General features: G+C 67.7%; 42 protein-coding genes, 1 tRNA gene and 5 pseudogenes (2 of these 48 cut by a window edge). 21 read left to right on the top strand and 27 right to left on the bottom strand.

Annotated features, from left to right (window positions below; genetic code table 11):
• The 3 genes in view from coaD to LK409_RS02085 are tightly spaced (at most 54 nt apart) and all read left to right on the top strand, a layout consistent with a single transcriptional unit that may run on beyond the window.
• Window positions 1-465, top strand: partial view of a pantetheine-phosphate adenylyltransferase gene (coaD, locus tag LK409_RS02095; protein WP_003808574.1) — the 3' portion only. 45 nt of this gene lie to the left of the window's left edge; 465 of the gene's 510 nt are visible here — the last part of the coding sequence; its start codon lies beyond the left edge, outside the window; the stop codon is at window positions 463-465.
• A gap of 54 nt (window positions 466-519) precedes the next feature.
• Window positions 520-771 (top strand): YfhL family 4Fe-4S dicluster ferredoxin, encoded by a 252-nt coding sequence (locus LK409_RS02090; protein WP_003808570.1) that lies wholly within the window; start codon window positions 520-522, stop codon window positions 769-771.
• Complete coding sequence (locus LK409_RS02085) at window positions 768-1985, top strand: benzoate/H(+) symporter BenE family transporter (protein ID WP_003808568.1); 1218 nt, start codon at window positions 768-770, stop codon at window positions 1983-1985. Before LK409_RS02090 ends, LK409_RS02085 begins: the two co-directional genes overlap by 4 nt.
• Before the next feature lie 7 nt (window positions 1986-1992).
• Here the strand turns inward: LK409_RS02085 and LK409_RS02080 are convergent, their stop codons facing one another.
• Both LK409_RS02080 and LK409_RS02075 read right to left on the bottom strand, forming a co-directional pair.
• Window positions 1993-2379: an MOSC N-terminal beta barrel domain-containing protein gene (locus LK409_RS02080; protein ID WP_010927711.1), complete on the bottom strand. Its 387-nt coding sequence runs from the start codon at window positions 2377-2379 to the stop codon at window positions 1993-1995.
• The gene (locus LK409_RS02075) at window positions 2376-4895 is read right to left on the bottom strand and encodes an AsmA family protein (RefSeq protein ID WP_010927710.1); all 2520 of its coding nucleotides are present in this window, start codon (window positions 4893-4895) and stop codon (window positions 2376-2378) included. Before LK409_RS02075 ends, LK409_RS02080 begins: the two co-directional genes overlap by 4 nt.
• Window positions 4896-5323: 428 nt before the next feature.
• On the opposite strand from LK409_RS02075, the gene LK409_RS02070 reads away from it, so the two are divergent.
• A complete protein-coding gene (locus LK409_RS02070) occupies window positions 5324-5662 on the top strand; it encodes an ArsR/SmtB family transcription factor (RefSeq protein WP_003808563.1) in 339 nt (112 codons plus the stop codon).
• Window positions 5659-6161: pseudogene (locus tag LK409_RS22750) on the top strand (SRPBCC family protein). The gene LK409_RS02070 and the pseudogene LK409_RS22750 overlap by 4 nt, the downstream one beginning before the upstream one ends.
• A 60-nt stretch (window positions 6162-6221) precedes the next feature.
• Here LK409_RS22750 and LK409_RS02060 read toward each other — a convergent pair.
• Complete coding sequence (locus tag LK409_RS02060; RefSeq protein ID WP_226376503.1) at window positions 6222-6986, bottom strand: hypothetical protein; 765 nt, start codon at window positions 6984-6986, stop codon at window positions 6222-6224.
• 144 nt (window positions 6987-7130) lie between these two features.
• Here LK409_RS02060 and LK409_RS02055 point away from each other — a divergent pair, with 144 nt between their 5' ends.
• Window positions 7131-8072 carry a LysR family transcriptional regulator gene (locus LK409_RS02055; RefSeq protein WP_003808557.1) on the top strand — a complete coding sequence of 314 codons (942 nt, stop codon included), beginning with the start codon at window positions 7131-7133 and terminating at the stop codon, window positions 8070-8072.
• 93 nt (window positions 8073-8165) lie between these two features.
• Here LK409_RS02055 and LK409_RS02050 read toward each other — a convergent pair.
• The 6 genes and pseudogenes from LK409_RS02050 to LK409_RS02025 all read right to left on the bottom strand — a co-directional run bounded on the left by LK409_RS02050 (window position 8166) and on the right by LK409_RS02025 (window position 16233).
• Window positions 8166-9702: pseudogene (locus tag LK409_RS02050) on the bottom strand (M81 family metallopeptidase).
• Between the two features lie 18 nt (window positions 9703-9720).
• A pseudogene (locus LK409_RS02045) lies at window positions 9721-11312 on the bottom strand (ABC transporter substrate-binding protein).
• Window positions 11313-11380: 68 nt separating this feature from the next.
• Window positions 11381-13231 (bottom strand): dipeptide ABC transporter ATP-binding protein, encoded by a 1851-nt coding sequence (locus tag LK409_RS02040; protein ID WP_010927709.1) that lies wholly within the window; start codon window positions 13229-13231, stop codon window positions 11381-11383.
• Between the two features lie 3 nt (window positions 13232-13234).
• Complete coding sequence (locus tag LK409_RS02035; RefSeq protein WP_003808549.1) at window positions 13235-14068, bottom strand: ABC transporter permease; 834 nt, start codon at window positions 14066-14068, stop codon at window positions 13235-13237.
• Complete coding sequence (locus LK409_RS02030; protein ID WP_003808548.1) at window positions 14068-15009, bottom strand: ABC transporter permease; 942 nt, start codon at window positions 15007-15009, stop codon at window positions 14068-14070. Before LK409_RS02030 ends, LK409_RS02035 begins: the two co-directional genes overlap by 1 nt.
• A 252-nt stretch (window positions 15010-15261) precedes the next feature.
• Window positions 15262-16233, bottom strand: a complete 972-nt coding sequence (locus tag LK409_RS02025; protein ID WP_076879796.1) for a LysR substrate-binding domain-containing protein — start codon at window positions 16231-16233, stop codon at window positions 15262-15264.
• A gap of 141 nt (window positions 16234-16374) precedes the next feature.
• Here LK409_RS02025 and LK409_RS02020 point away from each other — a divergent pair, with 141 nt between their 5' ends.
• The 5 genes from LK409_RS02020 (at window position 16375) to LK409_RS02000 (ending at window position 23395) form a co-directional block, all read left to right on the top strand.
• Window positions 16375-18663, top strand: coding sequence for an NADP-dependent malic enzyme (locus LK409_RS02020; protein ID WP_010927707.1), 2289 nt, complete (start codon window positions 16375-16377; stop codon window positions 18661-18663).
• Between the two features lie 306 nt (window positions 18664-18969).
• The gene (locus tag LK409_RS02015; RefSeq protein ID WP_041937117.1) at window positions 18970-19878 is read left to right on the top strand and encodes a TauD/TfdA dioxygenase family protein; all 909 of its coding nucleotides are present in this window, start codon (window positions 18970-18972) and stop codon (window positions 19876-19878) included.
• Window positions 19879-19932: 54 nt separating this feature from the next.
• Complete coding sequence (locus LK409_RS02010; RefSeq protein WP_003808538.1) at window positions 19933-20898, top strand: tripartite tricarboxylate transporter substrate binding protein; 966 nt, start codon at window positions 19933-19935, stop codon at window positions 20896-20898.
• 53 nt (window positions 20899-20951) lie between these two features.
• Entirely contained in the window at window positions 20952-22613 is a 1662-nt protein-coding gene (locus LK409_RS02005) for a thiamine pyrophosphate-binding protein (protein ID WP_041937116.1), read from the top strand.
• Between the two features lie 71 nt (window positions 22614-22684).
• Window positions 22685-23395, top strand: a complete 711-nt coding sequence (locus LK409_RS02000; protein ID WP_041937115.1) for a GntR family transcriptional regulator — start codon at window positions 22685-22687, stop codon at window positions 23393-23395.
• A 46-nt stretch (window positions 23396-23441) separates the two neighbouring features.
• Here LK409_RS02000 and LK409_RS01995 read toward each other — a convergent pair whose 3' ends face one another.
• Window positions 23442-24617 (bottom strand): MFS transporter, encoded by a 1176-nt coding sequence (locus LK409_RS01995; protein WP_003808533.1) that lies wholly within the window; start codon window positions 24615-24617, stop codon window positions 23442-23444.
• 216 nt (window positions 24618-24833) lie between these two features.
• Between LK409_RS01995 and LK409_RS01990 the strand changes: the two genes are divergently transcribed.
• From LK409_RS01990 to LK409_RS01980, 3 genes are all read left to right on the top strand, one after another.
• Window positions 24834-25781, top strand: a complete 948-nt coding sequence (locus tag LK409_RS01990; protein ID WP_010927703.1) for a hypothetical protein — start codon at window positions 24834-24836, stop codon at window positions 25779-25781.
• Window positions 25782-26007: 226 nt separating this feature from the next.
• On the top strand, window positions 26008-26748 hold the full coding sequence (locus LK409_RS01985; RefSeq protein ID WP_003808529.1) for a TetR/AcrR family transcriptional regulator: 741 nt from the start codon (window positions 26008-26010) through the stop codon (window positions 26746-26748).
• Window positions 26749-27120: 372 nt separating this feature from the next.
• Window positions 27121-28125 (top strand): Bug family tripartite tricarboxylate transporter substrate binding protein, encoded by a 1005-nt coding sequence (locus tag LK409_RS01980; protein WP_003808527.1) that lies wholly within the window; start codon window positions 27121-27123, stop codon window positions 28123-28125.
• A 50-nt stretch (window positions 28126-28175) separates the two neighbouring features.
• Here the strand turns inward: LK409_RS01980 and LK409_RS01975 are convergent, their stop codons facing one another.
• The gene (locus LK409_RS01975; RefSeq protein ID WP_010927702.1) at window positions 28176-29747 is read right to left on the bottom strand and encodes a winged helix-turn-helix domain-containing protein; all 1572 of its coding nucleotides are present in this window, start codon (window positions 29745-29747) and stop codon (window positions 28176-28178) included.
• Between the two features lie 332 nt (window positions 29748-30079).
• Between LK409_RS01975 and LK409_RS01965 the strand changes: the two are divergent.
• A pseudogene (locus LK409_RS01965) lies at window positions 30080-34540 on the top strand (BB0916 family autotransporter).
• Between the two features lie 98 nt (window positions 34541-34638).
• On the opposite strand, the gene ychF reads toward LK409_RS01965, so the two are convergent.
• The 9 genes from ychF to LK409_RS01920 form a co-directional block, all read right to left on the bottom strand.
• The gene (gene ychF, locus LK409_RS01960; RefSeq protein WP_010927700.1) at window positions 34639-35730 is read right to left on the bottom strand and encodes a redox-regulated ATPase YchF; all 1092 of its coding nucleotides are present in this window, start codon (window positions 35728-35730) and stop codon (window positions 34639-34641) included.
• A gap of 72 nt (window positions 35731-35802) precedes the next feature.
• A complete protein-coding gene (locus tag LK409_RS01955; protein ID WP_010927699.1) occupies window positions 35803-36585 on the bottom strand; it encodes a CPBP family glutamic-type intramembrane protease in 783 nt (260 codons plus the stop codon).
• On the bottom strand, window positions 36582-37178 hold the full coding sequence (pth, locus tag LK409_RS01950) for an aminoacyl-tRNA hydrolase (protein ID WP_033446931.1): 597 nt from the start codon (window positions 37176-37178) through the stop codon (window positions 36582-36584). Before pth ends, LK409_RS01955 begins: the two co-directional genes overlap by 4 nt.
• Before the next feature lie 128 nt (window positions 37179-37306).
• Entirely contained in the window at window positions 37307-37921 is a 615-nt protein-coding gene (locus tag LK409_RS01945; protein WP_003808505.1) for a 50S ribosomal protein L25/general stress protein Ctc, read from the bottom strand.
• Window positions 37922-38043: 122 nt separating this feature from the next.
• A complete protein-coding gene (locus LK409_RS01940; protein WP_033446928.1) occupies window positions 38044-38994 on the bottom strand; it encodes a ribose-phosphate pyrophosphokinase in 951 nt (316 codons plus the stop codon).
• Window positions 38995-39124: 130 nt separating this feature from the next.
• Window positions 39125-39201, bottom strand: a tRNA-Gln gene (locus LK409_RS01935).
• Between the two features lies 1 nt (window position 39202).
• Window positions 39203-40102 carry a 4-(cytidine 5'-diphospho)-2-C-methyl-D-erythritol kinase gene (gene ispE, locus LK409_RS01930; protein WP_010927698.1) on the bottom strand — a complete coding sequence of 300 codons (900 nt, stop codon included), beginning with the start codon at window positions 40100-40102 and terminating at the stop codon, window positions 39203-39205.
• 48 nt (window positions 40103-40150) lie between these two features.
• Window positions 40151-40750 carry a lipoprotein insertase outer membrane protein LolB gene (gene lolB / locus LK409_RS01925; protein ID WP_010927697.1) on the bottom strand — a complete coding sequence of 200 codons (600 nt, stop codon included), beginning with the start codon at window positions 40748-40750 and terminating at the stop codon, window positions 40151-40153.
• Complete coding sequence (locus LK409_RS01920; RefSeq protein WP_010927696.1) at window positions 40747-42627, bottom strand: tetratricopeptide repeat protein; 1881 nt, start codon at window positions 42625-42627, stop codon at window positions 40747-40749. The genes lolB and LK409_RS01920 overlap by 4 nt, the downstream gene beginning before the upstream one ends.
• Between LK409_RS01920 and mutM the strand changes: the two genes are divergently transcribed.
• The 4 genes from mutM (at window position 42626) to LK409_RS01900 (ending at window position 46498) form a co-directional block, all read left to right on the top strand.
• Entirely contained in the window at window positions 42626-43453 is an 828-nt protein-coding gene (gene mutM, locus LK409_RS01915; RefSeq protein ID WP_010927695.1) for a bifunctional DNA-formamidopyrimidine glycosylase/DNA-(apurinic or apyrimidinic site) lyase, read from the top strand. The genes LK409_RS01920 and mutM overlap by 2 nt on opposite strands.
• A gap of 89 nt (window positions 43454-43542) precedes the next feature.
• Window positions 43543-44496 carry an MBL fold metallo-hydrolase gene (locus LK409_RS01910; protein WP_041937112.1) on the top strand — a complete coding sequence of 318 codons (954 nt, stop codon included), beginning with the start codon at window positions 43543-43545 and terminating at the stop codon, window positions 44494-44496.
• Between the two features lie 101 nt (window positions 44497-44597).
• Window positions 44598-46277 carry an FAD-dependent oxidoreductase gene (locus LK409_RS01905; RefSeq protein ID WP_010927693.1) on the top strand — a complete coding sequence of 560 codons (1680 nt, stop codon included), beginning with the start codon at window positions 44598-44600 and terminating at the stop codon, window positions 46275-46277.
• Between the two features lie 11 nt (window positions 46278-46288).
• Complete coding sequence (locus LK409_RS01900) at window positions 46289-46498, top strand: DUF2783 domain-containing protein (protein WP_003808487.1); 210 nt, start codon at window positions 46289-46291, stop codon at window positions 46496-46498.
• 9 nt (window positions 46499-46507) lie between these two features.
• Here the strand turns inward: LK409_RS01900 and LK409_RS01895 are convergent.
• Both LK409_RS01895 and LK409_RS01890 read right to left on the bottom strand, forming a co-directional pair.
• Window positions 46508-47416, bottom strand: a pseudogene (locus LK409_RS01895) (LysR family transcriptional regulator).
• Window positions 47417-47552: 136 nt separating this feature from the next.
• Window positions 47553-48773, bottom strand: coding sequence for an ISL3-like element IS1001 family transposase (locus tag LK409_RS01890; protein ID WP_010927279.1), 1221 nt, complete (start codon window positions 48771-48773; stop codon window positions 47553-47555).
• A 139-nt stretch (window positions 48774-48912) separates the two neighbouring features.
• Between LK409_RS01890 and hmgA the strand changes: the two genes are divergently transcribed.
• A complete protein-coding gene (gene hmgA, locus LK409_RS01885) occupies window positions 48913-50211 on the top strand; it encodes a homogentisate 1,2-dioxygenase (protein WP_010925976.1) in 1299 nt (432 codons plus the stop codon).
• 108 nt (window positions 50212-50319) lie between these two features.
• On the top strand, window positions 50320-51633 hold the full coding sequence (gene fahA, locus LK409_RS01880; RefSeq protein WP_003808480.1) for a fumarylacetoacetase: 1314 nt from the start codon (window positions 50320-50322) through the stop codon (window positions 51631-51633).
• A 188-nt stretch (window positions 51634-51821) separates the two neighbouring features.
• Here fahA and LK409_RS01875 read toward each other — a convergent pair whose 3' ends face one another.
• The 5 genes from LK409_RS01875 to LK409_RS01855 form a co-directional block, all read right to left on the bottom strand.
• On the bottom strand, window positions 51822-53783 hold the full coding sequence (locus LK409_RS01875) for an LTA synthase family protein (protein WP_010927691.1): 1962 nt from the start codon (window positions 53781-53783) through the stop codon (window positions 51822-51824).
• Window positions 53784-53862: 79 nt separating this feature from the next.
• Window positions 53863-55185, bottom strand: coding sequence for a sensor histidine kinase (locus tag LK409_RS01870; RefSeq protein ID WP_003808475.1), 1323 nt, complete (start codon window positions 55183-55185; stop codon window positions 53863-53865).
• Complete coding sequence (locus LK409_RS01865) at window positions 55182-55892, bottom strand: response regulator transcription factor (protein ID WP_003808473.1); 711 nt, start codon at window positions 55890-55892, stop codon at window positions 55182-55184. The genes LK409_RS01870 and LK409_RS01865 overlap by 4 nt, the downstream gene beginning before the upstream one ends.
• Window positions 55893-55906: 14 nt before the next feature.
• The gene (locus LK409_RS01860) at window positions 55907-57322 is read right to left on the bottom strand and encodes an FAD-binding oxidoreductase (protein ID WP_003808467.1); all 1416 of its coding nucleotides are present in this window, start codon (window positions 57320-57322) and stop codon (window positions 55907-55909) included.
• 91 nt (window positions 57323-57413) lie between these two features.
• Window positions 57414-57671, bottom strand: partial view of a BPTD_3102 family carboxylase-like protein gene (locus LK409_RS01855; RefSeq protein ID WP_003808465.1) — the 3' portion only. Its footprint extends 354 nt past the window's final position; only the last 258 of its 612 coding nucleotides appear in the window; its start codon lies off the right edge, out of view; its stop codon occupies window positions 57414-57416.

Raw genomic sequence — 57671 nt, 5'->3', positions numbered from 1 at the left:
GGCCACGAAGACCTGGTCCGCCGTGCGGCCACGCTCTTCGACAAGGTCGTGGTGGGCATTGCACACAGCCGCAACAAGAAGCCGTTCTTCACCATCGAGGAACGCGTGGATATCGCACGCGAAGTGCTGGGCCACTATCCCAACGTCGAGGTGCACAGTTTCGGCGGCTTGCTGAAGGATTTCGTGCGCGACCAGAACGGCCGCGTCATCATCCGCGGCCTACGCGCGGTGTCCGATTTCGAGTACGAGTTCCAGATGGCCGGCATGAACCGCCACCTGCTGCCCGACGTCGAAACCATGTTCATGACGCCGTCCGACCAATACCAGTTCATTTCGGGCACCATCGTGCGCGAGATCGCCCAGCTGGGCGGCGACGTCAGCAAGTTCGTCTTTCCGTCCGTCGAGCGCTGGCTGCAGGCCAAGGCCAAGGAACGCCGCGAGCAGTCCGCGCAGGGCGGCGCCTGAGGCATCCGCGCGGGCGGGCTACAATCGGCCTGTCCGCCCCCCGCCTGACCCGCCATGGCCCTCAAGATCACCGAAGAATGCATCAATTGCGACGTTTGCGAGCCACAGTGCCCGAACGAAGCGATTTCCATGGGCGCGGACTATTACGTCATCGATCCTGATCGCTGCACCGAATGCGTCGGCCACCACGACGAACCGCAATGCAAGGTGGTCTGCCCGGTGGAGTGCATCGAACTGCATCCCCAATGGCAGGAAGGGCAGGAACAACTGATGGCCAAGTACCGTCGCCTGACCGGTGCCGCATGAACGGCGCCGACTCCGCCTCCTCCCCCCTCGCGGCGCGCCGGCCTGTCACCGGCGCGCTTTCGTTGTCGGCCATCGTCGCCGGGCTGGTCGCGGTGCTGGTCAGCTTCGGCGGCACGGCGGTGCTGATGGTGCAGGCCGGCCATGCCGCCGGCCTGGACGCCGCCCGCATCGGATCGTGGCTGGGCTCGATCTGCCTGGCGCTGGGCGTGGGCGGCGCGCTGATCAGCCTGCGCAGCCGCATGCCCGTCGTGTTTGCCTGGTCCACGCCGGGTGCGGCCCTGCTGGTCACGGGGCTGGTGGGCGTGCCGTTCGACCAGGCGGTCGGCGCTTTCGTGCTGGCCGCGGCGCTGACGCTGGCCTGCGGCGTGTTCGGCTGGATCGATCCCATCGTGCGGCGCATTCCGGCCGAGCTGGCCGCGGCCATGCTGGCCGGCGTGCTGCTCAATTTCGGCATGGGTATTTTCGGCAGCATTGCGGCCCAGCCGGTGCTGGTCCTGTCGATGTGCGCGGCCTACCTGCTGGGCAGGCGCTGGGCGCCGCGCTTCGCGGTGCTGGCGGTGCTGGTCGTGGGCCTGGCCGCGGCCAGCAGCCTGGACCTGCTGCGCCTGGGCCACGTGCAATGGGCCTGGACCGAATTCGTCTGGACCACGCCATCGTTCACCTGGCAGGCCGCCATCAGCCTGGGCATTCCGCTGTTCGTGGTGGCCATGGCCTCGCAGAACCTGCCCGGCCTGGCCATCCTGCAGGCGGCCGGCTATCGGCCGCCCGCCTCGCGGCTGGTCGGCCTGACGGGCCTGGCCGGCCTGCTGGCGGCGCCGTTCGGCGCCCACAGCGTGACGCTGGGCGCCATCATCGCGGCGCTGTGCGCCGGCCCCGAAGCCCATGCCGATCCGGGCAGGCGCTACGTGGCCGCGGCCACCTACGGATTGACCTACGTATTGCTGAGCGTGGCCGCGGGCGCCGTGGCCGTGTTCTTCCAGGCCCTGCCGGGCGCATTGATCGCCGCGCTGGCCGGGCTGGCGCTGCTGGGCGCCATCATGGGCGGCATGACGACCGCCATGGCCGACCCGCAACGGCGCGAAGCCGCGCTGGTTACCTTGCTGGCCACCGCCTCGGGCATCAGCTTCTGGGGCATAGGCTCGGCCTTCTGGGGCCTGGCAGCCGGCCTGGCGACGCACGGCGCGCTGGCCTGGCGCCGCGCGCGCAGCGCCTGAGCGCGGCCTACGACGGCCAGCGCACCTCGGCCATGTCGGGGTGCACTTTCAGGATCCGGCACGGCACGCCCACGTGGTTGGATATCCACGCCGCCGCCAGCTCGCCTTCGTCCACCACGTCGACCGTCTGCTCGCCCACCAGCATCTGGTAGCGCACGCTGTCGTCGTCCTCGATCACGTCGAGCGGAATATCCAGCCGCAGCATGCCCGGCGCCTTCAATACCAGGTAACCCATGCGCAGCTCGACCGATACCTCGGCCAGGCGCGGGCACAGGTCGCGGTTGAGCCACTGCCCCGCGTCGTTGGCCACCAGCCAGCGCTTCTGGTAGGCAGCCGCTTCGGACTGCGTGGTTGCGCCGCATTCGGCGATGGGTTGATAAGCGGTGGTGCTCATTTGCCCAGGATCCCCTTGAGTGCCTTGTCGATATTCTTCGCCGGACTGCCGGACGCGCCTTCGCCGCCGGTCAGCGCTTCCTTGAGCTGCTTTTCCAGGCCGCGCTTGAGCGCTTCGCCGGCCACTTCGCGCCACTGCAGCGTGTAGACGGGCTTGTCGAACGGGCCGGTGATCAGCAGCGGGATGGTCAGGTTGCGCAGTTCGGCCAGGTCCTTGCCGTCCTGGCCGGTGGACGTGTTGACCACGCGCACGCGTGCCACGAAATCCAGCTCGCTGCGCACGAAATCGATGTTGGCCGGGTTGCCCTGGTTGACGCGCAGCAGCGGCGCGGCCATGTCCAGGCGCTTGACGGTGGCCACGCCCTTGTTGAACACCAGGTCGCTTTCGAGCGAGGTGAAATCGGTCTGCCGGGTCTGGTCGTCCTGCACGGTGGGGTCGTGCGCCTCGCCGCGGAACATCGCCTTCAATTCGCGCAGCGTCTGCGCCACGTTGATGCCCTTGATGGCGCCGTCGCGCAGCCGCACCTGCATGGTGCCGGCCAGGCCGCTCTTCATGGCGTAGGTATTGGCGCCGGCCGTCTTGAGGTCGAACGCCAGGCTGCCCGTGCCGCTGAGGGTGTCCTTGCCGGCCAGGTCGGAAAGCAGGGGCTGGATGGCGATGCCGGCCAGCGACATCTTCGCCACCAGCTGGTTGCCGTTGACCGCGTCCACCGACATCACCCCGCCCAGCTTGCCGCCGTACAGCGCCGCGGTCAGGGTGGAGATGTCCAGCTTGCCCTTTTCCAGCTTGATGTTCGCCGCCACCTGCTCGGCCTTCAGGCCGCGCATCACGAGCTGGCCGATCTTGATGGTGCCGCTGGCGGTCGGCCCCACCAGGCCCGACAGGTTGATGCTGTCATCGGCCGCGGCCGGCGCCGGCGCGGGCTGCGGCTTGGCCGGCGGCTTGGATTCGTCCTGCTTGCCATCGCCGGCCGGCTTGGGCGGCGCGCTGGCGCCTGCCGGCGGCGCCAGCTTGTCGAGATCCAGCGTATCGACGGCCAGCGCGAAGGTCACGCGCGGCACCGCCGACAACGCCACGATATCGGCGCTCAGGTCGAACTTGCCGCCTTCGAGCACGGCGTTGATCCTGGCATTGGCCTGGTCCTTGAGCAGGTTGGCATTGACGCTGCCGATGACCGGGATCTGCAGGCTGCCCTTGGGCAACCCGGGATCGGTGATGTTGACGTCGCCCTTGAGCGCCGACAGGCCGATACTGCGCTGCAGCAGGTTCAGCGTGACCGGCGAGGCGAACGCCGACTTGACCACCCGCTCGCCCTGCTTGAGCGTACTGTCCAGCTTCGCCTCCTTGATGTCGAGCTCGCCAGCGTTGCCGCTGATGCCGTTCAGGCCGAAACTGGCGTCCAGTTCCTGGGTGCGCACGCGTCCGCTCAAGGCGTCGCCGCTGGCGTTGGTGGGCGAAATGTTCAGCGCGGGCGCGTCGACCGCCAGCTCGAAGGGGCCGCCGGGCATGGCGCCCTTGGCGCGCACCGCCAGCTTGTCGATCTGCAGCTCGGTCTTATGCGGGTCCACGGCCAGCTTGGGCATCGCCACGCTGGCCTCGACATTGGTCAGCTTGGTGGCCGTGTCGACGATATCGCCCTGGAACAGGATTTCCAGGCCGGCCACGTCGAGCGACGAGGTCATGCCATTGAACGCCACATTGCCGCGCGCGGCCAGGCTCTTGGCCTGCGCGCCGGGCAGCCGCCCTTCCATGCGCAGGTCCAGCCTCTGCGCCGCATAGCGCTTGGCCAGCGGATCGAGCGTCAGTTGCGCCTGGCCCGTGAGGCCGGCGTCCACGCGCGGGTTGCCGCCCTCGACCCGCGCCGACAGGCTGACGTCGAACGGCTGGTTATAGGTCACCCGGCCGGTGGCCGCGTTCAGCTTGGTGATGGCCACGGCCATGCCGCTCATGGCGTCCTGCAGCTGGATCTCGCCATCCTTCAGGTCCAGGCCGGCGATATCGATCTGCATGCTCTTGGGCGTGCTGACGGTGCCGTTGACGATGGCCTGCGCCGTGCCGGTGATCGCGCCGGCGGTGGCCTCGGCGGCGTTGCCGGGCACGTCGGTGCTCTGGACCGAGCCGCCGACCAGGTTCTCGAAGTTGAAATGGCCGTCCTTGCCGCGGATGACGCGCGCCTTGAAGCCGTTGATGGTGACGTGATCGACCACCAGGCTGTTCGACAGCAGCGGCCACACCGCCACCGCCAGCCGCATGCTGTCGATGGAGGCGAAGACGTCGGGGCTGTTCGGTTCGGACAGTGATACCCCCTGCACCGCCAGGCCTATGCGCGGAAACAGCGACAGTTCGATCTCGCCTTCGATGTTCAGCGTGCGCTCATAACGCGCCTGCACCGCCTCTTCCAGCTTGTACTTGTAGGCGTTGGGATCGAATGTCAGCAAAAAGATGGCCAGGCCGACGACGGCCACGACAACCAACACCACCAGGCCAATCACAATTCGCTTGAACCACGTTTTCATTGCTGCCCCGTCGAGACCTCGACTTGGAATGTTCCTGAGAAAGCCTGCCGCGCCGAAGCGGACAGTCGCATACGCGCCCGCACCGCCCTGCCCGATCCGCCTGCTCCGCGCGGCGGGTGGCTGGCGCCCGCCATGGCCAAGCATGGGCCAGGGCAGGATTTCGATTGGGGGTGGAACGTCGGCGAGCCTGAGGTCCGGACGCAGTGCGCCGGAATACCGCTATCGTAACAAATCAGGGAACGAACCCGCATTCGCGCCCCCTGGCCGCGCGACCCGTTCGAGCATAAGGGAATCCCGCGACGCTCGGAAGTAAGCTCTTGCTGATATTTCAGACGAGAAGAAAGCACTTTTCTACGACATTGGATATCGCCTGTCGTTCAATATTTAGGTGTTGACCTAAGTATAAGAGCCGCCCTAGACTGGATGGCATGCCCAATCAAGCTGCCCAGCTCAGCCAGGTCTTCCAGGCCCTGTCCGACCCTACCCGGCGCGCCGTACTCGAGCGCCTGTGCCAGGGGTCCGCCGCCATGAGCGAACTGGCGCGGCCATTCAACATGGCCCTGCCTTCGTTCTCGCAGCATCTGGACGTCCTCGAGCGCTGCGGCCTGGTGCGATCCCGGAAAAGCGGCCGCGTGCGCATCTACACCCTTGCGCCGCAACCGCTGGGCATGGCGGAACACTGGATGACCCGGCAACGCGCGATCTGGGAGCGCCGCCTCGACCAACTCGACCTGTATCTACAGGATCTGAAGGAGCAGAAGCGATGACCCGACAGCATTCCACACAGCCCGACCCCAAGCTGGACCTCGTCCTCGAACGCACCATCGATGTGCCGCCCGCCCTGGTCTGGCAGGCCTGGACCCAGCCCGAGCACATCAAGCACTGGCTTACTCCGGCGCCCTGGCAGACCGTCCGCTGCGACGTAGACCTGCGCCCAGGCGGACGCTTCCGTTTCGTGATGCGCTCGCCCGAGGGCGAAGAACACACCCACGACTGCTGCTACCTGGAAATCGTCGAAGGCAGCAGGCTGGTCTGGACCAACGCCCTGCTGCCCGGCTTCCGGCCGGCGGCGGCGGCGACGTACCGGCCTTCACCGCCGTCATCCGCATCGAACCCCACGACCAGGGCACGCGCTACACGGCCACCGCCATGCATGGCACGCAGGCCGGCTGCCGCCAGCACAGCGACATGGGTTTCCACGACGGCTGGGGCGCGGCGCTGGACCAGCTGGTGGCGCACGCCCGGAATATGCAGCAGGCAAGCTGAATACCGGCCGCCTCAGAAAAAAGCCCTCCGCTGGAGGGCTTTTTCGTGGGCCGCCCGACATTATCCAGCGGCCTGTGCCAACTTCTTTCGTACCGTGATGCCGCCAGGCGTGAAGTACACCGAACTGCTGCCCTTGGTTTTCAGCTCCCAGAGCGATTCGTGCATGTACATCAAATCGGAAGGCAGATATCCGCCGCCGACGACCGCGCGATAGACTCTGTCGCGGAAAGAGTCGATGGTTTTGGCCTTGACCCGGAACACCCTGACCTGCTCCTCGGGCACGGGCTGGCCGCTCATCAGCTTGTTGAAGGTAATCGCCGCGACCACGCCGGTGGTCGGATCGAGCAGCAACCTGTTATTACCCGATTTGTACATGATCTGCGCGTGGTTGCCGACCGCGCCGCCGTCCACGCCTATCGGACGTATGCCTTTTTCCTTCAGGCCGCCGTAGAGATAACCCATGAGGAACACCAGGTTCCCGCAATTCAGGTGCTGGGATTTCTCGATCGCCTCATAGGCGACCGCGGACGAGCTGCCATATTCGGCGAAATTGGCGGCAGCCACCGTCGCCAGCACCGCGCGCAGCGTGGGCTCGTCGACGGCCCCGAAGTCCTCGCCCAGCACCTCTGCCAACTCGGGCTGGCAGGCGGGCAGTATGCCGTCGACGCTGCCGGTCCGCCGCACCGTGCTCATCGCCTGGTCGTCCAGGCACTGCAACACGACTTCGTCGAAATGTTCGGGCTCGTCCTGGCGGGCATACAGCGCCGCCGCGACCGCTACGGCCAGCGCCACGACGGCGGTGGCCAAATATCGCTTCTTGATCATCCGTATATATATGCTTATCGCGCGCCGCGGCCATCGACAAACTCGCGCGTGTCTCGCGAGCGGCGGCGCAATCACATTTTGCGCTTGAATATCCGGACAAGTTTACCGCACCGAAAATCGGTATCCGCATAATATGCCTTCATTATGCTCAATACCGCCCTACGCTATTTTCTGGAAGTCGTCGACGCCGGCTCGCTGACCCTGGCCGCGCAGAAGCTGCATGTCGCCCCGTCGGCGGTCAGCCGCATGGTGCGCAAACTGGAGGACGAGCACCAGGCCCAGCTGTTCGAGCGCCACGCGCGCGGCATGGTGCTGACCGAGGCCGGCCAATTGCTCAAGGCCTATGCGCGGCGCGCCTCGCTGGACGCCGAGCGGGCCCGCGCGGAGATCCGCGAGCTGAGCCAGATCGGGCAGAAACTGATCCGCGTCTCGGCCAACCAGGCGTTCGGCCGCGAGCTGCTGCCACGCGTCATCGGCGAGTTCCGCGAAATCGAACCGACGGTGCGCTTCGAGCTGAATATCCTGCAGTCGTCCGAGATCAACCGCCGCGTGCGCGAGGGCGAGGACGATATCGGCCTGAGCTACAACCTGGCCCCGCCGCAGGATGTGCACGTGCAATACGCGCGCCGCATGCCGCTGTTCGCCGTGATGGCGCCGCAGCACCCGCTGGCCGGCCGCGACATGCTGTCCATGCAGGACATCGGCGACTATCCGGTGGTGCTGATGGGGCCGGGCAGCACCAATCGCTTCTTCATCGACCTGTGCTGCATGCATGAAAAGATCGAACTGAACATCGCGATGACCTGCAACAACCAGGGCGCTATCCAGACCTGCTGCCAGCAATGGGGCGCGATCAGCTTCTCGGGCGACCTGACCGTCATGACGCCCACCGAGCGCGGCGAGCTGGTGTCCATCCCCATGGCCAACAGCGAGCTGCACCAGCGCATCATGCACATCCAGACCATGGCCGGCCGGCAACTGCCCGCCAGCGTCGGGCGCTTCGTGCAGGCGCTGGCCTCGCGCATCGACGCCTCCTACGCCGACCCGGCCTGGCTGGCCGCCGGGCGCGGCTCGGGCGCGCTGTGAAGGGTGCAAGGGTGCCTGTCCCCGCGGAGAGGCCCGGGTGCCTGTCCCCGCGGGGACAGGCACCCCGCACAGTCGCCCGCGGCGCGAACGCCGCTACAGCCCCTCGGCCCAGTCCGGCTCCTGCCAGGCGGCCGCGTCGTCCAGCGGCCAGACCGGCCGCGGCAGGCGCTTGAAGGCGATCTGCTTGAGGTTGGGCGTGGTCAGGCCCAGGCTGTCGACGTCGTGGATGCGATCGTCCGGGAAGAACTCGTCGAACCCCGCGCGGTAGTGCCCGCGGCTCTTGACCACCACATGCCCGGCCCGCGCGATGTCGATACCGTGCATCTCCAGCATGGCCGGCTCGGCCAGTTGCCGGCGCAGGCTGCCCACCACCACGCGCATGCCCGAGTCGACCAGCTCCAGCAGGCAGGACGCCCCCAGCGAGAACTTGCGGCCGCGCAGGATGCCGCGCCGCCCCATGCCCTCGCCGTCGGTCAGCCTGAGCACGCGCGCGCGCCTGATAGCGCCGCGCATAGTCGGTTTCGATGCGGTTGAACACCGCGTCGAACTCGGCGCCTTCGCCCAGCTGCGCGGCTTGCGCGGCCAGTTCCGGATCGACGAACACGCCCAGCACCACGCCGGGAATGCGCGCTTCGTGGAAAGCCCGCAGCAGCCAGGCCGTGTTGCCGCCGCCGCCGCCGCCCGGGTTGTCGGCCACGTCGGCGAACAACAGGGGCTGGCCCGCGGCGCGCGCCAGCTCGACCGCGCGCGCCACCTCGACCGTGTTGGCCACGTAGCGCTTGCGATCGGCCCAGCCGGCCCGCGCGATCCGCAGCGCCGCGCGGCGCGCGGCCTGCAGGTCGCCGCGCGCGGTGACGGTGATCGTCAGGCCGCACTTGGGCAGGTCCGAAAACACGAACCCCGAACACACCGAGACATTGGCGATGGGGCCTTCGTCCGGCTTCTGGATCAACGAGGCGCCCAGCGCCACCAGATCGGCATAGGGACCGCTGGAAGTCAACAAGGTCACCGACGGCGGCGTCAGGGGCAGCCGCACATAGGCCGACACCATGCGCGTGCCGCCCAGGATCTCGTGGATCATATCGGCCGCGTCCGCGGCGCGCTCGCGCTGGTCGACGTGGGGATTGGTGCGATAGGAGATCAGCCCGTCGAGCGCCTGCACGGTCTGCTCGGACACATTGCAATGCAGGTCGTGGCTGGCGACGATGGGCACCCCCGGGCCGACGATGGCCCGCAGCCGGCCCATCAGCTCGCCTTCGGTATCGTCCTGCCCCTCGGCGGAGGACGCCCCGTGATTGGCCACGTACACGGCATCGACCGGCAAGGCCGCCCGCAGGCGCGTCTCGGCTTCCGCCAGGAAACGCCGCCACACACCGGCGCTGGCCGGACCGCCCGGCGGCGCGCCGATCACGATCAGGGGCGCCGGCGTCCACGCGCCCAGCTCGTCCATGCGGGCATAGAAACCCGGCACTTCGCTGGGCAGGCGGCTGGCGCCGCGCGCCAGCCGCGTGATGTCCTCGCCCTGCTCCCAGCATTGCGCCAGGAAGTCCGCCTCGACGGACAGCGGGGAAAAGGCGTTGGACTCCAGGTGGAAACCGAGGATGGCCACTTTCGGGGCGTTACTGCTCATGAAAATCTCCGGTTCCGCTCAAGCCTTGTGCAGCGTGTAGAACAGCGACATCTGGGGCTGGAAATCCTTCCATTCGCTGCGCAGGGCCGAGACCGGATAGGTGGCGCCCAGCGGAATGTACGGCACGTCCTCGAACACTTGCAGCTGGATCTCGCGGCAGATCTTCTTCTGCGCGTCCAGGTCGGGCGCGTTGACCAGTCGATGCGCAGCTGCTCCAGGCGCTCGCTGGTGGGCCAGCCGAACCAGGCCTGCTTGCCGTTGCCGCGCATGGGCAGGTGGCCGGCCGGATCCAGGTTGTTCGGGCCGGTATTGCCGGTGAACGCCACGCTCCAGCCGCCGGCCGACACGGGCTCCTGGTTGTTGCGGCGCTGCACGGCGGTGCCCCAGTCCATGGTCTGCAGGTCCACGTTGAAGCCCAGGCGCTTGAACAGGTCGGCCGTCACCAGCGCGGCGGCGTGCCAGGTGGGAAAATCGACCGGATCGAGCAGCACCACCTTCTCGCCGTTGTAGCCGGCGGCCTTGATGGCGGCGCGCGCCTTCTCGATATCGCGCTTGCCGGTCAGCTTCTCCATGCCGGCGTCGCTGTCCATCGGCGAGCCGGGCACGAACACGCCGCAGCGGTCGCTCCAGTACTCCGGGAAATCGGCGCCGTTCATGGCGGTCATGTATTCGGTCTGATTCACCACGCTGAGCACCGCGCGGCGGATTTCCACGTTGTTGAACGGCGCATGCAGGTGGTTGAAGCGCATCACGCCTATGGTGGGCAGGCTGCGCTTGACCAGCTTGATGTTGGGGTCCTGGGTCAGGATGGGCAGGAAGTCGCTGTCGACCATCTCGACGCCATCGACCTCGTTGGCCTGCAGCGCGGCGATGGCGGTGGCGCGGTCGGGGATGATGTGCCAGTGCACTTCGTCGACATGGGCGATCTTCGGACCGGCGGCGAAGTCGGGCTTGCGGTCGTCCTTGCGCGGCACGTAACCGGCGAACTTCTCGTACACCACGCGCGAGCCGGACACCCATTTCGCGGCCGCGAAGGTGAACGGGCCGCTGCCCACCATTTCCTTGACCGCCTCGGTTTCCGGCTGCGAGGCCAGGCGCTCGGGCATGATGCACGCCATGTTGCCGGACTGACGGCCCAGCGCGTGCAGGATGAGCGGGAAAGGCTTGCTCAGCTTGAACTGGATCGTCTTGTCATCGAGCGCGGTCAGCGACTCGGTCGCCTGCATCAGCGAACGGCCCATCAGGTCGCGCTTGGACCAGCGCTTGATGCTGGCCACGGCATCCTGCGCCCGCACCGGCGAGCCGTCATGGAACGCCAGGCCGTCGCGCAGGGTGATCTTCCACAGCAGGCCATCGTTTTCGCTGGTATGGCCGGCGGCCATCTGCGGGCTGGGCAGGTACTGCGAATCCAGGCCGAACAAGGTGTCGAACACCAGTTGCGCGTGCACCTGGGTCATCGCCACGGTGGTGAACATCGGGTCCAGCAGCGCCAGGTCGGCCTGCGGCACCCAGCGGAACGCGCTCTTGCCCGGCGCGGCCCAGGACATGCCGGGCAAGGCCCAGGCGGCCGCCGTAGCGGAGGAAGCCAGCAGGAAACTTCTACGATCCATTGTCTATCTCCCAGATAAAGGAAAAACGATCCCGGGCCGGGCGGCGTCCCGACGGACGCCCGCCAGCCCTAATACGCGCCGCCGATGCGGTGCCGCGCCACGAAATGCCCCGGTCCGACCTGCTCCAGCGGCTTGACGACGGGCTCGTCGCCCACCGGCCGGGCCGGGCTGGGCAACTCGCTCAGTTCGAGCGTGATGCTGCGCCGCGCGCCGGGGTCGGCGATCGGCACGGCCTGCATCAATTTCTTCGTATAGGGGTGCTGCGGGTTCTCGAAGATGGCCTGGCGCGGGCCGATCTCGACGATCTGGCCCAGGTACATCACCGCTACCCGGTGGCTGATCCGCTCGACCACCGCCATGTCGTGCGAGATGAACAGATAGCTCACGCCCAGGTCGCGCTGCAGGTCGATCAGCAGGTTGACGATCTGCGCCTGGATCGACACGTCCAGCGCCGACACCGACTCGTCGGCGATCAGCACCTTGGGATCGACCGACAGCGCGCGCGCAATGCAGATGCGCTGCCGCTGCCCGCCGGAGAACTCGTGCGGCCAGCGCTGCATCATGGCCGCGTCCAGGCCGACCCGCTCGAACAGCTCGGCCGCCCTGCGGTCGGCCTGCGCCCCGCTGTACAGGTTGTGGATCAGCATGGGCTCCTTGACGCAATCGCCCACGCGCATGCGCGGGTTGAGCGAGGCGAACGGATCCTGGAATACGAACTGCATGTTGCGGCGCAGGGCGCGCAGCGAGGCGGGATCCTCCTGGCGCACCGGCTTGCCGTCGAACTCGATCTGGCCGCGCGTGGTCTTGGCCAGCCTGAGCAGGGACCGGCCGGTCGATGTCTTGCCGCAGCCCGACTCGCCCACCAGCGACAGGGTTTCGCCGGCATGCAGGTCGAAGCTGACCTGTTCGACGGCATGCACGCGCTTCTTGACCCGCGCGAAAATGCCGCCGCGCACATCGAAGCGCGTCACCAGGTCGCGCACCCGCAGCACCACCTTGTCCGATGGCGCCACGGCGGGCGGCTCGGCCTCGTGGCGGGCCTGCGCGTCGCTCAGCAGCGCGAAGCGCGCCGGCGCCGTCGTGCCCTGCATGGCGCCCAGGCGCGGCACCGCCGCCATCAGCGCCTTGGTGTAGGGATGGCTGGGCGCATTGAACAGGCCGTGCACGTCGTTGTTCTCGACCACGTCGCCCTTGCGCATCACCAGCACGCGATCGGCCACTTCGGCCACCACGCCCATGTCGTGCGTGATGAAGATCACGCCCATGTCCATCTCGCGCTGCAGTTCGCGGATCAGCTGCAGGATCTGCGCCTGGATCGTCACGTCCAGCGCCGTGGTCGGCTCGTCGGCGATCAGCAGCGCCGGCTTGCAGGACAGGGCCATGGCGATCATGACCCGCTGGCGCATGCCGCCCGACAGCTCGTGCGGGTAGCGGCCCAGGATGCTGGCCGAATCGGGAATGCGCACCTGGTCCAGGATGCGCTTGGCCGCCGCCTGCGCCGCCCTGGCGTCGCAGGCCTGGTGCAGGCGGATGGCCTCCACGATCTGCGCGCCCACGGTGAACACCGGATTGAGCGAGGTCATGGGCTCCTGGAAGATCATGCCCAGGTCGTTGCCGCGCATGGCGCGCATGCTGTCCTCGGAGGCGGCCGCCAGGTCCACCGCCTCGCCCGCGCCGCGATAGAAGGTCATGCGCCCGCTTTCGATGCGTCCGCCGCCGAACTCGACCAGGCGCATCACCGCCAGCGAGGTCACCGATTTGCCCGAACCCGATTCGCCCACGATGGCCAGCGTCTCGCCGCGGTCCACGTGCAGGCTCAGCGACTTGACGGCGTGAAACGTATGGGCGCCGCGGCCGAAGGCGATCGAGAGGTTTTCCAGCTCCAGCACGCGCCGGCTTTGTGTCGTCGTTGTGGTCATCGATCAGATCCTCTTGGCCATGCGCGGGTCGACCGCATCGCGCAACCCGTCGCCCAGCATGTTGATCGCCAGGATCGTGATGGACAGGAACACCGCGGGGAAGGCGATAAGATGCGGCTTGATCTGCCACAACGCCCGGCCTTCGGCCATGATGTTGCCCCACGACGGCACCGACGGCGGCACGCCCGCGCCGATGAACGACAGGCTGGCCTCGGCCAGGATGGCCACGCCGCAGATGTAGGTGGCCTGCACCATCAGGGCGGCCAACGTGTTGGGGAAGATATGCCGCGCGACGATGCGCAGGCGGCTGGCGCCCGCGGCCACCGCCGCCTCGACATACGGCTGCTCGCGCAGCGACAGCACCAGCCCGCGCACCAGGCGCACCACGCGCGGCACTTCGGCGATGGTGATCGCGATGATGACGTTCTGCAGCGAGGCGCGGGTCAGCGCGATCAGCGCGATCGCCAGCAGGATGGTGGGAATCGACATGAAGCCGTCCATGATCCGCATGACCACCGCATCGACCCAGCGCACGAAACCCGCGGCCAGGCCGATCACCACGCCGATCACGGTCGACAGCGCGGCGACGGTGAACCCCACGATCAGCGAGACGCGGGCGCCGTAGATCACGCGCGAGTACACGTCGCGGCCGAGCAGGTCGGTACCGAACCAGAACTGTTCGCTCGGCGCGCGGGTGCGGTGGATGGGCGAGAGCGCGGTGGGGTCCACCGTGCCCAGCCAGGGCGCGCAGACCGCCATCAGGAACAGCAGCAGGAGCAGCCCGCCGCCCACCGCCGTGGTCGGGTGGCGCTTGAGAAAACCGGCAATATTGCTCATCAGTATTTGATCCTCGGGTCGAAGGCGCGATAGAGCAGATCGACCAGCAGGTTGACCAGCACGTACATGAAGCTGAACAGCAGGATCACCCCCTGGATGACCGGGTAGTCGCGCCGCAGGATGGCGTCGACCACCAGCCGGCCCAGCCCGGGGATGGAGAACACGGTTTCCGTCACCACGGTGCCGCTGATCAGCAGGGCCACGCCGCTGCCGATGACGGTGATGATGGGCACGGCCGCGTTCTTGAGGGCGTGCCGGAACAGCAGGCCGCGGTTGCCCACGCCCTTGGCGCGCGCCGTGCGGATGTAGTCCTGCGACAGGGTTTCGAGCAGCGTGGCGCGCGTGATGCGGGTAATCAGCGCCACGTAGACGCTGCCCAGCGCCAGGGCGGGCAGCACCAGGGTGTGCACCGAGGCCCAGAAACCGGTGGCCAGCGGCACATAGCCCTGCACCGGGAACCAGCGCAGCTGCAGGCCGAAGATCCACGCCAGCAGGTAGCCCACCGCGAACGACGGCACGGAGAAGCTGAACACCGCCAGGACCATGATGCCGCGGTCCTGCAGGCGGTTGTGCTTCCAGGCCGCCAGCGCGCCGATGGGGATGGCGATCACGACCGAGACGAGCAGCGTCATCAGCATCAGCGAAAACGTGGGAACGAGCCGCTGGCCGATCATGTGGCTGACCGGCAGGCCGGTGAACAGCGAGGTGCCCAGGTCGCCATGCAGCACGTTCCAGCCCCATTCCGCGAAGCGCTGCAGGAACGGCTGGTCCAGGCCCAGGGTGGCGCGGATGCGCGCGATGTCCTGCGGCGTGGCGTCCTCGCCGGCCAGCAGGGCGGCCGGGTCGCCGGGCGCGAGGTCCAGCAGGCCGAAGACGAACAGCGCGACGAACAGCATGACGGGCAAGGTCATGAGCAGCCGTCGCAATGTGTACGAAAGCATTGAATCCCCTTCCAGTGAGAACGGGCCATCGGCCCGGCCGCTGTCGGCGCGGACCGGGCACGCCGGGCCGCAACGACCTGCGGCGCATTCTAGATAGGGGGGGAGCATTCCAACCATATCAATATTCTTAAAAAAGCATTGCCTTTATTAGAACTCTCATGCAAAGCCTTGCCAGCGCTGGGCACGCGTGGACAGGGGGCGGCCGTCGCCTAGGGTATCCCCCTATGCGCGCGGACCAGGGAAACGCCCTGTTCAGCCGGCCCGGGCGTGCCGGCACTCTTCGCGCAGGGCCTCGGCGAACAGCCGGTGGGGCGCGCTGCCCTGGCTTTCGTGGCGCATGAATACGGCGATCGGCGGCAGGTGCCAGGTGAACGAGAACGGCACGATGGCCACGCCGGCCACGCTGACCAGTTCGTCGGCGATGTCGGCCGGCACGATCGACAGGGCCCGGTCGCTGGCGGCGATCAGTTCGCCGATCAGCTTGGCCGAATGGCATTCGGTGGTGGTGGCGGGCGGCCGGATGCCGGCCTGCATGAACAGGCTGGCGACCTGGTCGCGCATGGCGGTCTGCGGCACGCCCAGGATCCAGTCGAGCTCGGCCAGGGCGCTCCAGTCGAGCGCGCGGCGGGCCAGCCGCGCGGCCAGCCGGCGGCTGGCGATCAGGCGCGGCTGCTGCACGTACAGCGGCTCGAAGACAATGCCCTCGACGTCCAGCGCCGGGCCGGCCCGCGCCACCACCACATCCAGGCTGTGGTCGCGCAGGCCGGCCAGCAGCTTGCCGCTGATGCCGTCGTGCACGCTGGCGGCCAGCCGATGGTCGGCGCGCTGCGCGCGCCCGATGGCCGCAGCGATCAGGCGGCTGGAGACAAACGGCGTCACGCCCAGGTGCAGGCGCGCCGTGTAGCCCGACGCGGATGCCCCCATGTCGTCCACCAGATGGCGCAGGTCGTGGATGATGGCCTCGGCGCGGGCCAGCACCACCAGGCCCAGCGGCGTGGGCGTCATGCCGCGCGCGGTGCGCTGGAACAGCGGCGCCCCGAACATGTCCTCCAGTTCGGCCAGGGCATTGGTGACCGCCGGCTGGCTGGTGGACAACTGCTGCGCGACGCGCGTCAGCGATCCCAGCTGCCGCACGTGCAGCAGCAACTGCAGGTGGCGCATTTTCAGGCGCGAAGTGAGCCGGCGGACGATCTCGGCGGCGTCGACGGAAGGAGAACCAGTCATAGGGACGGAACGCAGTAATATCACTTAAAAGTTATGCCTATATCTTAAAACAAAATAGTTTGCTTATATCTTGTGCCTAGAATGGGCCATGCGTAACAGGCCGGGCGCCGCACACCGGCGCCGCCACCCTTCGAGGACGACATGAAAGACACCGACCGCCAAGCCGCACTGGACTACCACGCCTATCCGCATCCCGGAAAAATCTCGGTCACGGCCACCAAGCCGCTGGTCACGCAGCGCGACCTCAGCCTGGCCTACTCGCCGGGCGTGGCCGCCGCCTGCGAGGAGATCGTCGAGGACCCGGCCAATGTGTTCCGCTACACCGGGCGGGGCAACCTGGTGGGCGTGATCACCAACGGCACGGCGGTGCTGGGGCTGGGCAACATCGGCGCGCTGGCCTCCAAGCCGGTGATGGAAGGCAAGGCGGTGCTGTTCAAGAAGTTCGCCGGGCTGGACGTGTTCGACATCGAGATCAACGAGACCGACCCGGACAAGCTGGTGGAGATCATCGCCGGACTGGAAGCCACCTTCGGCGGCATCAACCTGGAAGACATCAAGGCGCCGGAGTGCTTCACGGTCGAGCGCAAGCTGCGCGAGCGCATGAAGATCCCGGTGTTCCACGACGACCAGCACGGCACCGCCATCACCGTATGCGCGGCCGTGGTCAACGGCCTGGCCGTGGCCGGCAAGCGCATCGAGGACGTCAAGCTGGTGACCTCGGGCGCCGGCGCCGCCGCCCTGGCCTGCCTGGACTTGCTGGTGGACCTGGGACTGCCGCTGGAGCATATCTGGGTCACCGACATCGAAGGCGCCGTCTACCAGGGCCGCACCGCCCTGATGGACCCGGACAAGGCGCGCTATGCGCAGCCGACCGAGGCCCGCACCCTGGCCGAGGTGATCGAGGGCGCGGACGTGTTCCTGGGCCTGTCGGCCGGCAACGTGCTCAAGCCCGAGATGGTGGCCACCATGGCGGCCAACCCGCTGATTCTGGCGCTGGCCAACCCCAACCCCGAGATCCTGCCCGAGGCCGCGCACGCAGTGCGCGACGACATCATCATGGCCACCGGCCGTTCGGACTACCCGAACCAGGTCAACAACGTGCTGTGCTTTCCGTACATCTTCCGCGGCGCGCTGGACGTGGGCGCGACCACGATCACGCGCGAGATGGAAAAGGCGGCGGTCCTGGCCATCGCCAGCCTGGCGCGCGAAGAACAGAACGAGGTCGTGGCCGCGGCCTACGGCACCTATGACATTTCGTTTGGCCGCGACTACCTGATTCCCAAGCCGTTCGATCCGCGCCTGATCGTGCGCATCGCGCCGGCGGTGGCCAAGGCGGCCATGGAGGGCGGCGTGGCCACGCGTCCCATCGCCGACCTGGACGCCTACGCCGAGCAGCTGCAGCAGTTCGTCTACCACTCCGGCGCCTTCATGAAGCCGCTGTTCTCGCAGGCCAAGCAGATCGTGCGCGACGGCGGACGGGCCCGCATCGTGTTCACCGAGGGCGAGGACGAGCGCGTGCTGCGCGCCGTGCAGGTCATCGTCGACGAGAAAGTCGCCAAGCCCATCCTGGTGGGCCGCCCCCAGGTGCTGCTGTCGCGCATCGAGAAATTCGGCCTGCGCCTGCGCCTGGGCCAGGACGTCGAGGTCTGCAACCCGGAATACGACGAGCGCTTCCACCAGTACTGGACGACGTATTGGGAGCTGATGTGCCGCAACGGCATCACCAAGGAGATGGCGCGCGTGGAAATGCGCCGCCGCCTGACCCTGATCGGCGCCATGATGGTGCACCTGGGCGACGCCGACGGCATGATCTGCGGCGCGGTCAGCGGCTTCCACGACCACCTGCGCTTCATCGACCAGGTCATCGGCAGAAAGCCCGGCGCCACCACCTACGCGGCGATGAACATCCTGCTGCTGGACGAGCGCACCGTGGCCCTGGTGGACACGCACGTCAATGAAGACCCCAGCGCCGAGCAGATCGCCGAGTACACCGTGGCGGCCGCCGAGGAAATGCAGCGCCTGGGCCTGGCGCCCAAGGTGGCGCTGCTGTCGCGCTCGAACTTCGGCTCGGGCAGCTCGGCCTCGGGCGCCAAAATGCGCCACGCGCTGGAGCTGGTCAACCGCCAGGCCCCCGGCCTGGAGATCGACGGCGAGATGCACGGCGACTGCGCCCTGGACGAATCGCTGCGCCTGCGCCTGCTGCCCGACTCTCCCCTGAAGGGTTCGGCCAACCTGCTGGTGTGCCCCAACGTGGACTCCGGCAACATCGCCTACAACCTGCTCAAGACGGTGGCCGGCAAGAACGTGGCGGTCGGTCCCATCCTGCTGGGCGCCAACGCGCCGGTGCACATCGTCACCTCCAGCGCCACCGTGCGCCGCATCATCAACATGGCGGCGCTCTGCGTGCTGGACGCCAACCGCCCGCAGTAAGACGGCGGGGCGGCAGCGCCAGGGCTGCCGCCCCCTCTCCCCCCTTCACGCGGCCCCGCCAGCCGCGCACCGCCGCCGGCCGCCGACGCCGCGCCCCTCCCCGCCATTCCCGCCCGCAAATAGCGCGTCCTCGCCGACGTTCCGGGCGCGCCCTCGTCGCGTTCCTTGCCTTGCTTCTTTCCCGCACATTGCACATTGTTTTTTGTCGATGTCGACAATGTGCAAGATACGGACTATGATTTCCGGACGCGTGAATCCGGCGCGTGACATCGCGGCCCTCCCCCGGCCGCCCGAGGAGACACAGACATGAGCGACATCACGGTTCGCCCGCTCGGCTACGCGGCCGGCGCGGCGGTATCGGGCATCGACCTGCGGCAGGCGCTGCAGCCGGAACAACTGGCCAGGCTGCGCGCGGCCTGGCATGAACACCTGGTGCTGGTCTTCCCCGGCCAGGACCTGAACGCCCCGCAACTGATCGATTTCACGCGCCATTTCGGCGACGTCGAGCGCAACGACAGCGTGCCCTATTACCGCGACCCCGATTACCCCGAAGTCCTGCTGGTGACGAACAAGCCGCGCGACGGCAAGCCTTTGCAAACCCGCAACACCGGCCGCAACTGGCACTCCGACCTCAGCTATACCGACCGGCCCGCCAAGGGCTCGGTACTGATGTGCAAGGAAAAGCCCCCGGTCGGCGGCGACACCATGTTCGCCAACATGTACCAGGCCTACGAGTCGCTCAGCGCGCCGTTCAAGCGCTTCGTCGACGGCCTGCACGCCGTGCACGACATCAGCCTGATCAAGGGGTTCGACCGCCGCGATCCGGAGCAGACCGCCGCGCTCAAGCGCCGCAACCCGCCCATCGCCCATCCGGTCGTGCGCATCCATCCCGAAACCGGCCGCAAATGCCTGTTCGTCAGCGACCGGGTCCGCACGTTCGTCGGCATGACCGAAGAAGAAAGCCGTCCGATCCTGGACTTCCTGAACCGCCATGCCACGTCGCCGGAGTTCGTCTACCGGCACCGTTGGAGCGTGAACGACATCGTGATGTGGGACAACCGCTGCACCTTGCACATCGCGCTGCCGGATTTCGACCAGAGCAAGCCGCGCCACATGATGCGCTGCTCCATGCTGGGCGAGCCGTCCGGCTACGTGATCGAGGACGCCCCGCTGGACGAGCAGGCCGCGCGCAGCGCGATCGCCGCCGTGTCCTGACCACGCGCACGCCGGCGCACCGCGCCATACAACACTTATATACGGAGACAAGACATGCAGCGGATATTCGAGAAGGCGGCGCTCGCGCTCGCCCTGGTGGCCATGCCCCTGTGGGCCGGCGTGGCCTGCGCGCAGCAACCCCTGCGCATGATGGTCGGCTTTCCCCCCGGCGGCACGACCGACGTCATCGCGCGCCTGGTGGCGCAACGGCTGGGCGGCGAACTGAGCCGCTCGGTCGTGGTCGAGAACCGCGCCGGCGCCAGCGGCAACCTGGCCGCGGCGACGGTGGCCAAGGCCGACCCGGACGGCAGCACGCTGCTGTTCGCCCCCAGCAGCCACGCCACCAATGCCTCGCTCTACACCAACCAGTCGTTCGACACCGTCAAGAGCTTTCGCGCCGTCGGCATGGTCGCGGTGACGCCCTATGTCCTGGTCGTCAATCCCGGCATGCAGGCCACCAACCTGCGCGACTTCGTCGATTACCTGAAGCGCAACCCGGGCAAGGTGGAGTTCGCGTCCGCCAGCCCGGGCACGGGCCAGCACCTGGCGGCGGAATTGTTCAAGGACGAGGCCGGCGTCGACATCATGCATGTGCCCTACAAGGGCAGCGCGGCCGCCCTGCCCGACCTGATCGCCGGACGCGTGCCCATGATGTTCGACAACATCGCCGTGATGCTGCCACACATCCAGCAGGGCACGGTCCGGCCGCTGGCCATCACGTCGAAGACGCGCTCGCGCTTCCTGCCCGATACGCCGACCATGGCGGAAAGCGGCTACCCGGATTTCGAAGTGCTGGGATGGTTCACGCTGCTGGCGCCGGCCAAGACGCCCGACGCGACGGTGCAGGCCTACAACGACGCCCTGAAGAAGATTTCCGCCGACCCTGACTTCGTGGCGCAACTGGCCAAGCTGGGCGGCGAGGCCGTCGCACGCACGCCGGCGCAGGCCGACGCCTACATCGCGGAAGAAGTCGACAAATGGGGCAAGGTCATCCGCACCGCCCACATCAACCTCAACTGACGGCCGCCCCCACTGCCGTGCCGATTATCGCAAGACTGCCCATCCAGAAAATCATGAATCCGACTCTTGCCGCCCGTACCGGCGGCCGTATCCTGGTCGATGCGTTGAAGGTCCACGGCGTGGGCCAGGCCTTCTGCGTGCCCGGCGAAAGCTATCTGCCCGTGCTGGACGCCCTGCGCGACGATGCGCAGGCCATCCGGCTGACTGTCTGCCGCCAGGAGGGCGGCGCGGCCTTCATGGCCGAAGCCTATGGCAAGCTGACCGGCAAGCCCGGCATCTGCTTCGTGACGCGCGGGCCGGGCGCCACCAACGCCAGCATAGGCGTGCATACCGCCTTCCAGGACTCGACACCGATGATTCTGTTCGTCGGCCAGGTGGGCGCCGACGTGGCCGAACGGGAGGCCTTCCAGGAGATCGACTACCGCAGGATGTACGGCCAGATGGCCAAGTGGGTGGCCAGCATCGACGACGCGCAGCGCATCCCGGAATTCGTCCATCGGGCGCACCAGGTCGCGCTGTCGGGCCGGCCGGGGCCCGTGGTGCTGGCCCTGCCCGAGGACGTCCTGCGGGCGACGGCGCACGCCGCCGACCGCGTTCCCCACCGCATCGCCCGCGCCTGCGCAACCAGCGCCGACATGAAGCGGCTGCACGAACTGCTGGCGGCGGCCCGGCGGCCGCTGCTGATCGTCGGCGGCGGCGGCTGGAACGAGGCGGCCAGCGCCGCCATCACCCGCTATGCCGAGCGCGCCGGCCTGCCCGTGGCCACGGCGTTCCGGCGCCAGGATCGCTTCGACAACCGCCACCCCTGCTATGCCGGCCACATCGGGCTGGGCATCGCGCCCAGCCTGGCGCGCCATGTGCGGCAGGCCGACCTGCTGCTGGTCGTCGGCGCGCGCCTGGCCGACGCCACCACGGACAGCTACGCGCTCATCACGCCGGAGCATCCCGGCCAGACCTTGATCCACGTCCATCACGATCCGCAGGAACTGGGCCGCGTCTATCCGGCCGACCTGCCCATCGCGACCGACGTGCAGGCCTTCGCGGCGCAACTGGATGCCTGCGACAACCCGCCCGCCCGCTGCGACGCCTGGCTGCGCGAGCTGGCGGACGACTACCGGACCGACCTGGCTGTCGCCCCGTCCCGCCGCGACACCGACCTGGCGCAGGTCATGCATTGGCTCAACCAGCACTTGCCGCAGAACGCCATCGTGACCAACGGCGCCGGCAACTACGCCGGCTGGGTGCACCGCTACTTCCAGTATTCGCCGCAGCGCCGGCAACTCGCGCCCACCAACGGCGCCATGGGCTACGGCGTGCCGGCCGCCATCGCCGCCAAGCTGGCGGCGCCGGCCCGCACCGTGGTCTGCTTCGCCGGCGACGGCTGCTTCATGATGAACGGCCAGGAACTGGCCACCGCCATCCAGCACGACGCCGCCGTGGTCTTCATCGTCGTCAACAACGGCATGTTCGGCACCATCCGCATGCACCAGGAAATGCATTACCCCGGGCGCGTGTCGGGCACCTCGCTGCGCAACCCCGACTTCGTCGCGCTCGCCAGCGCCTACGGCGCCCATGCCGAGCGCGTGGCGCACCACGACGACTTCCCCGCGGCGTTCGAACGGGCCTGCGCCAGCGGCCGGGCCGCGCTCATCGAGATACGCACCGACCCCGCCGCGATCTCGGCGCGCCGCGACCTGCCGACCCTTGCCGCATGAGGCATCCGCGCATGGGCGCGGGATATACTATCCGCTCTCCATCATGGCCCTTTCTTCCTGACCGCACCTCAATGACTCGCCAACCACAGTCGGCCGATATAGAAGAACTCCCCCTGGGACGAACGTCGAAGTCGCTGCCTGAACAGGTCGCCGACCGGCTGATGCAGTCGATCCAGACCGGCGTGCTGCAGCCGGGGGAACGCCTGAAGGAAGAAACGCTGTCCGATCGATTCGCGGTCAGCCGCACCACCGTGCGCGAGGCCATCAGCACCCTGGAGCGCCGCGGCGTCATCGAACGCGTGCCCCGCTTCGGGGCGCGCGTGCGCGATATCCGCGCCGATGAAATAGAAGAAATCTTCTGCATCCGCGCGCAGCTGCTCGGACTGGCCGCGCGCCGGGTGGCCGAACATGGCGACGACGAAATCCTGGCGCAGCTGCGCCAACAGGTGGAACGCCTGCGCCAGCTCGCCGACAAGCCATCCACCTCGCCGGCGTCCTATGCGAAGGTCTCCATCGAGACCCAGCAATTGCTGATACAGGCAGTAGGCTGGAAACAGCTGGGCACGATGTACGAGGGCCTGAGCAACCAGATGCTCTGGAAAACCTCCGTGCGCGGCAAGTCGCTCAGCTTCCAGAGCCAGCAGCGCCGGCGCGAGTCCGTGGGCGACTGGCAGCGCCTGCTCGAGGCAGTGTGCACGCGCGATGCCGCCGCTGCCGAAGAAAGCGCCAAGCTGCTGCTGGGCGCCTCCTACCGCGCCGTGCGCGGACAGCTCGCTTCCTGAAAGCGCCGCGCACAGAAGCAACCCGCCTGGCCGGCGGGCGCGGGCGCTAGCCCACGGCCGCCCGGCTGGGGGCCTTGCGCCACGCCAGCCACGCCAGGCCCACACATATCATCAGCATCGGCACCAGCGATCCCACGTTCAGCACGGTCCATCCCCGGGTCGTCACCAGCATCCCGGACGTCAGCGAAGTCACCGCCATCACCGCGAACACGCAGAAATTCATGGCGGCCTGCGCCCGGTCTTTCTCCTCGGCCGTATAGGTCGACAGCGACAGCGTCGTGCTGCCGGTGAACAGGAAGTTCCACCCCACCCCCAGCAGGAACAGCGACACCGTGAAATGGTGCAGCTCCACCCCGGAAAGGGCCACGCCGATGCAGACCAGATTGAGCGCGGCGCCCCAGCCCATGATGGGCAGCACGCCGAAACGCTTGATGAGATGGCCGGTAAAAAAGCCGGGCGCGAACATCCCGATGACATGCCACTCCAGCACGAACGCGGCATCCGCGAACGGCAGGCCATGGTGCTGCATCGCCAACGGCGTGGCCGCCATCAGCAGGTTCATCACCCCGTAGCCGAGCGCGCCGGCCCCGGTGGCCACGATGAACGCGGGCTGGCGCGCAATCACAGACAACGGCCGCCCACCATTCGCGCTGGCGCGCTGCGCCACCTCCGGAAACTCGATGCGCGCCAGCACCGCCATCGCCAGCAGCGCCACCACGGCCAGCGCCAGATACGCGCCCAGGAACGGCGTGACGAACAATTCCTTGGTGAACGAAGCCAGGTTGGGCCCCACCACCGCCCCCAGCAGGCCGCCCGCCATCACCAGCGACACCGCCTTCTCGCGCGCGCCGGGCGCGGCCAGCTCCGCCGACGCGAACCGGTAAAGCTGCCCGTTGGCCGAGTAATAGCCCGCGATCGCGGTCGCGGCGCACAGCAACCAGAAATTGCCTATATAGGCCGCGAAAGCGCACAGCAGCGCCGAACCGGCCGCCACCAGCAGCCCCAGCATGAAGCTGCCCTTGCGGCCGTAGCGCTTCTGCGTCCACGCGACCGGCCCCGTGCACAGCGCCCCCCCGACCACATAACCCATGACCGGAAGCGTCGCCATCCAGCCGTACGGCGCGAGCGCGAACCCGACCAGGCCATTGATGGCGATGAAAGTAACGTTATTGGTAAGGAACAGGCCCTGCAGGACCGACAACAGCCAGAGATTGCGATTCATATTGAGCGGCGTGCCCTGCGATTGCGCGCAGGCGGAATATGCGGATTCGGATATATGGATATTACCAGTGGTAATTATCCATCCCGCCCCCAGCGGCCAGCACGGCCCCGGCGGACCAGTTGGTAACAGGCAAGTCCGGACGCCCCTTTTTCATTGAGCGAAATAAAAACGTGATATGTTGATATTGTTTACATTGTGAAATAAAAACGGGAATTCTTGCAGATGGATTTGTCGAAAATTCAATTCGGTGTCGACGTCGCCACCAGCCTGGCGATTCTGGCCTCGGCCATCACCTTCCTGATCAACCAGCGCCTCAAGACCCGGGAAACCAAGCGCCGGCAGCTCGACGAATCCGTGCGCGCCGTAACCGTCGACGAATTCCAATCGGCGCTCGGCAACCTGTCGACGGCCTACGTCAAGGAAATCGTCCGGCACACCGTCCCCCTGCAGGCCTCCGTCAGCCGCGGCCTGGAGCGCCTGGAAAAATCGCTGGAACTCGACCCCAAGCGGGCCAACGTACTGATGGACGCCATGGCCAACACCACGCAGGCCATCAGCGACTACATCAACGCGATCTGCGCCTACAACTACCAGATCTATCCCCTGCTCGACAGCATCGAAGGCGGCGAATCGCAGATCCAGGAATTCCGCCGCAACCTGCAGCGCCTGATGGACAGCTACAACAATATCGGCCGGGGCCACGAGTCGCTGTTCAAGGAAGTGCGCGCCCTGTGCGACTTCTGCGCCGCGCATCCGCTCGAGCAGGCCGACCACGAAGCGCTGCAGCGCATGGCCATGTCCATCGTCGCCGACAAGGACTACCGCCAATGGGTGGACAGCTTCGTGCCCAGCGGCAAGGAAGAGGCTTACTGGACATGCGTGGACAAAGGCGATTTCGAAGGCGAGAAGGACCTGCTCATGCGCGTCGTCTCCAACGTCATCGGCGGCTTCTACAAGGCCCCGGCCCGCATGCAGGCCCAGGTCATCTATCTCGCCTATTCCGCCATCATCGACGCCAGGCAGCAATGCAAGGAGTTCCTGGTCGGCATGGCCGCCATCAACTACTGGCTGATCCGCAAGGGCGGCGGCAGCGAATCCCTGCCCGACGTCATCCAGCGCTACCGCTCGCAGGCGGTATTCGCGGTGGATTCGGAGATCAGGTAGGCGCAGGTCGCCTGCAACGGCCTGCCTGCAGGCGGCGCCCCGGTCCGAACCGGGCGCAGCGACAATACGCCAGGGCCATGGCCCAGCCCCGCCCGGCTTGGCGGCGGGGCGAACATGGCTCCATAATGCAGACCCGGCGGCCGTTGTTGTCAGCGGCCAGGCCACCACTGCAGGCCGTCAGTCCACCGCGGCGCCCACGGCGGCGCCGCAGGAGCCCCACCCCAACATGCCCCATTCCGTCGACGACTCCTCCCTGGTAACACGACGCCGCGCGCAACTGGTAAAAGCCGCGATCAAGCTGTTTTCGCGCATGGGGTACCACGCCGCCACGGTCAAGGACATCGCGCAGGAGGCTGGCGTCAGCGCCGGCCTGATGTACCAGTACGTGCCGGACAAGCAGGACCTGCTGTTCCTGGCGCTGCAGCACATCGTCCAGCGCAACAAGGAAGAAGTGCCGTCGGCCTTGCTGGGCGTCGAAGATCCCATCGCGCGCCTGTACCGCGCCATCGATGCCTACACGCGCGTCATGGCCGCCAACCAGCAAGCCGTGCTGCTGACCTACCGCGAGACCAAGTCTCTCAAGCCCGAATACATCGAGCAGATGAAGCAGCTCGAACTCGACACCAACAGGCTTATCGAAGCATGCGCCACGGATTGCATACGCGCGGGCTACCTGGCGCCCACCAACGTGGAGCTGCTGGTGTACCGCATCATCATTGCGGCGCATGCATGGCCCCTGAAGCATTGGCGCTTGCGTCGCATCGTCACGCTGGATGAGTATCTCGACCAGGCGATCCATGCCGCCTGGAAAGACCTGCTGCTGCCGCGCGGCAGCAGCCGATATGAAGAACTGCGCCGGGCCGGCGAACTCCGGCCCGTCCATCTCGCCGGCGAATCGGACGACGGCGCCTCCCGCGCGGCGGGCACGGAACCGAAGAAGCGCGCACGGCGCGGCCGCGCCGCCTGAGCCTGGCCGCCGGACGCCACAGTCCGGCCCGGCCCTCCCGCCCCTCCCGCCCGGACCACCAGGCCGGGCCACACGACATGAATGGTTAGCCATTCAATACTCATACAGCACCGCCTCCATCACGGCCGCAAATCGCCGCGCGAGGCTCTTTCCCCTATGAAAGCCCACCCAGGCAACTGCCCATGCCTGTGGCGGCCGGGCCCTGGCCATGAAATTGAATGATTAACCATTCAATTTCATGATAAATTCACTTCGCGCTCATATGACTATTCAAGCAATCGAAGCGCCCTATCCGCAAGCTGGGAACGCCCCTGCCGTACCGGCGACTCAAGCTGCGATTGGATCCTTCATCCGGGAACAGAGGAGATGGCGATGTACAGGAGAATACTTGCCGCAGCCGCGGCCGCAATCAGTGCCCTGCTGCCGCTGCACGCGTCCGCCGACAGCTATCCGAGCAAGCCGATCAGCCTGGTGGTGGGGTTTGCCGCCGGCGGCGGCTCCGACGTGTTGACGCGCGCGTTCGCGAAATACCTGAACGCCGAGATCGGCGTGCCGATCGTGGTCGAGAATCGCCCCGGCGCCGACAGCCTGCTGGCCTCCCAGGCCATCAAGAACGCAAAGCCGGACGGCTACACCATATACCTGGCCACATCGACGCACGCGGTCAACCCAAGCCTGTTCAGCGAGGCGAAATTCAAGGTCCGCGATGACGTCACGCCGATTTCCATGATCGGCGAGGCGCCGGTCGCGATCGCCATTGCCCCGATGCTGCCGACCAGGACCCTGCAGGAATTCATCGACTATGCCAAGGCGCACGGCGGGCAATTGAACTACGGAACGTCGGCCAGCAATACCTATCTCGAAACAGCATACATGCTGCGCGCCGCGGGCCTGGACATGCAACGCATCCCCTACAAGGGAGCGGCTCCTGCCAGCGTTGCCCTCATGAGCGGCGAAATACAGCTGTTGCTGAGCACGGTGGGCCATCTGGCGCCGCTGGTCCAATCAGGCAAGGTTCGCGCCCTGGCGGTCACCAGCGCCGGGCGCAGTACGCTCATGCCCGACCTGCCCACGACGCGGGAGGCCGGCATGCCGGACTTCATGCCGAACCTGTCCACCGCCAACGATGCCGGCCTGCCCAACGTCACCAGCAGCATCTGGTATGCATTGCTGGCCCCGCCGGGCGTTCCCGCCGACGTGGTCAAGCGCTTGAACCAAAGCACCCAGGCGGTCCTGCGCAATCCGGAGTTCATGTCGCAGATGGTGACCATGGGCGTGGAGTTGCGCCCGTCCTCGCCCGAGGGACTGGGCCAGTTCCTGGAAGCCGAGGAAGCCAAGTGGCAGAAAATCGTCGACGATATCGGGGCCAGGCAATAGGCGAGCGCTCCCGGCCGGCGCGCCGCCGGCGCCGCGCTTGGCGGCCTTTTTCATGACGCGTCGGCGAAGCGCTTCGGAAAGTATTCCCGCAGCGGCGATGGAATGACATCCGCGCCGTGGACGCGGGCCAGATGAATGGCCAGGCCATGCAGGACGTTCTTCTGATGATGCCGGCGCTCGAATTGCCGCGCGGTGGTCCGGTGCAGGTAGGTGAGCATGCGCCGGCCCGCTTCCTTGGGGATCATGGCGAGCGCCGGCGGCGTACGCTTGGACTTGGGAGAAAGAAAGATCAAGCCGACCCATCCCCGGCTCGCAGGATCGAGCGCGGACAGTTCGGCGACCATCTGGGCCACCTCGCCGCGCCGGTCGGCGGCCAGCAATGCGCTGCCCTTGAGGATCAAGAGATAGATATGAAACTGGGACCCCGTCTCGGCGAGCTCGATCGCCCGATCGTAGAGATCGACCGCGCGGTCGATCTCCCCTTGGCAGGCCAGAGTGAGCGCTTTCATGGTGAAGGCGGCGGCAAAGGCCGTGCTGGCTTCGAAGGCCTCCTCGGTCAGCGTGGCGGCCAGCTTCAGGTAGCCCCGATCGATGAAGCACAGCACCTTTGCGATGCCCAGCAACAGCATCGGTTCGCTTCGGGCCTTTGCCAAGGCGCCGAGCGCCAATTGCTCGATATCGTCTTCAATGCCGCGCCATTGCACATCGGTCAGCGGCGGCGTATCCGGCGATAGCGGCCCCTGGATCAGCTCGGTATAGCGGTTCAGCGCCAGCAGCACCGCCAACGCGGGGTCGTCCGGATTGTCCGCTTGGGCCGCGCGCAGCCGCTGCGCATTGTGGCGCCAGCTTTCGATATCGCCCGTGACCAGGACGGCTGCATCGTGCAGGCGCAGCAACAAGGGCCGGTCGGTCGGGTTGGGCGGTTCTCCGCCGGGCAGCGCGGCATGCGCCCAGATGGCATCGGCCAGCGATTGCGCGAAGGCAGCGAGTTCGGCGTTTTCCCCCGCCAGGGGCACGGTCAAGCGAAACGGCCTGATCGGCGTGTTGCTGCGGCCGTCCTTGAGCACCAGCGCCATATGCAGCTGGCCGTCTTCGGGCCACAGGCTGATTTCCAGGCTATGGGCGATATGGCTTGCCGTCTCCGGCTCGAACCGCCATTGCGGCAGGCACAGCACCTTGCGGCTGCCGTGCAGCGCCTGGCCGATGTGGCCGCCGAGGCGCTTCACGACGGCGGCGGCCTGTTCGTTTTCGCCCAGGCCATAAACCGGGCCGATCAGCAGGAAGGCCGACACCGGCGCGACCGCGATCGGGTCCGCCACCCATATATAGCCTTCACCATACTGCGTGGCGATAAAGCGCGGCGTGCGGGCATTGTCTCCCAGCCGCTTGCGCAGCCGGTTGACCAGGTAATCGATATTGCGCTCGCTCAGCTCGCCCGCCAGATCGCCCAGGCCCTCCAGCAGTTGCTGCCGCGTGATGAGTTGATGCGGCCGCTCGGTCAACTGCAGGATCAGGGCGCGCTCTTGCCGGGTCAGGCTCAGCTTGGCGCCGTCGTCCCGCGTGGCGGCGCGCAAATCGGGCTGGAAGACAAGATCGGCATAGCGCACGGACGGTATGGACATATCGAGGGCTCGGCAAGGTACGAAACAGCGGGACGTGCGCTCGCCTGGCTGGATGTGGTTTTCCGCAGGTTCGCCGAAATTTAACACTTGAGGCCGCGACGCTGGCGCCGGCCATGCGGGTTGGTTTTGGAGCGTTTTGTTCCTTTCCGCGCAATAAATCGCGAAAAGCACCGGCCACCGCCTCAACCAAATATTGGTGCGAGAGTGTTTTGATAGAGTTCCGGCGCAATGAATCATCTGCTTGCGCACGTAGAAAGCAGACATACATACGCGCATTGCGCATGCCTCCTGCCCTGGCGCCGAGGCTCCCATCCCAGCCGGCAAGGACACGTATGAACCGCAACCACCGCCTCGTATTCAACCGCGCGCAAGGCGTCATGCAGGCGGCTCCGGAAACGGCGAAAGGCCGGGGAAAAAGCGGGTCGGCACGCAAACGGGCGACGATTTTCATGGCGACGCAGGCGCTGGCGTTTACATCAGGCGCCGTCTCTGCCGCCGAATGGGCGGTCGACGAAGGAAACTGGTCCGCGGCAGCGAACTGGACGCCAGGCGCCGTACCCGACGCAGCCACGACCGTGTCCATCCGCAACGGCGGCACAGCAGAGATCCATGACGCAGCGCGTGCCGAGCACCTGATCCTGGGCCTGGGAACGCTTCCATCGGAGATCGGCCATCTGATCGTGCGCAGCGCCGGCAGCCTGACAGTAGGCAATCAGACCTCTATCGGCAATGACCGCGGCAGTTCCGCCATTTCTACCTTGACCATCGACGGCGGCACCGTGACCGGCGGCTACGGAAACTTCCGTGTATAGCACAACGGAGCAGTCCTGCTGCGCGGCGGAGGAACCCTGCGCACGGGCACCCAAGGCCTGGCGCTTGACGGCGGCAGGTTGGAGATCAGCAATGCGCCCGGCACACTCGATAGCCCGTACGTCTGGGCCACGCCGGACGACAACGTCACGGGACAATTGATCTTCAACCATAGTGCCGGCGACTACGAATTTGCCCCCGCCATTTTGCAGAACGTCGCGGTCGTCCACGCCGGCGTCGGCGCCACCACGCTCGTCGGCGGGAACACCTACACCGGCGGCACGACACTCGATGCGGGCGTGCTCGGCATCTCGGCTAACGCCAACCTGGGCAATCCCAATGGCGCCCTGGTTTTCAACGGCGGCACGCTGCGGACAACGGGCTTCATCACCATGAACCGCGCCACGGCGCTTGGCGCGGGCAACGGTGCCTTCGACGTCGCCAGCGGCGCCTCGTTGACGCAGCAAGGCATCGTCTCCGGCAGCGGCGCACTGACGAAAACCGGCCCAGGCAGCCTGACGCTCTCAGGCGTCAACACCTACGCTGGCGGGACGGTGATCGAAGCAGGCACACTGCGCATTGCGCAAAGCGGGAACCTGGGTACCGGCCCCCTGACCCTCAACGGGGGGACGCTGGAGGCGACGGCCCCGCTCACCCTTTACGCCGACACCTGGATCGATGGGAGCGGCACCATTTCCACCACCAGCTCGTTGACCCTGGAAGGGAGCATCAATGGTCGGGCTGGCGTGAAAATAAGCAGCGGTCCGACAGGAACGGTGATCCTGAACGGTGCCCATAACGCCCTCCCCACTGCGTTCGTCACCGGCCAAAGCACCCTGCAAGTGAACGGTACTCTCGAGGCCATCATTGACATCGGTGGCGCTTCGAGACTCAGCGGCTCGGGCACGGTCGGCAATACGAGCATCCAGCACGGCAGCACTCTCTCCCCGGGCCAATCTTCCATCGGCACGTTGACGGTCAACGGCGACCTGACCCTGCATGACGGCTCCATCCTCGATTATCAGCTGGGCGGCCCCGGTACATCCAGCGACCCGGCATCCGGCATCGGCAGCCGCGTCAACGTCACAGGCAATCTGACGCTCAACGGCGCGCTCAACCTCAGGTCAAGCAGCGATACCGCCCAGGATGGCGTACCGGGCCTGGGCTACTACCGGTTGATGACCTATGGCGGCACGCTTTCCGGCACTGGACTGTCGATCGGCTCGACACCGGTTTTCTCGGATCCGGCGCACTTCGAGATCCAGGCCGGCGGCGGCAATGTCGATCTGTTCATCGCCGCGCTCGGACACGACACGCTGCAACACTGGCAGGGGGGGGATGGCGCCTGGAACAGCGCGAACGCACAGTGGCTGAACCGGAACGGCGAGGTTGCGGCCGGCTGGGCGGGCAACCAAGCCGTGTTCAAGAATCAGCCGGGCGGCTTCGGTGGCGGCACGATCACGGTCGCAGGCATGCAGCAATTCAAGGGCCTGCAATTCGTCGATGACGGCTACCGACTCGAAGGTTCGGGCCAGCTCGTGATCGACGGCTCCGAGCGCGGCGACGGCAATGCCGAAATCCGCGTACTGGCCAACAGCGCCGAGATCTCCACGGAGATTACCGGCAGCGGCGGAATCACCAAGACCGACGCCGGCACGCTGGTGCTCTCGGGGAACAACAGCTATCAAGGCAGCACGCACATCCTGGGCGGCGCGGTCTCCATTGCTTCGGACAGGAACCTGGGCGCAACGGGCGCCGGGATCCTGCTGAGCGGCGGCACGCTGGCCACGACAGCCGACATGGCCATCGGCCGGAACATCACCCTGGCCGGCAACGGGGGCTTCGATGTCGCCGCCGGCACCACGCTGGCGGCCACCGGGCCGATCGGCGGCACTGGCGCCCTGGTCAAGACCGGCACCGGGACGCTGCGCCTGGCTGGAGCCAACCTCTACGCCGGCGGAACGCGGGTGCGCCAAGGCGTGCTCATCGGAGATACCGCCTCGATCCGCGGGAATATCGCCAACGACGGCGAGGTGGCGTTCCAGCAAGCGACGGGCGGCGTGTTCGCCGGGGACATCTCGGGCTCCGGCCTGATGCGCAAACTCGGCGCCGGCTCACTGGCCCTGGCTGGCCGCAATGCCCAGGACTGGGCGGTCGATACCGGGCCGCTACGCAGCGCCGGCAGCCGCTTCGCGGGCGACGTGGCCATCGGCGCGAACGGGATCTTTGTGCTGGACGACGCGCAGGCCGCCGCCTATGCGGGGGCCTTGAGCGGTACGGGCCGATTCCATAAACAAGGCGCCGGCAGCCTGCTGCTGACCGGCGACAGCGCCAGCTTTACCGGGCACGCCACGGTCAGTGCCGGCACGCTGCGCGTCGGCGATCGCCATGGCGGCGGCGTCCTGGGCGGCTCGCTCGATGTGCAAGCCGGCGCGACCCTCGGCGGCTCCGGCACGGTCGGCTCGGGCGCGGGCTCGCAGGTGACGGTGGCCTCGGGCGGCACGCTGGCGCCGGGCAACTCCGTCGGCACGCTGACGGTAAACGGCGACCTCGTCCTCGACAAGGGGTCGCGCTTCGAAGTGGAAGTCGACCCACAAGGCACGCGCAGCGACCAGGTGGCCGTCACGGGCAATACCACGATCCAGGGCGGCGCGGTCGCCCACGTCGGCGCCACCGGGCAGTACCAGCTGCGCTCGACCTATACGCTGCTCACGACCGGCGGCGCGCTATCGGGCCGGTTCGATACCGTCTCCTCCGACTTCGCCTTCCTGACGCCCGAACTGCGCTACGACTACGGCGCGGGTACGGTCGGCCTGGCGCTGGCGCGCAACGACCGCAGCTTCGCCTCGATGGCGTTGACGGACAACCAGTACGCCACGGCCCAGGGCATAGACAGCATCGGCGTGGCCGCCGGCCATGCGGTCTACGACGCGGTTGCGCAACTGCCCGATGACGCGCCCCTGGTGCGCGCCAGCCTGGACGCACTCTCGGGCGAAATCCACGCCTCGGCCAAGACGGCCTTGATCGAGGACAGCCGCTTTGTGCGCGATGCCGCCAAGGACCGCGTGCGGGCAGCCTTTGCGGCGCCCGGGGCGTCCACGGCCGCCGTGAGTGCGCGCGCCGCGGACGGCGCGCCGACCGCCGTTGCGGCGACCCATGACGGCCCGGCGGCCTGGTCGCAGGCGTTCGGCTCCTGGGGTTCGACCGACAGCGACGGCAACGCCGCCCGCCTCGAGCGCAACGTCGGCGGGGTGCTGATCGGCGCGGATCGGCTGATGGGCAACTGGCGGGTGGGCGCCCTGGCCGGGTACAGCCAGACGGACGCCAAGGCGCGCGACCGGGCCTCCTCGGGCCGCAGCGACAACTACCACCTTGGCCTGTACGGCGGCACCCAATCGGGCGCCCTGGGCGTGCGCACTGGCCTGGCCTACTCCTGGCACGACATCCGCACCCGGCGCTCGGTGGACATCCCGGGACTGAGCGACAGCCTGCGGGCCGACTATGGCGGCGGCACCTTCCAGGCCTTCGGCGAACTGGGCTACGGCATCGAACTGAACGACACAACGCGCCTGGAGCCGTTCGCCAGCCTGGCCTACGTGCGCCTGCATACCGATGGCTACCGCGAAAGCGGCGGCGCCGCCGCGCTGACAACGGGCAGCGCCAACACGGAAACCACCTTCAGCACGCTGGGGCTGCGCGCCGAACACGCGCTCGGCAGCGGGGCGGCACAGGGAACGGTGCGCGCCACGGCGGGATGGCGCCACGCCATGGGCGACACCACGCCCCAGGCACGTCATGCGTTCTCGGCGGGCGACGCCTTTACCGTGGCCGGCGCGCCCATCGCCCAGGACAGCGCGGTGATCGAACTGGGCGTGGACCTGGCGGTGGCGCGCAACACCCGCTTCGGACTGAGCTACGCCGGCCAGATCGCCGGCTCGGCGCAAGACCATGGAGTAAGGGCCGACCTGAGCATCCGGTTCTAGGATGCCTATGAGCGAACGGGATGCGCAGCCCTTTGATGCCCAAGGGCTGACGCAGTCCGCCAGGCGCTGGCGGACTGTCCTGGGTTTCGAAAAACTCGTCAGACGTTGAACAGAAAGTTCATCACGTCCCCATCCTTGACCACGTATTCCTTGCCTTCGGCGCGCATCTTGCCGGCTTCCTTGGCGCCCTGCTCGCCCTTGCAGGCGATGAAGTCTTCGTAGGCGATGGTCTGGGCGCGGATGAAGCCGCGTTCGAAGTCGGTGTGGATGACGCCGGCGGCCTGCGACGCGGTGGCGCCGATGGGGATGGTCCAGGCGCGCACTTCCTTCACGCCGGCGGTGAAGTAGGTCTGCAGGCCGAGCAGGGTGAAGGCGCCGCGGATCAGGCGGTTCAGGCCGGGTTCTTCCATGCCCATGTCCGACAGGAAGGCCTGGCGGTCTTCCTCGGGCAGGTCGACGATCTCGGATTCGATGGCCGCGCAGATGGCGACCATGGGCGCGTTGCGCGACTTGGCGAACTCGGCCAGGCGCTCGAGCAGCGGGTTGTCGGTGAAGCCGTCGTCGCTGACGTTGCCCACGTACATGGCGGGCTTGGCGGTGATGAAGCACAGCTGCGCGATCAGGGCCTGCTCTTCGTCGCTGAGGTCCAGGCCGCGCACCGGCTTGGCCTGGTTGAGCTGGGCGATGCATTTCTCCAGCACGGTCACCAGGCGCTGCGCGTCCTTGTCGCCGGAACGGGCGGTCTTGGAGTGGCGGTGCAGGGCTTTCTCGGCGGTCTGCAGGTCGGCCAGCGCCAGTTCGGTCTCGATGACTTCGATGTCGGCGATGGGGTCGACCTTGCCGGCGACGTGGACCACGTTGGGGTCTTCGAAGCAGCGCACCACGTTGACGATGGCGTTGGTTTCGCGGATGTGCGAGAGGAACTGGTTGCCCAGGCCCTCGCCCTGGCTGGCGCCGGCCACCAGGCCGGCGATGTCGACGAATTCGACGGTGGCCGGCAGGATGCGCTCGGGCTTGACGATCTCGGCCAGCTTGTCCAGGCGCGGGTCGGGCACTTCCACCACGCCCACGTTGGGCTCGATGGTGCAGAACGGATAGTTCTCGGCGGCGATGCCGGCGCCGGTCAGGGCGTTGAAGAGCGTCGATTTGCCGACATTGGGCAGGCCGACGATGCCGCATTGCAGAGCCATGGAATTCCTGTCTAAGTATGTGTAATCAAAGCGTTAACGGTGCAGTTTACCGCCTGTGGCGGCGCCCTGCCTTCAGGCGCCGGCCGGCATCAGTGTCATCAGCAGCCAGATCATCAGTACCGAGCCGCCGTTGAACAGCGCGTGCAGCGCGATCGCCGCGCCGATGCCGCGCCGCACCCGCATCCATCCCAGTACCAGGCCGGTGGCCCATTGGGGCAGCACCAGCAGCGGCAGCAGCCATATGGGGGTCTGGCTGAGCGAGAAGTTGTTCAGGTGGACCGCGGCGAAGGTGAGCGCCACCAGATGGAACACCAGCCCGAAACGGTAGCTGTAGTAGCGGCGCCAGCTGGTGTCCCAGCCGGCCAGCGAGGCGCGTCCTCGGCGCAGCGACAGCCACGCCAGCCAGACCGCCACGGCGACGAGCGCCAGCGTCCAGCCCTGCGCGCCCCACAGGATGGCGGGCAGCACCATGGGGCAGAACCACAGCGCCTGCGCGGGCCGGCGCAGGCCGTAGCGAAACAGCAGTTCCTCGACCAGGGGCGCCCATAGTATGGCGGTCAGCCAGGGGATGTTGGCCAGATCCAGCCGGTGCATGGCGCCGCCGGCGCCGGCCACGGTGACGGCGATGGGGCCGAGCGCGAACAGGTTCAGGGCCCACAGCACCGCGGCCCAGGCCAGCAGGCGCGAGGCGCCGACGCCGGGTCGCCAGTCGCTGGCCCAGCCGCTGTCGGCGCGCCGCCCGGGCAGGCGGCCGCTCAGGGTGGGCCGGCGCAGGAAGCGCCAGCAATCGGCCAGGTCCTGGCGAAACGTCGTGGCGCGCGCCGCGCCCTGCCGCGCCGTGGTCACGTCGCTCAAGCCCCGTTGGCGCCGTGCAGCTCGCGCGTGGCCAGCGCGAAATCGCCGGCCAGCATCGCCGGCACGACGGCGCGGCAACGGTCGATGACCGTATCGATCTGCTGCTGTTCTTCGCGGCGCGGCGGGTGCAGGACGAAGTCGGCGACTTGCTGCGCCAGGCCGAGGCTGCGGGGATGGCCGATGCCGATGCGCAGGCGCCAGAAATTGGGGCTGCCCAGCGCGGCCTGGATGTCTTTCAGGCCATTGTGGCCGGCGTGGCCGCCGCCCTGCTTGATCTTGACCTGCCCCGGCAGCAGGTCGAGTTCGTCATGCAGCACCAGCACCTGTTCGGGCGCCAGTTTGTAGAAGCGCGCCACCGCGCCGACGGACTGGCCGGAACGGTTCATGTAGGTGATGGGCTTGAGCAGCACGACGTTCTCGCCCGCGTGGCGCGCCTTGGCGAGCATGCCGAAGAACCCTTTCTCCAGCGCAAACGCGGTGCGCAGGTCGTCGGCCAGGTGGTCGGCGAGCCAGAAACCGGCGTTGTGGCGGGTCGTTTCGTAGTCGGGGCCGGGGTTGCCCAGCCCGACGATCAGGCGAATGGGATCTGACATGGTGGCGTATGCATCGGGACGCGTATTTGTAAAGTACAAAACCCTGCGCATGCAAATCGCATGCGCAGGGTTTCGGGGACGTCGGACACGAGCCCGCGGCGGACGGTCGCCGCCGCGCCCTGGCGCACTCAGGCGGCAGGTTGCTCGGCGGCAGCGTCGCCTTCGTCAGCGGCACCGCCACCCTTGACGACCGCAGCGGCGATCAGGGGGTTGGTGTCGCCGCCGTGGGCGTTGAACGTCACGCCCTTGGGCAGCTTGATGTCGGCCAGGTGGATCGAACCGCCACCCAGCAGGTCGCCCAGGTTGACTTCGATGAACTGGGGCAGCAACGCCGGCAGGCAGGTGATGTCCAGTTCGGTCAGCACGTGCGAGATGATCGCGCCGCTCAGCTTGACGGCCGGCGACACTTCGGCGTTGATGAAGTGCAGGGGCACCTTGGTGTGCAGGGCCTGGTTGGCATCGACGCGCTGGAAGTCGACGTGCATGACTTGCGGCTTGTAGGCGTGCCATTGAACCGAACGCAGCAGCACTTCTTCGGTCTTGCCGCCCTCGATGACCATGTTCAGGATCGACGCGTGGAATTCTTCCTTGCGCAGGGCATGGTAGATCTCGTTGTGATCCAGTTCGATGTTCAGGGGGGCAGCGGTACCGCCGTAAACGATGGCAGGCACGCGGCCCGCGCGGCGCAGGCGGCGGCTCGCACTCGAACCCTGGACGCTACGCGCAGTGGCGTTGAATTTCATGGAAAACTCCAAACAATCTGGCGAATGGATCGCCGGTTAAGACACGCGGCGCGACATGCGCTGCGTGGTTTTTGCGCGCCGCCGCGACCAGCGGCGCACAAATTCGGGAATACGGGCGCCGATCAGTCGGCAAACAGCGAGCTGACCGACTCGGCGTTGGAAATGCGCAGAATGGTCTCGCCCAGCAGCGCGGCGCACGACAGCTGGCGGATCTTGCCGCAGGCCTGGCCTTGCTCGGACAGCGGGATGGTGTCGGTGACGACCAGCTCGTCCAGCGAGGAAGTCTCGATGCGCTCGATGGCGCCGCCCGACAGCACCGGGTGCGTGCAATACGCGTAGACGGCGCCGGCGCCGCGGTCTTTCAGGGCCTGGGCCGCCTTGCACAACGTGCCGGCGGTGTCGACCATGTCGTCCATGATGATGCAGGTGCGGCCGTCGACTTCACCGATGATGTTCATCACTTCCGACACGTTGGCGCGCGGACGGCGCTTGTCGATGATGGCCAGGTCGGCTTCCAGCTGCTTGGCCAGCGCGCGGGCGCGCACCACGCCGCCGATATCGGGCGACACCACCACCAGGTTCGAGAAATTGCGGCGCCAGATGTCGCCCAGCAGGATCGGACCGGCATAGATGTTGTCGACCGGGATGTCGAAGAAACCCTGGATCTGGTCGGCGTGCAGGTCCATGGTCAGCACGCGGTCGACGCCGGCGACCTGCAGCATGTTGGCCACGACCTTGGCCGAGATCGCCACGCGCGCCGAGCGCGGCCGGCGATCCTGGCGGGCATAGCCGAAATACGGGATGGCGGCGGTGATGCGGCCGGCCGAGGCGCGGCGCAGGGCATCGACCATCACCATGATTTCCATCAGGTTGTCGTTCGTGGGCGCACAGGTGGGCTGCAGCACGAAGACGTCCTTGCCGCGCACGTTCTCGTTGATCTCGACCATCACCTCGCCATCGGAGAAACGACCGACGGTCATTTTTCCCAGCGACATGTCGAGGTGGTTGACTACGTCCACGGCCAGCCGCGTGTTGGCGGTGCCCGTGAAAATCATGAAGCTGTCGTTTGCCATGATGTTGATGCAGTGGTCGGTTTCAGGTCACGTACGCAGGTGCGCGCTGAAAATCTCGTAAAACAAAAAAGCTGCTGAACTGGAGCCAGTGTCTGACGGGCGCGTTCAACAGCTTTTTTATGTATTGGTTTGGCTGGGGAGGAAGGATTCGAACCTTCGCATGCCGGAATCAAAATCCGGTGCCTTAACCAGCTTGGCGACTCCCCAACTAGCTTGCAATCCAGTTCCGCAACGGATGTTCAGTCAATCCAGTACTAGCCTGTACCAACCGGAACCCGGGATGCGTGTGGCTGGTTGTTTTTCCAGCGACGCGCATTGTAGCGGTTATTTCCTCTTGTGCCAAAACGGCTTCCGGCAGGGTGGGAAATTCGGCGAAAAGACACGCCCCAGATCCCGACATCCGAACACGCAAACCGTGCTCGAAAAGCCAGCGAACAGCCCCTGAAACCTCAGGATACCGCCGCAACACCACCGGCTCCAGATCATTCCTGCCAAAGCAGGAAGTTAGCAAAGCAAGAAAGTCCGCTATTGTGACCGAAGCACAATCCCTTGTCAAATCGGGGTCGGAAAAAATGGCGGCAGTGGGCACGCCGGCGTCGGGCTGCACCACCAGATAGGCCGCCGGCGGCAGCGCCACGGCCGTCAGGTCTTCGCCCACGCCTTGCGCGAAGGCCGACTGGCCGAAGACGAAGACCGGGACGTCGGCGCCCAGCGGCAGCGCCAGTTGCATCAGCTGGCTGCGCGACAGGCCGGTGCCCCAGAGCCGGTTCAGGGCGATCAGGGTGGTGGCGGCGTCGCTCGATCCGCCGCCCAGGCCGCCGCCCTGCGGGATGCGCTTGTGCAGGCCGATCTGCGCGCCCTGGCGGGTGCCGGTGGCGCGCTGCAGGCTGCGCGCGGCGCGCACGACCAGGTCGTCGGACTCGGCCACGCCGGGCAGTTCGTACGCGCGGCCGATGGCACCGTCGGCGCGCGCTTCGAAATGCAGGGTGTCGGCCAGGTCGATGAAGCGGAACGCGGTCTGCAGCAGATGGTAGCCGTCGGCGCGGCGGCCCACCACGTGCAGAAACAGGTTCAACTTGGCGGGTGCGGGTACGTCGTAGAGCGTCACGGCGGAAGCGAGGGGCTGGGGATGCCCCTATTCTAGACCGCCGCCCGCCTAGGGCTGGGTAATCACCAGCCGCACCAGGATGCGGCGGCCGGGCTCCTGGCGCTGCAGCACCAGCAGTTGCGGGCCTTGCGCGTCGTAGCGGCTCAGGCGCGCGTTCCAGCCGTCCTGCTCGAAGGCCGTGGGGCGGCCTTGCGCGTCGCGCTCCAGGCCATCCGGGGCCGCGCCGGCCATCAGGCGGCCGCGCAGCCAGTCGCGCAGCCCCGTCACCGGCACCGGGCTGCCCAGGGCGTCCTCGGCCAGCGCATCGGGATGCTCGGCCGCCAGGCGCTCGCCATTGGCGCGTGTCAGGACGGCCATGCCGGGGCGCCCTTCGACGCGCGCCTCGGTCGAGCCCAGCGGATTGGTCAGGTCCAGCAGATAGCTGCCGCCATCGTCGCGCCACGCGAAACCGCCCTGCACGGCCTGCTGCTTGCCGTCGGACTCCGTGACGGTGATGGCGAACCGGCCCACCCGCGAGAACACGTCCTCGCCCGCGCCGGCCATGGGCTTGGGCACGCTGACGCAGCCAGCCAGCACGGCCAGCAGCAGGCACAGCGTGAATGCGTGCAGCCAGCGGACGGGCGAGCGCGGCGCCGGGCAGACGCTCACGGGCGCACCTCCAGGCGGCGCATCGTGTCGAGCAGGGCGCGGTTCTTGGGATCCTTGGCGTAGGCGGTGCGCAGCAGTTCGGTGGCGCTGTCGCGCTCGCCCTGCACCCACAGCACTTCGGCCAGGTGGGCGGCGATGTCGGCCTCGGGGCGCAGCGCATAGGCGCGCTTGAGGTACTCGATCGCGGCCGAAGGCTCGCCCATGCGGAATTTGACCCAGCCCATGCTGTCGAGGATGAAGGGATCCTCGGGCGACAGCTCGAGCGCCTGGGTGATGAGGTCCAGCGCCTCGGGCAGCCGCTGGTTGCGGTCGGCCAGCGTGTAGCCCAGCGCGTTGTAGGCATGGGCATGGTCGGGGTCGAGCGCGATGACTTCGCGCAGCAGGCGCTCGAGCTGGTCGATGCGCCCCTGGCGCTCGTACAGCATGGCCAGTTCGTACTTGATCTCGACCGTGTCGGGCATGGCCTTGTCGGCCGCCACCAGGATAGCCACCGCGCGATCGACCTGGTCGGCGTCGCGCAGGATCTGCGCCTTGGTCAGCACGCCCAGCGTGCGCTCTTCGTCGTCCTGCGGATCGGCCCGGTCCACCATGGCCAGCGCGTCGTCGATGCGCCCCTGGCGGGCCCGCAGCGTGGCCTGGCGCATGTGCGCCGAATAGCGCATGGCCGGGTCGTCGATGCGGCCCAGCTCGCGGATGGCTTCGTCGTAGCGGCCCTGGTCTTCGGCGATGCGCGACAGCAGCACGTGGGCGTCGGCCGCGGCGGCGCCGGCGTCGGTGGCGCCCGGCGCGGTGGCCATCTGGCGCTGGTTCTGCACGTCGAGGTATTGCTGCAGGTAGCCGCGCGCCTGGTCCAGGCGTCCCGCCTTGTAGGCCAGCTGGGCCTGCATGAACATCAGGTCGAAATCCTCGGGCGAGCGCCGCGCCATCGCCTGCAGCTCGGCCAGCGCGCCATCGTAATCGCCGCCGTCGGCGATCTGGCCGGCCAGCATCAGGCGCAGCTTGCGCGCGTCCGGATTGCGGTTGATGAAGGCGCGCGCCTGGTGCTGCGCGCGCGTGGCGTCGACCTTGGCGCCGTATTCGAGCACGCGCTGCGCGGCGGCCTCGGACTTGGGGTCGGCGGCCAGCGCGGCGTAGGCTTCGTTGGCGGCGCGCGGGTAGTCGCCGGCGGCCTGCGCCACGTCGGCCAAGGCCAGGTGGGCGGCGGGCAGCTTGCGGGCGCTGTCGCTGAGCGATTCGTCCAGGATGCGCAGCGCCAGGCGGCGGTCGTTCAGGCGGCTGAGCACGCCCATGGCCTGCACGATGGCCGCCGGCTTGTCGCGCGCCGTGTCGATGCGCTTGCGCAGCGCCGTCGCCAGCCCCGAGGTCTCGCCGTTGGCGGCGGCCAGCGCCAGCTCGGTGGAGCTGGCCTCGATATCGTTGGGCGCCAGGCTGGACCAGGCGCGCGCCGCATCCAGGGCGCCCGGCAGGTTGCCCCCGGCAAGCTGGAACTCCAGCCCGCGGCGGGCCAGGCGCGGATCGCCCGTCTCGCGCGCCAGCGTCACCAGCGTGGCGGCGGCGGTGCCGTACATGCCGCGCTGTGCGGCCAGTTCGGCGCCGACGATGCGATAGAAGATGTCGGCGGTAAGCGAAACATAGGGCAGTTGCCCCGGCCGCAGGCGGATGACTTCGGTCTCGGGCTGCTTGCTCGGCTGGATCAGGCGCGGGCCGGTGGCATCGCGCGGACGCACCTCGGCGGCCTGCGCAGGTAGGGACTGCAAGCCCGCCAACGCCAGCGCGGCTACTCCGAAATTAATGTGTTTGAGCGACAACTTCACGCGGCCCGTCCGGTTGATGGCACAATCTTCGTACACGCAATTGATGATCTTACACTGGCTCATGCCGGAACTGCCTGAAGTCGAGACCACCCGACGGGGAATCGACACCGTCATAACGGGCCGGACGCTACGCCGCCTGGTCGTGCGCGAAGCGCGCATGCGCTGGCCCATTCCACCCGCCCTGCCCGATCTGCTGGCCGGCCGCACCGTGCTCGAATGCGGGCGGCGCGGCAAGTACCTGCTGCTGCGCTTCGACCATGGCGTGCAGATCGTGCATCTGGGCATGTCCGGATCGCTGCGCCGGGTGCCCGAGCAGGAGGCGCCGCGCAAGCACGGCCACGTCGACTGGGTATTCGACCACGCCGTCCTGCGGCTGCACGATCCGCGCCGCTTCGGCGCGGTGCTGTGGCACCCCGACGAGGCCGGCCCGATCGCCGCCCACCCGCTGCTGGCCCGCCTGGGCATCGAACCGTTCGACCCGCGCTTTGACGGGCGCTGGCTGCACGCCTACTTCCGCGGACGCCGGGTCGCCATCAAGCAGGCCCTGCTGGCCGGCGACGCCGTGGTGGGCGTGGGCAACATCTACGCATCGGAAAGCCTGTTTCGCGCCGGCATCGATCCGCGCACGGCCGCCCAGCGCGTCTCGGCGGCGCGCTGCGACCGGCTGGCGGCCGCCATCCGCGCCACCCTGTCGGACGCGCTGGATTCCGGCGGCAGCACGCTGCGCGACTACGTCGGCGCCAGCGGCGAGCCGGGCGCGTATTTCGCCATCCACGCCGCCGTCTACGAGCGCGCCGGCCTGCCCTGCCGCGTGTGCGGCGCGCCGATCCGCCGCCTGGTGCAGGGCCAGCGCGCCACGTATTTCTGTCCGAGCTGCCAGAAACGCTAGAGAATTCGTCTATAGCAAACGTATTGCACAAAAACAAACGCCGCGCTATATTTCCTTCCACGCATTCGTATAAGTGGAAGGAGCCCACCGTGAGCAAACAATTCGCCTCGCATGCCGACCTGGAAGACAAGGTCGTTTCGTTCGAAAAACTCTCCGACAACGCCTACGCCTATACGGCCGAAGGCGACCCCAACACCGGCATCATCGTCGGCGACGACGCGGTCATGGTGGTCGATACCCAGGCCACGCCCGTCATGGCCCAGGACGTGATCCGCCGCGTGCGCGAAGTCACCGACAAGCCCATCAAGTACATCCTGCTGTCCCACTACCACGCCGTGCGCGTGTTCGGCGCCTCGGCCTACGGCGCCCAGGAAATCCTGGCCAGCCGCGACACCTACGACCTGATCGCCGAGCGCGGCGAACAGGACAAGGCCAGCGAGATCGGCCGCTTCCCGCGCCTGTTCCGCAACGTCGAATCGATCCCGCCCGGCCTGGTGTGGCCCACCATGACGTTCAAGGGCGAAATGACGGTCGACCTGGGCAACCTGGAAGTCAAGCTGCTGCAGGTCGGCCGCGGCCATACCAAGGGCGACACCATCGCCTGGCTGCCCGAGCAGAAGATCCTGTTCGCCGGCGACCTGGTCGAGTACCAATCCACCCCGTACTGCGGCGACTGCTATTTCCGCGAATGGCCGGCCACGCTGGACGCGCTGGCGGGCTTCGAGGCCGAGAAAATGGTCCCGGGCCGCGGCCCGGCGCTCAAGAGCGCCACCGAAGTGCGCCAGGGCCTGGCCGGCACGCGCGCCTTCCTGACCGACCTGTACGCCGCCGTCAACCGCGGCGTGGCCGATGGCAAGGACCTCAAGACGATTTACCGCGAGGTCTACGATTTCATGAAGCCGCGCTACAGCCAGTGGGTGATCTTCGACCACTGCATGCCGTTCAACGTCTCGCGCGCCTACGACGAGGCGACCGGCCACTACGATCCGCGCATCTGGACCGACAAGCGCGACATCGAGATGTGGCAGCAGCTCGAAAGCTGACCGCCGCGCCGCATCGATGGGCCCGGCCGGCGGCCTTTGCGCCGGCCGCGCGCCCTGCATGAACAAAAGACCAAGACATACCCGCCACGCAGGAGACAGTCGTGGGAGACATCGACTACCAGGCGATCGAGTTCGCCTATACGAAATGCGCCGACCAGCAGCGCGACACGCCGGCCCGGCACTGTGTGATCGTGGTGGGCGCGGGCCCGGTGGGCCTGACCACGGCGCTGGACCTGGCGCGGCAAGGCCTGCGGGTCGTGGTGCTGGATGACGACTACCGCCTGTCGACCGGCTCGCGCGCCATCTGCTTCGCCAAGCGCACGCTGGAGATCTGGGACCGCCTGGGCGTGGGCCAGCGCATGGTCGACAAGGGCGTATCGTGGAACGTCGGCAAGGTGTTCTTCCGCGACCAGGAAGTCTGGCGCTTCGACCTGCTGCCCGAGCCCGGGCACCGGCGCCCGGCCTTCATCAACCTGCAGCAGTATTACGCCGAGGGCTACCTGCACGAACTGGCCAGCGCCCAGCCGGGCATCGAGCTGCGCTGGAAAAGCAAGGTGGTGGGCGTGGCGCAGCAGGCCGATGGCGTGCAGGTCACGGTCGACACGCCCGACGGCGCCTACGCCCTGCATGTCGACTGGCTGGTCGCCTGCGACGGCGCGCGCTCGCCGGTGCGCAAGCTGCTGGACCTGGAAACCCATGGCCGGGTATTCAAGGACCGCTTCCTGATCGCCGACGTGAAGATGGCGGCCGATTATCCCGCCGAGCGCTGGTTCTGGTTCGACCCGCCCTTCCACCCCAATCAGTCGGTCCTGCTGCACATGCAGCCCGACAATGTCTGGCGCATCGATTTCCAGCTGGGCTGGAACGCCGACCCTGTCGAGGCCGTCAAGCCCGAGAACGTGCTGCCGCGCATCCGCGCCCTGCTGGGCCCGGACGCCGACTTCGAACTGGAGTGGGTGAGCGTCTACACCTTCGCCTGCGAGCGCATGGACCATTTCCGCCATGGGCGCGTGGTGTTCGCCGGCGATTCGGCCCACCGCGTCTCGCCGTTCGGCGCGCGCGGCGCCAATAGCGGCGTGCAGGACGCCGAGAACCTGGCCTGGAAGCTGAAGCTGGTGCTGGCGGGCCACGCCCCCGAATCGCTGATCGACAGCTACGCCGCCGAGCGCGAATACGCCGCCGACGAAAACATCCTGAACTCATCGCGCTCGACCGACTTCATCACGCCCAAGAGCGAAGTCAGCCGCACCTTCCGCAACGCCGTGCTCAACCTGGCGCGCCAGCATCCGTTCGCGCGCACGCTGGTCAACAGCGGCCGCCTGTCGGTGCCGGCCGCCTACGCCGACTCGCCGCTGAACACGCCCGACAGCGACCCCTATGCCGGCACGATGCGGCCGGGCGCCGTGGCGCTGGACGCGCCCGTACGGGCGGACGCGCAGCCCGGCTGGTGGCTGTCCCAGCTCGATGGCGGGTTCGCGCTGGCGCTGTTCTGCGGCGCCGAGACGCCGCGGGCCGATATGCTGGACGCGCTGCGGGCGCTGCAGCAGGACGAGGTGCCCGTGCAGCCCATCCTGGTCTGCGACGCCGGCGCCGCGCCGGCCGCCGCGCCCGCAGGGGTGCGCGTGGTCGAGGACAGCGAAGGCTGGCTGGCCCGCCGCTACGACGCCCGGCCCGGCACCTGCTACCTGATCCGCCCCGACCAACACATTGCGGCGCGCTTTCGCGCCTTCGACGCCCAGGCCGTCCGGCGGGCGCTGGCGCGCGCCATCGGCCGCGCGTAAAGGAGCCCATCATGCCCCTGATCACCACGCCCAACCTGGCGGGCCCCGACAATTTCTACGAAGCGCTGATAGACACGCACCGCGACCTCAGCGACGAACAGAGCCGCGAGCTGAACGCCGCGCTGATCCTGCTGCTGGCCAACCATATCGGCGACATGGCGGTGCTGCGCGCAGCCCTGGAGCACGCGCGCCAGTCCGTCGTCGCCCCGCCGGCGCCCTGAGCCGGCCGTTCAGGGCGCGTCGGCGAACGCCTGCACGATCAGCGCACGCAGCCACTGGCTGCCGCTGTCGCGCTGGAAGCGCCGATGCCAGTACAGGTTGGTCTGCAGCGTGGGCATGCGCAGGGGCGGCGTCAGCAAGCCCAGGCCGAAATGCGGGGCGGCGCTGGCCGCCAGTTTCTGCGGCACCGTGGCCAGCAGATCGGTGGTGCTGACGATGTACGGCACCGCCGCGAAATGCGGCACGCTGAAGTGCTCGCCCAGCGTCACGCCGGCGCGCTCCAGCGACTGGTTCACCTGCCCGTAAGGGGTGGCGTGCGACACCACCAGATGATGCGCGGCCCGGAACGCCTTCAGGCTCATGCCCTCGTGCGCGCTGGGATGCCCCTGGCGATACAGCGTGGCGTAGCCCTGGCGAAACAGCATGCGCTGCATGACGGCGCCGCCCAGGTCGGCGAACGCGCCGATCGCCAGGTCGACCCGGCCGGCGTCCATCTCGCGCTGCAGGTCGGCGCCCTGCAGACGCAGCGAATCGATGCGCACGCCCGGCGCATGGCGCGCGCACTGGTCCATCAGGCGCGGCATGAAATGAATTTCCCCGACATCCGACATGGCGATGCGAAAGCGCCGTGTGCTGGCCTGCGGCTCGAAGTCCTGGGTGGCGTCCAGCGCATGCGACAGCAGCGCCAGCGCCTCGCCCACCGGCCCGCCCAGGCGCTCGGCATGCGGCGTGGGCTGCATGCCCTGCGCCGTGCGCACGAACAGATCGTCGCCGCAGGCCGCGCGCAGGCGCCGCAGCGCATTGCTGACCGCCGGCTGCGACAGGTCGAGCTAGCGCGCCACGGCGGAGATGCTGCGCTCCTGCAGCAGGCGCTGGAAGATCACCAGCAGGTTGAGATCGATGTTGCGCAGTTCCGCCATGGAGCACCATTATTCACGAAAGTTATAGCCACTATTTTTGCATTCCCGTAGCCATAGCGGGCAATTTTGCGCAGAATGGCTCGAACGCGCTTTTTCCACGGCCGCTTCCCGCGCGCCGCCCCCACGAAAAAAAGGTTCATCGCGCATTGCCGGGGAAGGCGGCACGGATTTTGAGGAAGAAGTATTCCTGGTCGCGGTAGCCGTAAGCGCGCCGCTTGATGACCTTGATAGTGTTGTTGATGCCCTCGACAATGCTGGTGTTCAGGGGATGTCGGCATCTGGCCAGGATGCCGTGCAGATAGCCTTTCAAGCGCTGAGCGAAGGTGTTCAAGGCGGCTATTCCGCTTTGCTCGGCCTGCTCGTACCAGTGGTTCCAGGCTTGTCTTGCCCAGGCAGGTCTTTGGTAGAACCAGAGCCGTTTGAGTTCGTCACGCAGGACATAGACCGTCAGCAGCGGCTGGTTGGCTTGCAGCAATTCGTCGAGCCGGACGGCCTGCTGCCGATCCAGGTTGTCACGGTTGCGCAGCAGCAGCCAGCGACTCGATTTGATGATCCTGCGTGCGGGACGATCCTGGCGTAGTTGATTGGCCTGATCCACGCGCACCCGATCAATGACCTCTCGTCCATACTTGGCCACGACATGGAACAAGTCATAGACGATCTCCGCCTGTGGGCTGTGGGCCTGGATCTCCAACTCGTAGGCGGTGGTCATGTCGATGGCAACGGCCTTGATGCGTTGGGCGGCCCCAGGCGGCAATTGTTCGAAGAACGCCCGGGCCGTCTCGCGTGAGCGTCCTGGGCCAATCCACAGCACCTGCCTGCCGATCGGATCGACCACCACTGTCGCGTAGCGATGCCCTTTGTGCAGGGCAAACTCGTCCATCGCCAAATACTCGATCTTGGACCAATCCGGTTCGCGCACCGACGCACGCAGCCGAGCCTTGTCCAGCGTCTTGACGGTATGCCAACCCAGCTCGAAGAACCTCGCCACCGCCTGCACGTTGCTCGATTGCAGCAATTGGCTGCAGGCCTGCGCCAGCCGATCCGTCACCCGTTGATATCGCCCCAGCCAGGCAAGCCGCTCCAGGCGCGGGCCGCCGCATTGCTCACACCACAAGCGTCGGCGCGGCACGTGCAGAACGACCCGATACTCGAATAACGGCAGATCTCGCACCCGTCGAACCGTGGTCTCATGCACCTGGCGACACCGCGCGCCGCACTGCTCGCACAGCATCACCTTGGCCGTTGGCTTCAAATAGATCGACAGCGTGCGCCCTGGGTCTTCGGGCCATTCCACGCGTTCGACGCCATAGCCCTGCCAGCCTCCCAGCGACTCCAGCAACTTGCGATCCAGCATCTCCCTGCACTCCTGATGGCAAATACCTGCCGTCAAGAATACGAAAACTTGCCAAACCCCTCCACGCTATTGCGCGATGAACCGAAAAAAGCCCGGACGGCCACCGCGCCGAACCAGGCCGCACCGCCAGGAGGCATCCATGTCCTTGCAATATCAGACCGGCTTCGGCAACGCCTGCGCCACCGAAGCCCTGCCCGGCGCCCTGCCCGCCGGCCGCAATTCGCCGCAGATCTGTCCCTACGGCCTGTACGCCGAGCAACTGTCCGGCACGGCCTTCACCGCCCCGCGCGCCGAGAATCGCCGCTCCTGGCTGTACCGCATCCGTCCGGGCGTGCAGCACCTGCCGTTCGCGCCGTTCGCCGGCGCGCAGCGCTGGCTGAGCGACTTCGGCCGCCAGCCGGTCACGCCCAACCAGTTGCGCTGGAGCCCGCTGCCGATGCCGGACGCGCCCACCGATTTCATCGACGGCATGCATACCTGGGGCGGCAACGGCGGCCCCGAGGAGCAAAGCGGCGTGGGCATCCACCTGTACGCAGCCAACCGCTCGATGCAGGGGCGCTTCTTCTACAACGCCGACGGCGAAATGCTGATCGTGCCGCAGCAGGGCCGCCTGCGCCTGGCCACCGAACTGGGCCTGATCGACATCGAACCCTATGAAATCGCCGTCGTCCCGCGCGGCGTGCGCCTGCGCGTCGAACTGCTCGACGACGTGGCGCGCGGCTACATGCTGGAGAACTTCGGCACGGCCATGCGCCTGCCGGAACTGGGCCCCATCGGCTCGAACTGCCTGGCCAACGCGCGCGACTTCCAGATCCCGGTGGCCTGGTACGAAGACGTCGAGGGCGATTTCGAGCTCATCGCCAAGTTCACCGGCGGCTTCTGGCGCGCGCCGATCGCCCATTCGCCGCTGAACGTGGTGGCCTGGCACGGCACGCACGCGCCCTACAAGTACGACCTGCGCAACTTCAACACGGTCGGCTCGATCAGCTACGACCACCCCGATCCGTCGATCTTCACCGTGCTGACTTCGCCCTCGGACACCCCGGGCACCGCGAACATGGATTTCGCCATCTTCCCGCCGCGCATCCTGGCGATGGAGAACACGTTCCGTCCGCCCTGGTTCCACCGCAATATCGCCAGCGAATTCATGGGCCTGATCCACGGCGTCTACGACGCCAAGGCCGAAGGCTTCGCGCCGGGCGGCGCCAGCCTGCACAACTGCATGAGCGGCCATGGCCCGGACGCCGACACCTTCGAGAAAGCCAGCCATGCCGATACCAGCCAGGCCCACTACATTCGCGATACCATGGCCTTCATGTTCGAGACGCGCCGCGTGATCCGCCCCACGGCGCAGGCCCTGGCTTCGCCCCAGCGCCAGGATGACTACTATCAGTGCTGGCAGGGGTTGCAGAAGCACTTCGACCCCGAACAGGCCTGAGCCCGCGACGCCCCGGCGCCGGCATGCAGCGGCGATGAGCGCGATGTTCATCGCCGTTGGGCATTGCGGCCCGGCCATTTTCCGATTCAAAAGCAGAGACAAGCAGCCATGAGCAAGCTCAACGAAACCCACGATCCAGCCCTGCAAAGCTGGGTTGCCAGCGCCAACGCCGCCGACACCTCGTTCCCGATCCAGAACCTGCCGTTCGCCGCGTTCCGCCGCAAGGGTACGCAGGACCCGTTCCGCCCCGGCGTGGCGATCGGCGACGCCATTGTCGACCTGGCGGCGCTGGCCGCCCAGGCGCCGTTCGACGGCACCGCCGCGGCCGCGCTGGCCGCCTGCCAGGGCGAACGGCTCAACGCGCTGATGGCGCTCGACCAGGCGCACTGGAGCGCGCTGCGCCTGGCGCTGTCGCGCGCGCTGCGCACGGGCTCGGCCCTGCAGGGGCGCATCGAGCCGCTGCTGGTGGCGCAGGCCGAGGCCGAATACACCACGCCGGCGCACATCGGCGACTACACTGATTTCTATATCTCGGTGCACCACGCCACCGCCGTGGGCAAGCAGTTCCGCCCCGACAACCCCCTGCTGCCCAACTACAAGTGGGTGCCCATCGGCTATCACGGCCGCGCCTCCAGCATCGGCGTGGACCAGCGCTTTGCGCGCCCGGTCGGCCAGACCCGTCCGGCGGCCGAAGGCGAGGCGCCGCAGTTCGGCCCGTGCCAGCGGCTGGACTACGAACTGGAGCTGGGCATCTTCGTGGGCCGCGGCAACGCGCAAGGCGAGCGCATCGCGCTGGGCGAAGCCGAATCGCACGTGTTCGGCCTGTGCATCCTGAACGACTGGTCCGCGCGCGACATCCAGGCCTGGGAATACCAGCCGCTGGGCCCCTTCCTGGCCAAGAACTTCGCCTCCACGATTTCGCCCTGGATCGTCACGCTGGAAGCGCTGGAGCCCTTCCGCGCCGCGTGGACGCGCGACGCCGCCGACCCGCAGCCGCTGCCGTACCTGGAATCGGCCGAGAATCGCGCGCACGGCGCGTTCGACGTGCAGATGGAAGTGCTGATCTCGACCGAGCAGTCGCGCGCCAAGCATGCGCAGCCGGCGCTGCTGTCGCGCAGCAACTTCCGCGACGCCTACTGGAACATCGCGCAGCTGGTGGCCCACCACACGGTCAACGGCTGCAACCTGCAACCCGGCGACATGATGGGCACCGGCACGCTGTCCGGCCCGCAAGCCTCCGAGGCGGGCTCGCTGCTGGAGCTGACCAACGGCGGCAAGCAGCCGCTCGACCTGCCCTGGGGCGAACAGCGCACCTTCCTGCAGGACGGCGACCAGATCATCATGCGCGCCGAATGCAGCAAGCCCGGCTATCCCCGCATCGGCTTCGGCGACTGCGTGGGAACCGTGCTGGCCGCCAAGTAATCCCCTCCGGTGCCTGGCTCCCCCGGCACCATCTCCCGCAGGCCCACAACGCCCCACGGGTGCCAGGCTCCGGCTAACTTCCTCCGGTGCCTGGCTCCCCCGGCACCATCTCCCGCGGGCCCACAACGCCCCGCGGGTGACGAAGGTGCCTGTCCCAACCGGGACAGGCACCTTTTTTCCTTGCGGGCCTACTTCGGCAGCTTGTAGCGCTCTTCGCGGTACGCCCAGCTGGGCCACAGGGCGAAGGCCAGCGCCTCGTCGCGCAACGCCGGGTCGATGTCGATGGGGATGTACTTCTCGTCGCGCATGGACGCCGCCGCCGTATAGCGGTACTCGCGCGGATCCTTGCCCGGCTCGATGACCAGCAGCGAATCGCCCTTCAGGTAGCCGAAGTTGTCGCCGTACTGCATGATGGCCCGGTTGGGGTCGCGCTGGGTCAGGTCCGCGCCCAGCATGGGGTTGACGTTGTCCAGGCCGATCAGCGACAGCAGGGTCGGCCCCATGTCGATCTGGCTCACGATGCGATCGTCGCTGCGCGGCGGGACCGTGCCGCCGAGGATCAGCGCCGGGATCTGGAAATGCCGCACCGGCACCAGGTTGGCGCCATACACGCGCGAATCGTGGTCGGCGATCACCAGGAACACGGTGTTGTCCCAGTACGGCGCCTTCCTGGCCTTGTCGAAGAACTGGCCCATGGCCCAGTCGGCGTAGCGCACGGTGTTGTCCACCGAGGCCGGGTCGCCCACCGGCTCGATGCGCCCCGCCGGATATTCCCACGGCGAATGGTTGCTGACCGAGAAGGCCAGCGTGAAGGTGGACTTGCCGTCGTCGGCGCGCAGCAGGCGATCGAGCTGGTTGAACATGTCCTCGTCGGACGCGCCCCACGACCCCACGAACACCGGATCGACGAACGACTGGCGGTCGATCACCTCGTTGAAGCCGTTGCCCAGGAAGAAGCCGCGCATGTTGTCGAAGTGCGCTTCGCCGCCGTAGATGAAGCGCGAATGGAAGCCGTGGCGGCCCAGCAGGTCGGCCAGGGTGAAGAAGCCGGTCTGCGAGCGCGGCAGCTTCAGCACCGCCTCGGCCACGGTGGGCAGGAAGCCCGCGGTGACCGCCTCCAGGCCGCGCACCGAGCGCGTGCCGGTGGCATAGGCGCGGTTGAACATCCAGCCGTCCTTGGCCAGGCGATCCAGCTGGGGCGTGAGGTCGCGCCCGCCCAGGCTGCCCACGTACTGCGCGCCCAGGCTCTCCTGCAGAATGATCACCAGGTTGAGCGGCTTGTCGCGACGCACGGTGGCCGTCTGCTTGTGCAGGCTGGGGTAGCGGGCGTCCAGCGGCGGATCTTCCAGCCCGGCCGCCGCCCGCACGATGCGGTTCATCTCCTCGGTTTTCATGGGCGGATACAAGGCGGCCGACGAGCGCTCGTCCTGCAGGCGATAGGCCGCGTCCAGCACGTTGCCCAGCGAATTGAGCGGCAGCGTGTTGACCATGGCGTCGCTGCTGAAGGCCACCATGGAGGCATTGATGGGCCGGTGCTGCAGGGTGCCGCGCGCGGCCAGCACCACCACGGCCAGCACCGCCAGGGTGACGAAGGGGCGCTTCCACCACTTCATGAAGCCGTCCTGGCGGCCGGTGGGAAACAGCCGCACGGCCAGCCAGGCGGCCAGCACCAGCACCACGAAGGATGCCAGCAGCACGCCCTTGTAGCCTTCCCACAGCATGGAGGCGACTTCGCGCGGATGCACCAGGTACTCGAAATACAGGCGGTTGGGCCGGGTGTCGTATTCGGCGATGAACTGCGGCGTGGATACTTCCAGCAACACAAACAGCATCCACCAGACGCGATACCACCATGCCGTGGCGCTGGCGGCCCAGGCGCGGTGCCCGAAACACGGCGCCAGCACGGCCGGCAAGGCCAGGACCAGGGCCAGCAGGCGCAGGTCCATGCGCAGGCCGCCGAGCATGATGGGGCCCAGGCCGCCGGCGGCCTGGACGCGGTCCCATTGCCAGGCAGACAGGCCCAGCCGGCTGAGTGTCAGCAGGACCAGGATGGCGATCGCGAAACGTATGGTCAGCCTGCGCACGGGATTCCTCGTCGGCGGCGGGAGGGCCAGGGCCTCGTCCGCTTCGTTGCAAAAAAAGACGCGCAAGTATACCTGTTGGGCGTCAAATCGATGTCAAATTTTGTGTAGCCAAAATCGTCCACCAGATGGACGAATGCAATCCGGATCAGGTAAAGCGCAGCACGAACCGCGTGCCGCGCGCCGGGCCGTCGCGCTCGGAATCGACCGAAAGCTGCCAGCCCTGCATGTCGCACACGCGCTTGGCGATGGCCAGCCCCAGGCCGCGCGGCAATTCGTTCGAGCCGTTGTCGGCGCTATCGCGCAACCGCCCGCTGTAGAAGCGCTGGAACACGAACGGCAGCTCTTCGGCGGCGATGCCGCGGCCATCGTCGCGCAGTTCGAGGGCGCCATCGGGGCGCAGCGCCGCCGTGAGCGTGGCCGGAGCCGCGTGTTCGATGGCATTGCGCACCAGGTTGCGCAGCACGGTCAGCATGGCGTAGCGGTCCAGCACGTGCGCGCTGCCGGCCGGAATGCGGTTGGCGAACGCCAGGCCGGCCGCTTCGGCGTTGACCTCCAGCCCGCGCCAGGCGTCGTCCATGCAGGCGGCCAGATCGACGCGCTCGGGCGCGCGCGGCTCGTCGCGCGCCATAGCCCGGGCGCTCTCCAGCGCCGTCGACACGTTGTCCACGTTGGCCACGATGCGCACCAGCCGGGTGCGCAGGCCCTCGTCCAGCCCGGCGGCCAGCAGCATCATCTCGCTGTCGGAGCGGATCGCCGCCAGCGGCGTGCGCACCTCGTGGCTGACGTTGACCGAAAACTCGCGCTCGCGCGCAATCGAACGGTCGACCTGGTTCTGGACCCGGTTGAACGCCTCGATCAGGCGGCCCGCCTCGTCGTCGCGGGTGACGGCCAGGTCGGGCGCGCCCGGCGCCCAGTTGGCCAGGCGGCGGGTCAGCTCGACCAGCGGGCCGACCGCCACGCCGGCCACCCGCCGCGAGATGCCATAGGCGGCCACGATGCAGATGGCGCCCACGCCCAGCACGAACAGGCCGAAATCATGGACCCGGGCCTCGTTGTCGGTGGCGTCATAGAGCACGTAGATACGCGCGTCCTCCACATCGGCCACCATGACGTGCCAGGTTTCGGCGCCGGGCTCGAGCAGATGCATGCCGACGCCCAGGCCGTGCAGCGGCTGCGGCAAGTCGGACTGCGCGGCGCCCGCGCGCACCAGCCAGGCGCGCATCGCGCCGCCCAGTTCGCGCGCCCCGCGGTCGGGCAGGAAGTGGTCGTCGGCGGCCACGTGCTGGATCAGGCGGTCGGTCTCGGTGGACAGGATGTCGTTGACGAGATCGTCTTCCATCTTGTCGAACGTCAGGTACGACAGCAGCACCAGGGCGGTGACGAACAGCGCCACGCTGCCGGTCAATGCCCACACGACGCGCTGCGTCAGCGATCCCGATCCATTGCCGGAAACAGGCCGTGCACTCATGCGCCACCCGCCGGCAGCGCCAGCCGCCAGCCCGTTCCGTGCACGGTTTCGATGCCGTCGAACCCGGCATCGGCCAGCGCGCGGCGCAGCAGATGCACCTGGCTGCGCAAGGCGTCCGAGGACGGCGGGTCGTCGCCCCATAGGGCGTTTTCGAGTTGCTCGCGCGAGACCACCCGGCCGGGATCGCGCAGCAGCACCTCGACGATCATGCCGCACTTGCGGGTGAGGTGCACCGGTTTGCCGTGCACCGCGACCTCGCGCGTGGCGCTGTCGAACTGCAGGGGGCCGAAGCTGCGCAGGCTATCGACCACAGCGCCGCGCGAGCGCTGGATCAGGGCCAGCAGGCGCGCCTCGACCTCGGCCAGCGCGAACGGCTTGGTCAGGTAATCGTCGGCGCCATGCGCGAAGCCGGCCAGCTTGTCGTCCAGGCCGTCGCGGGCGGTGAGCATCAGCACCGGCAAGGCGGCGCGCCGCTCGACGCGCAGCGCGTGCAGCACGGCATGGCCATCCATGCCGGGCAGCCCGACGTCCAGCACCATGGCGTCGAAAGCGTGTTCGTCCAGCAGGGCCAGCGCCGAACGGCCATCGTAGGCGGCGTCCGGCACGAAGCCGCGCACCTGCAGGTAGTCGTACAGGTTGGCCGCGATGGTGAGATCGTCCTCGACGATCAGGACGCGGAAATGCCGGTTGGCGGGCGCGGCGGTCATGGCGGCGGGGCGCGTCAGGCCTGCAGGACCTTGCCGGGATTGAGCAGGCCGCGCGGATCGAGCGCCGCCTTGAGCCGCTTCATCAGGGCCAGCTCGACGGCGCTCTTGTAGCGCGGCAATTCATCGCGCTTGAGCTGCCCCACGCCATGCTCGGCGCTGATCGAGCCCGCGAACGCCTGCACGCTGCCGTGCACCGCGTCGTACACCTGCGACTGCAGCCCCAGCAGGTCGGCTTCGGTCTGGCCCGGCCCGCGCGCCACGTTGTAATGCAGGTTGCCATCGCCCAGGTGGCCGAAGATCACATTGCGCACCCCGGGGAAACGCCCCTGCAGCAGGCCGTTGGTCTGGTGCACGAAGGCGGCGATGGCGGAGATGGGAATGGACACATCGTGCTTGATCGACTTGCCCAGCTCGGCCTCGGCCAAGGGAATGCTCTCGCGCAGGTGCCAGAGCGCCTGGCTTTGCGCCAGGTTCTCGGCGATGGCCGCGTCGGCGACCAGCCCGTCCTCGATGGCCGCGCCCACCACCGCCTCGAAGCGCGCGCGGGCATGCGCCTCGCTTTCGCTGTCGGACAGCTCCAGCAAGGCAAACCAGGGCGAGTCCGCGCTGGCGCCGTCGAACGGCAGGCGCTGTTGCGGAAACAGCCGGGTGACGGCCTGCAGGCAATCGGCCGCCATCAGTTCGAAACCGGTAAGCGAGGCGCCAAAGCCGCCGCGCGCGCGCGACAGCACCTCGACCGCCGCATCGATGCTGTCCAGCGCCAGCAAGGCGGTGCAGGTTGCCACCGGCAAGGGAAACAGCTTGAGCGTGGCGGCGGTGATGATGCCCAGCGTACCTTCGCTGCCCACGTACAGGTCGCGCAAATCGTAGCCGGTGTTGTCCTTGCGCAGGCCGCGCAGGCCGTTCCAGATCTCGCCTTCGGCGGTCACCACTTCCAGGCCCAGCGTCAGTTCGCGCGCATTGCCGTAGCGCAGCACCTGCGTGCCGCCCGCGTTGGTGGCCAGGTTGCCGCCGATGGTGCAGCTGCCCTCGGCGGCCAGGCTGAGCGGAAACAACCGGCCGGCCTGCTCGGCCGCCTGCTGCACGGCCTGCAGCACGCAGCCTGCTTCCACCGTGATCGTGTCGTTGTCGGTATCGATGGCGCGCACGCGGTTCAGCCGCGTGGTGGACAGCACCACGGCGCTGCCGCTGTCGTCCGGCGTGGCCCCGCCGCACAGGCCGGTGTTGCCGCCCTGCGGCACCAGCGGGGCGCCATGCGCCTGGCACAACCGGACCACCGCCGCGACTTCCTCGGCGCTGCCCGGCCGCGCCACGGCCAGCGCGCGGCCGCGATAGCGCCGGCGCCAGTCCAGCAGGAACGGCTCGGCGTCGTCGCCGGTCAGCACATGGGACGGGCCCAGCAGGGCCCGCAATTCGCTTGGCAAGGTCATGGTTCGGCGCGCTCGCTGCGGCGGGCCCCGCCGGGCCCGCGATACGGAATCGGCTTATTGTAGTGGCACGCGGCCAGGGCCGGCTCGCCCCTCAGCTGGCTATGCGGTCCAGTTGCGAGCCGGTCAGGCCCGAGCAGAAGGCGGGCGATGCGATGCGGTCCATCAGGAAGGCGCGGTCGGCCTGGGCCAGGCCGGGCAGCTTGGCCAGCGCCTGGTAGGCGCGCCGCAACGCCTCGCCCCGGGTCGCGCCGTAGGTAAGCAGGTGCGCGCCGCGCCGCCCGCTGTCGGCGCAGGCGCTGATGCGCACTTCGAGCGCGTGGCCGCCGGAAGCGGCATCGGCCGCCGGCCC

Source organism: Bordetella parapertussis, assembly GCF_020735925.1.
Classification (GTDB): Bacteria; Pseudomonadota; Gammaproteobacteria; order Burkholderiales; family Burkholderiaceae_B; genus Bordetella; species Bordetella pertussis.
Note: the sequence above shows the minus strand (reverse complement) of the source record. Positions and strands in the feature narration are given on the sequence as shown.

Coding starts and splice junctions, on each gene's coding strand:
- LK409_RS02090 (WP_003808570.1), top strand. CDS start 520: ATGGCCCTCAAGATCACCGAAGAATGCATCAATTGCGACGTTTGCGAG.
- LK409_RS02085 (WP_003808568.1), top strand. CDS start 768: ATGAACGGCGCCGACTCCGCCTCCTCCCCCCTCGCGGCGCGCCGGCCT.
- LK409_RS02080 (WP_010927711.1), bottom strand. CDS start 2,379: ATGAGCACCACCGCTTATCAACCCATCGCCGAATGCGGCGCAACCACG.
- LK409_RS02075 (WP_010927710.1), bottom strand. CDS start 4,895: ATGAAAACGTGGTTCAAGCGAATTGTGATTGGCCTGGTGGTGTTGGTT.
- LK409_RS02070 (WP_003808563.1), top strand. CDS start 5,324: ATGCCCAATCAAGCTGCCCAGCTCAGCCAGGTCTTCCAGGCCCTGTCC.
- LK409_RS02060 (WP_226376503.1), bottom strand. CDS start 6,986: ATGATCAAGAAGCGATATTTGGCCACCGCCGTCGTGGCGCTGGCCGTA.
- LK409_RS02055 (WP_003808557.1), top strand. CDS start 7,131: ATGCTCAATACCGCCCTACGCTATTTTCTGGAAGTCGTCGACGCCGGC.
- LK409_RS02040 (WP_010927709.1), bottom strand. CDS start 13,231: ATGACCACAACGACGACACAAAGCCGGCGCGTGCTGGAGCTGGAAAAC.
- LK409_RS02035 (WP_003808549.1), bottom strand. CDS start 14,068: ATGAGCAATATTGCCGGTTTTCTCAAGCGCCACCCGACCACGGCGGTG.
- LK409_RS02030 (WP_003808548.1), bottom strand. CDS start 15,009: ATGCTTTCGTACACATTGCGACGGCTGCTCATGACCTTGCCCGTCATG.
- LK409_RS02025 (WP_076879796.1), bottom strand. CDS start 16,233: ATGACTGGTTCTCCTTCCGTCGACGCCGCCGAGATCGTCCGCCGGCTC.
- LK409_RS02020 (WP_010927707.1), top strand. CDS start 16,375: ATGAAAGACACCGACCGCCAAGCCGCACTGGACTACCACGCCTATCCG.
- LK409_RS02015 (WP_041937117.1), top strand. CDS start 18,970: ATGAGCGACATCACGGTTCGCCCGCTCGGCTACGCGGCCGGCGCGGCG.
- LK409_RS02010 (WP_003808538.1), top strand. CDS start 19,933: ATGCAGCGGATATTCGAGAAGGCGGCGCTCGCGCTCGCCCTGGTGGCC.
- LK409_RS02005 (WP_041937116.1), top strand. CDS start 20,952: ATGAATCCGACTCTTGCCGCCCGTACCGGCGGCCGTATCCTGGTCGAT.
- LK409_RS02000 (WP_041937115.1), top strand. CDS start 22,685: ATGACTCGCCAACCACAGTCGGCCGATATAGAAGAACTCCCCCTGGGA.
- LK409_RS01995 (WP_003808533.1), bottom strand. CDS start 24,617: ATGAATCGCAATCTCTGGCTGTTGTCGGTCCTGCAGGGCCTGTTCCTT.
- LK409_RS01985 (WP_003808529.1), top strand. CDS start 26,008: ATGCCCCATTCCGTCGACGACTCCTCCCTGGTAACACGACGCCGCGCG.
- LK409_RS01980 (WP_003808527.1), top strand. CDS start 27,121: ATGTACAGGAGAATACTTGCCGCAGCCGCGGCCGCAATCAGTGCCCTG.
- LK409_RS01975 (WP_010927702.1), bottom strand. CDS start 29,747: ATGTCCATACCGTCCGTGCGCTATGCCGATCTTGTCTTCCAGCCCGAT.
- ychF (WP_010927700.1), bottom strand. CDS start 35,730: ATGGCTCTGCAATGCGGCATCGTCGGCCTGCCCAATGTCGGCAAATCG.
- pth (WP_033446931.1), bottom strand. CDS start 37,178: ATGTCAGATCCCATTCGCCTGATCGTCGGGCTGGGCAACCCCGGCCCC.
- LK409_RS01945 (WP_003808505.1), bottom strand. CDS start 37,921: ATGAAATTCAACGCCACTGCGCGTAGCGTCCAGGGTTCGAGTGCGAGC.
- LK409_RS01940 (WP_033446928.1), bottom strand. CDS start 38,994: ATGGCAAACGACAGCTTCATGATTTTCACGGGCACCGCCAACACGCGG.
- mutM (WP_010927695.1), top strand. CDS start 42,626: ATGCCGGAACTGCCTGAAGTCGAGACCACCCGACGGGGAATCGACACC.
- LK409_RS01920 (WP_010927696.1), bottom strand. CDS start 42,627: ATGAGCCAGTGTAAGATCATCAATTGCGTGTACGAAGATTGTGCCATC.
- LK409_RS01900 (WP_003808487.1), top strand. CDS start 46,289: ATGCCCCTGATCACCACGCCCAACCTGGCGGGCCCCGACAATTTCTAC.
- LK409_RS01890 (WP_010927279.1), bottom strand. CDS start 48,773: ATGCTGGATCGCAAGTTGCTGGAGTCGCTGGGAGGCTGGCAGGGCTAT.
- hmgA (WP_010925976.1), top strand. CDS start 48,913: ATGTCCTTGCAATATCAGACCGGCTTCGGCAACGCCTGCGCCACCGAA.
- fahA (WP_003808480.1), top strand. CDS start 50,320: ATGAGCAAGCTCAACGAAACCCACGATCCAGCCCTGCAAAGCTGGGTT.
- LK409_RS01870 (WP_003808475.1), bottom strand. CDS start 55,185: ATGAGTGCACGGCCTGTTTCCGGCAATGGATCGGGATCGCTGACGCAG.
- LK409_RS01865 (WP_003808473.1), bottom strand. CDS start 55,892: ATGACCGCCGCGCCCGCCAACCGGCATTTCCGCGTCCTGATCGTCGAG.
- LK409_RS01860 (WP_003808467.1), bottom strand. CDS start 57,322: ATGACCTTGCCAAGCGAATTGCGGGCCCTGCTGGGCCCGTCCCATGTG.